At 38.2% G+C, this 57,671-nt stretch carries 56 protein-coding genes (2 of these 56 cut by a window edge); 22 read left to right on the top strand and 34 right to left on the bottom strand.

What is annotated here, in order from left to right:
• Together bioA and bioD are read right to left on the bottom strand one after the other, a co-directional pair.
• A protein-coding gene (gene bioA / locus CH364_RS03010; protein ID WP_100742154.1) for an adenosylmethionine--8-amino-7-oxononanoate transaminase crosses the window boundary here: on the bottom strand, positions 1-727 show its 5' portion. It extends 596 nt beyond the left edge of the window; the window shows 727 of its 1,323 coding nt (coding positions 1-727); it begins with the start codon at positions 725-727; the stop codon falls past the left edge of the window.
• Positions 717-1,409 (bottom strand): dethiobiotin synthase, encoded by a 693-nt coding sequence (gene bioD / locus CH364_RS03005; RefSeq protein WP_100742153.1) that lies wholly within the window; start codon positions 1,407-1,409, stop codon positions 717-719. The genes bioA and bioD overlap by 11 nt, the downstream gene beginning before the upstream one ends.
• Positions 1,410-1,468: 59 nt before the next feature.
• Here bioD and CH364_RS03000 point away from each other — a divergent pair, with 59 nt between their 5' ends.
• Both CH364_RS03000 and CH364_RS02995 read left to right on the top strand, forming a co-directional pair.
• On the top strand, positions 1,469-1,990 hold the full coding sequence (locus CH364_RS03000) for a cyclic nucleotide-binding domain-containing protein (protein ID WP_100742152.1): 522 nt from the start codon (positions 1,469-1,471) through the stop codon (positions 1,988-1,990).
• Positions 1,987-3,045 (top strand): AI-2E family transporter, encoded by a 1,059-nt coding sequence (locus CH364_RS02995; protein ID WP_100742151.1) that lies wholly within the window; start codon positions 1,987-1,989, stop codon positions 3,043-3,045. Before CH364_RS03000 ends, CH364_RS02995 begins: the two co-directional genes overlap by 4 nt.
• 41 nt (positions 3,046-3,086) lie before the next feature.
• Here the strand turns inward: CH364_RS02995 and CH364_RS02990 are convergent, their stop codons facing one another.
• Positions 3,087-4,001 (bottom strand): DMT family transporter, encoded by a 915-nt coding sequence (locus CH364_RS02990; RefSeq protein WP_100742150.1) that lies wholly within the window; start codon positions 3,999-4,001, stop codon positions 3,087-3,089.
• A 44-nt stretch (positions 4,002-4,045) separates the two neighbouring features.
• Here CH364_RS02990 and CH364_RS02985 point away from each other — a divergent pair, with 44 nt between their 5' ends.
• The 4 genes from CH364_RS02985 to CH364_RS02970 are packed head-to-tail and all read left to right on the top strand — an operon-like array spanning position 4,046 to position 7,076.
• Positions 4,046-5,260, top strand: a complete 1,215-nt coding sequence (locus CH364_RS02985; protein WP_100742149.1) for a hypothetical protein — start codon at positions 4,046-4,048, stop codon at positions 5,258-5,260.
• Complete coding sequence (ung, locus tag CH364_RS02980) at positions 5,241-5,906, top strand: uracil-DNA glycosylase (RefSeq protein ID WP_100742148.1); 666 nt, start codon at positions 5,241-5,243, stop codon at positions 5,904-5,906. Before CH364_RS02985 ends, ung begins: the two co-directional genes overlap by 20 nt.
• Entirely contained in the window at positions 5,896-6,783 is an 888-nt protein-coding gene (locus CH364_RS02975; protein WP_100742147.1) for a DMT family transporter, read from the top strand. Before ung ends, CH364_RS02975 begins: the two co-directional genes overlap by 11 nt.
• A complete protein-coding gene (locus CH364_RS02970) occupies positions 6,780-7,076 on the top strand; it encodes a 4a-hydroxytetrahydrobiopterin dehydratase (RefSeq protein ID WP_100742146.1) in 297 nt (98 codons plus the stop codon). The genes CH364_RS02975 and CH364_RS02970 overlap by 4 nt, the downstream gene beginning before the upstream one ends.
• A 54-nt stretch (positions 7,077-7,130) precedes the next feature.
• On the opposite strand, the gene CH364_RS02965 is transcribed toward CH364_RS02970, so the two are convergent.
• On the bottom strand, positions 7,131-8,033 hold the full coding sequence (locus CH364_RS02965) for a porin OmpL1 (protein ID WP_100742145.1): 903 nt from the start codon (positions 8,031-8,033) through the stop codon (positions 7,131-7,133).
• A 271-nt stretch (positions 8,034-8,304) separates the two neighbouring features.
• Here CH364_RS02965 and CH364_RS02960 point away from each other — a divergent pair, with 271 nt between their 5' ends.
• The 3 genes from CH364_RS02960 to CH364_RS02950 are packed head-to-tail and all read left to right on the top strand — an operon-like array spanning position 8,305 to position 10,122.
• Positions 8,305-8,778, top strand: a complete 474-nt coding sequence (locus CH364_RS02960; RefSeq protein ID WP_243401221.1) for a hypothetical protein — start codon at positions 8,305-8,307, stop codon at positions 8,776-8,778.
• 46 nt (positions 8,779-8,824) lie between these two features.
• Positions 8,825-9,910, top strand: a complete 1,086-nt coding sequence (gene carA, locus CH364_RS02955) for a glutamine-hydrolyzing carbamoyl-phosphate synthase small subunit (RefSeq protein ID WP_100743365.1) — start codon at positions 8,825-8,827, stop codon at positions 9,908-9,910.
• Positions 9,911-9,936: 26 nt separating this feature from the next.
• Entirely contained in the window at positions 9,937-10,122 is a 186-nt protein-coding gene (locus CH364_RS02950) for a DUF5808 domain-containing protein (protein ID WP_004787592.1), read from the top strand.
• Here CH364_RS02950 and CH364_RS02945 read toward each other — a convergent pair.
• The 16 genes from CH364_RS02945 to CH364_RS02865 all read right to left on the bottom strand — a co-directional run bounded on the left by CH364_RS02945 (position 10,084) and on the right by CH364_RS02865 (position 26,757).
• Positions 10,084-11,127: a hypothetical protein gene (locus CH364_RS02945; RefSeq protein WP_100742144.1), complete on the bottom strand. Its 1,044-nt coding sequence runs from the start codon at positions 11,125-11,127 to the stop codon at positions 10,084-10,086. The two genes, CH364_RS02950 and CH364_RS02945, sit on opposite strands and share 39 nt — an antisense overlap.
• Before the next feature lie 9 nt (positions 11,128-11,136).
• Positions 11,137-12,534 (bottom strand): MBOAT family O-acyltransferase, encoded by a 1,398-nt coding sequence (locus tag CH364_RS02940; RefSeq protein ID WP_165779471.1) that lies wholly within the window; start codon positions 12,532-12,534, stop codon positions 11,137-11,139.
• An 8-nt stretch (positions 12,535-12,542) separates the two neighbouring features.
• Positions 12,543-14,732, bottom strand: a complete 2,190-nt coding sequence (locus CH364_RS02935; RefSeq protein WP_100742143.1) for a GAF domain-containing protein — start codon at positions 14,730-14,732, stop codon at positions 12,543-12,545.
• A 1-nt stretch (position 14,733) separates the two neighbouring features.
• On the bottom strand, positions 14,734-16,944 hold the full coding sequence (locus CH364_RS02930; RefSeq protein ID WP_100742142.1) for a hypothetical protein: 2,211 nt from the start codon (positions 16,942-16,944) through the stop codon (positions 14,734-14,736).
• Positions 16,945-16,953: 9 nt separating this feature from the next.
• Positions 16,954-17,169 (bottom strand): hypothetical protein, encoded by a 216-nt coding sequence (locus tag CH364_RS02925; protein WP_243401220.1) that lies wholly within the window; start codon positions 17,167-17,169, stop codon positions 16,954-16,956.
• A 128-nt stretch (positions 17,170-17,297) separates the two neighbouring features.
• Entirely contained in the window at positions 17,298-17,678 is a 381-nt protein-coding gene (gene atpC, locus CH364_RS02920; protein WP_100742140.1) for an ATP synthase F1 subunit epsilon, read from the bottom strand.
• 5 nt (positions 17,679-17,683) lie between these two features.
• Positions 17,684-19,090: a F0F1 ATP synthase subunit beta gene (gene atpD / locus CH364_RS02915; RefSeq protein WP_100742139.1), complete on the bottom strand. Its 1,407-nt coding sequence runs from the start codon at positions 19,088-19,090 to the stop codon at positions 17,684-17,686.
• A gap of 21 nt (positions 19,091-19,111) precedes the next feature.
• Positions 19,112-19,981: an ATP synthase F1 subunit gamma gene (atpG, locus tag CH364_RS02910; protein WP_100742138.1), complete on the bottom strand. Its 870-nt coding sequence runs from the start codon at positions 19,979-19,981 to the stop codon at positions 19,112-19,114.
• Positions 19,982-19,992: 11 nt separating this feature from the next.
• Entirely contained in the window at positions 19,993-21,507 is a 1,515-nt protein-coding gene (atpA, locus tag CH364_RS02905) for a F0F1 ATP synthase subunit alpha (RefSeq protein ID WP_100742137.1), read from the bottom strand.
• Positions 21,504-22,067: an ATP synthase F1 subunit delta gene (gene atpH / locus CH364_RS02900; RefSeq protein ID WP_100742136.1), complete on the bottom strand. Its 564-nt coding sequence runs from the start codon at positions 22,065-22,067 to the stop codon at positions 21,504-21,506. Before atpH ends, atpA begins: the two co-directional genes overlap by 4 nt.
• Positions 22,064-22,588, bottom strand: a complete 525-nt coding sequence (locus tag CH364_RS02895; protein WP_100742135.1) for a F0F1 ATP synthase subunit B — start codon at positions 22,586-22,588, stop codon at positions 22,064-22,066. Before CH364_RS02895 ends, atpH begins: the two co-directional genes overlap by 4 nt.
• A 2-nt stretch (positions 22,589-22,590) precedes the next feature.
• Positions 22,591-22,875 (bottom strand): ATP synthase F0 subunit C, encoded by a 285-nt coding sequence (atpE, locus tag CH364_RS02890; RefSeq protein ID WP_002975055.1) that lies wholly within the window; start codon positions 22,873-22,875, stop codon positions 22,591-22,593.
• A 48-nt stretch (positions 22,876-22,923) separates the two neighbouring features.
• Positions 22,924-24,003 carry a F0F1 ATP synthase subunit A gene (gene atpB / locus CH364_RS02885; protein WP_423790166.1) on the bottom strand — a complete coding sequence of 360 codons (1,080 nt, stop codon included), beginning with the start codon at positions 24,001-24,003 and terminating at the stop codon, positions 22,924-22,926.
• Between the two features lie 585 nt (positions 24,004-24,588).
• On the bottom strand, positions 24,589-25,602 hold the full coding sequence (locus CH364_RS02875) for a DUF5018 domain-containing protein (RefSeq protein ID WP_100743360.1): 1,014 nt from the start codon (positions 25,600-25,602) through the stop codon (positions 24,589-24,591).
• A gap of 242 nt (positions 25,603-25,844) precedes the next feature.
• A complete protein-coding gene (locus tag CH364_RS02870) occupies positions 25,845-26,285 on the bottom strand; it encodes a MarR family winged helix-turn-helix transcriptional regulator (RefSeq protein ID WP_100742132.1) in 441 nt (146 codons plus the stop codon).
• A complete protein-coding gene (locus CH364_RS02865; protein WP_004786784.1) occupies positions 26,272-26,757 on the bottom strand; it encodes a glutathione peroxidase in 486 nt (161 codons plus the stop codon). The genes CH364_RS02870 and CH364_RS02865 overlap by 14 nt, the downstream gene beginning before the upstream one ends.
• A gap of 328 nt (positions 26,758-27,085) precedes the next feature.
• Here CH364_RS02865 and CH364_RS02860 point away from each other — a divergent pair, with 328 nt between their 5' ends.
• Positions 27,086-28,375, top strand: a complete 1,290-nt coding sequence (locus tag CH364_RS02860) for an ammonium transporter (RefSeq protein ID WP_243401218.1) — start codon at positions 27,086-27,088, stop codon at positions 28,373-28,375.
• Between the two features lie 5 nt (positions 28,376-28,380).
• Positions 28,381-28,728, top strand: a complete 348-nt coding sequence (locus CH364_RS02855) for a P-II family nitrogen regulator (protein ID WP_002975072.1) — start codon at positions 28,381-28,383, stop codon at positions 28,726-28,728.
• Positions 28,729-28,773: 45 nt separating this feature from the next.
• Here CH364_RS02855 and ilvB read toward each other — a convergent pair whose 3' ends face one another.
• The 3 genes from ilvB to lepB all read right to left on the bottom strand — a co-directional run bounded on the left by ilvB (position 28,774) and on the right by lepB (position 32,071).
• Positions 28,774-30,465: a biosynthetic-type acetolactate synthase large subunit gene (gene ilvB, locus CH364_RS02850; RefSeq protein ID WP_100742130.1), complete on the bottom strand. Its 1,692-nt coding sequence runs from the start codon at positions 30,463-30,465 to the stop codon at positions 28,774-28,776.
• 339 nt (positions 30,466-30,804) lie between these two features.
• Positions 30,805-31,053: an AtpZ/AtpI family protein gene (locus CH364_RS02845; RefSeq protein WP_243401217.1), complete on the bottom strand. Its 249-nt coding sequence runs from the start codon at positions 31,051-31,053 to the stop codon at positions 30,805-30,807.
• Entirely contained in the window at positions 31,034-32,071 is a 1,038-nt protein-coding gene (gene lepB, locus CH364_RS02840) for a signal peptidase I (RefSeq protein ID WP_423790149.1), read from the bottom strand. Before lepB ends, CH364_RS02845 begins: the two co-directional genes overlap by 20 nt.
• A 112-nt stretch (positions 32,072-32,183) precedes the next feature.
• Between lepB and CH364_RS02835 the strand changes: the two genes are divergently transcribed.
• Together CH364_RS02835 and CH364_RS02830 are read left to right on the top strand one after the other, a co-directional pair.
• Positions 32,184-32,975 (top strand): aldolase, encoded by a 792-nt coding sequence (locus CH364_RS02835; RefSeq protein WP_100742127.1) that lies wholly within the window; start codon positions 32,184-32,186, stop codon positions 32,973-32,975.
• The gene (locus CH364_RS02830) at positions 32,976-34,790 is read left to right on the top strand and encodes a DUF2079 domain-containing protein (protein ID WP_100742126.1); all 1,815 of its coding nucleotides are present in this window, start codon (positions 32,976-32,978) and stop codon (positions 34,788-34,790) included.
• A gap of 139 nt (positions 34,791-34,929) precedes the next feature.
• Here the strand turns inward: CH364_RS02830 and CH364_RS02825 are convergent, their stop codons facing one another.
• The 3 genes from CH364_RS02825 to CH364_RS02815 all read right to left on the bottom strand — a co-directional run bounded on the left by CH364_RS02825 (position 34,930) and on the right by CH364_RS02815 (position 37,394).
• Positions 34,930-35,952 carry an MBL fold metallo-hydrolase gene (locus tag CH364_RS02825; RefSeq protein ID WP_100742125.1) on the bottom strand — a complete coding sequence of 341 codons (1,023 nt, stop codon included), beginning with the start codon at positions 35,950-35,952 and terminating at the stop codon, positions 34,930-34,932.
• A 9-nt stretch (positions 35,953-35,961) separates the two neighbouring features.
• Positions 35,962-37,140, bottom strand: coding sequence for a MaoC family dehydratase (locus CH364_RS02820; protein ID WP_100742124.1), 1,179 nt, complete (start codon positions 37,138-37,140; stop codon positions 35,962-35,964).
• Positions 37,141-37,211: 71 nt separating this feature from the next.
• Positions 37,212-37,394, bottom strand: a complete 183-nt coding sequence (locus tag CH364_RS02815; RefSeq protein ID WP_100720202.1) for a hypothetical protein — start codon at positions 37,392-37,394, stop codon at positions 37,212-37,214.
• An 84-nt stretch (positions 37,395-37,478) separates the two neighbouring features.
• Here CH364_RS02815 and CH364_RS02810 point away from each other — a divergent pair, with 84 nt between their 5' ends.
• The 3 genes from CH364_RS02810 to CH364_RS02800 all read left to right on the top strand — a co-directional run bounded on the left by CH364_RS02810 (position 37,479) and on the right by CH364_RS02800 (position 42,094).
• On the top strand, positions 37,479-39,083 hold the full coding sequence (locus tag CH364_RS02810) for an NADP-dependent glyceraldehyde-3-phosphate dehydrogenase (protein ID WP_100742123.1): 1,605 nt from the start codon (positions 37,479-37,481) through the stop codon (positions 39,081-39,083).
• A 76-nt stretch (positions 39,084-39,159) separates the two neighbouring features.
• Complete coding sequence (locus tag CH364_RS02805; RefSeq protein WP_100742122.1) at positions 39,160-40,476, top strand: DUF1554 domain-containing protein; 1,317 nt, start codon at positions 39,160-39,162, stop codon at positions 40,474-40,476.
• 340 nt (positions 40,477-40,816) lie between these two features.
• Positions 40,817-42,094, top strand: coding sequence for an esterase/lipase family protein (locus CH364_RS02800; protein WP_100742121.1), 1,278 nt, complete (start codon positions 40,817-40,819; stop codon positions 42,092-42,094).
• 2 nt (positions 42,095-42,096) lie between these two features.
• Here CH364_RS02800 and CH364_RS02795 read toward each other — a convergent pair whose 3' ends face one another.
• Together CH364_RS02795 and CH364_RS02790 are read right to left on the bottom strand one after the other, a co-directional pair.
• The gene (locus CH364_RS02795; protein WP_100742120.1) at positions 42,097-43,038 is read right to left on the bottom strand and encodes a histone deacetylase family protein; all 942 of its coding nucleotides are present in this window, start codon (positions 43,036-43,038) and stop codon (positions 42,097-42,099) included.
• Between the two features lie 118 nt (positions 43,039-43,156).
• Positions 43,157-43,720 carry a hypothetical protein gene (locus tag CH364_RS02790; RefSeq protein ID WP_100742119.1) on the bottom strand — a complete coding sequence of 188 codons (564 nt, stop codon included), beginning with the start codon at positions 43,718-43,720 and terminating at the stop codon, positions 43,157-43,159.
• 86 nt (positions 43,721-43,806) lie between these two features.
• On the opposite strand from CH364_RS02790, the gene CH364_RS02785 reads away from it, so the two are divergent.
• Positions 43,807-44,769 carry a putative glycoside hydrolase gene (locus CH364_RS02785; protein WP_100742118.1) on the top strand — a complete coding sequence of 321 codons (963 nt, stop codon included), beginning with the start codon at positions 43,807-43,809 and terminating at the stop codon, positions 44,767-44,769.
• A 35-nt stretch (positions 44,770-44,804) separates the two neighbouring features.
• On the opposite strand, the gene CH364_RS02780 is transcribed toward CH364_RS02785, so the two are convergent.
• Entirely contained in the window at positions 44,805-45,827 is a 1,023-nt protein-coding gene (locus CH364_RS02780; RefSeq protein WP_100742117.1) for a lipase secretion chaperone, read from the bottom strand.
• Positions 45,828-45,921: 94 nt separating this feature from the next.
• Positions 45,922-46,833, bottom strand: coding sequence for an esterase/lipase family protein (locus CH364_RS02775; RefSeq protein WP_100742116.1), 912 nt, complete (start codon positions 46,831-46,833; stop codon positions 45,922-45,924).
• Between the two features lie 230 nt (positions 46,834-47,063).
• Here CH364_RS02775 and CH364_RS02770 point away from each other — a divergent pair, with 230 nt between their 5' ends.
• Entirely contained in the window at positions 47,064-47,924 is an 861-nt protein-coding gene (locus tag CH364_RS02770) for a heparin lyase I family protein (RefSeq protein WP_100742115.1), read from the top strand.
• A gap of 14 nt (positions 47,925-47,938) precedes the next feature.
• Here CH364_RS02770 and radA read toward each other — a convergent pair whose 3' ends face one another.
• A complete protein-coding gene (radA, locus tag CH364_RS02765; protein ID WP_100742114.1) occupies positions 47,939-49,306 on the bottom strand; it encodes a DNA repair protein RadA in 1,368 nt (455 codons plus the stop codon).
• Complete coding sequence (locus CH364_RS02760) at positions 49,306-49,944, bottom strand: ribonuclease D (RefSeq protein ID WP_100742113.1); 639 nt, start codon at positions 49,942-49,944, stop codon at positions 49,306-49,308. Before CH364_RS02760 ends, radA begins: the two co-directional genes overlap by 1 nt.
• A 54-nt stretch (positions 49,945-49,998) precedes the next feature.
• Here CH364_RS02760 and CH364_RS02755 point away from each other — a divergent pair, with 54 nt between their 5' ends.
• The 4 genes from CH364_RS02755 (at position 49,999) to CH364_RS02740 (ending at position 55,885) form a co-directional block, all read left to right on the top strand.
• Positions 49,999-51,885 carry a glycoside hydrolase family 36 protein gene (locus CH364_RS02755; RefSeq protein WP_100742112.1) on the top strand — a complete coding sequence of 629 codons (1,887 nt, stop codon included), beginning with the start codon at positions 49,999-50,001 and terminating at the stop codon, positions 51,883-51,885.
• Positions 51,886-51,960: 75 nt separating this feature from the next.
• Complete coding sequence (locus CH364_RS02750; protein ID WP_100743359.1) at positions 51,961-52,419, top strand: putative lipoprotein; 459 nt, start codon at positions 51,961-51,963, stop codon at positions 52,417-52,419.
• A gap of 179 nt (positions 52,420-52,598) precedes the next feature.
• Positions 52,599-54,266: a hypothetical protein gene (locus CH364_RS02745; RefSeq protein WP_243401215.1), complete on the top strand. Its 1,668-nt coding sequence runs from the start codon at positions 52,599-52,601 to the stop codon at positions 54,264-54,266.
• Positions 54,263-55,885 carry a glycosyltransferase family 39 protein gene (locus CH364_RS02740; protein WP_100742110.1) on the top strand — a complete coding sequence of 541 codons (1,623 nt, stop codon included), beginning with the start codon at positions 54,263-54,265 and terminating at the stop codon, positions 55,883-55,885. Before CH364_RS02745 ends, CH364_RS02740 begins: the two co-directional genes overlap by 4 nt.
• Here CH364_RS02740 and CH364_RS02735 read toward each other — a convergent pair.
• Positions 55,842-56,954: a SpoIIE family protein phosphatase gene (locus CH364_RS02735; RefSeq protein WP_100742109.1), complete on the bottom strand. Its 1,113-nt coding sequence runs from the start codon at positions 56,952-56,954 to the stop codon at positions 55,842-55,844. The two genes, CH364_RS02740 and CH364_RS02735, sit on opposite strands and share 44 nt — an antisense overlap.
• 28 nt (positions 56,955-56,982) lie before the next feature.
• A protein-coding gene (locus CH364_RS02730; RefSeq protein ID WP_100742108.1) for a hypothetical protein crosses the window boundary here: on the bottom strand, positions 56,983-57,671 show its 3' portion. It continues 127 nt past the right edge of the window; 689 of the gene's 816 nt are visible here — the last part of the coding sequence; its start codon lies beyond the right edge, outside the window; the stop codon is at positions 56,983-56,985.

Below are 57,671 nucleotides of genomic sequence, written 5' to 3'. Positions count from 1 at the left end.
GAGTATTGGTTTGGGTGGCAAGTTCCCTCAGTTTGATTAATACTTTTTTATCATAGAACAACATACCGTTGGCGCCAAACACCAATGGTTCAATGACAATTCCAACATATTCTTTTTGTTTAATGGTTAGCTCTAAATCGTTTAAACATTCTGTAGCACAACTGCTCACATTTTTTCCCCAAGGGCAATTCATACAATTGGGAGCCGGGAATTCTTTTGTGGGGAACCTAAGATCTGAAAAAATTCGATTAAAATAATTTTTTCCAGAAACATTCATGGCCCCAATGCTATCCCCATGGTAAGAATTGGAAAATACAAGAAACTCTGATCTTGGTTTGAAATCCGGATTGTTTCTATAATATTGGATTGCGAGTTTTAATGCAATTTCTATCGCATTTGATCCGTTATCCGAATAAAACACTTTATGGAAATCAAAATCGGTAAGTTCCAATAATGATTTGGATAAATTTTCTGCAGAAGGATGGATGTGACCTGCAAGCATCACATGATCCAGTCCATCTACTTGTGTTTTTAATGCTGATACTAACTTTGGATGGCGGTGTCCGAATATCATCGTCCACCAACTGGCGATGGCATCAATCCATTGATTTCCGTCAGAATCAATTACGAAGTCGCCATCGGCTTTAACTATGTCAATTAACGTTTCCCCTTCTTCCTGGATAGTCAAAGGAACCCATGTATGAGTTTGGAGCGGATTATATTTCATCGTCTGGATTGAGTAAGGTATCCATGACATTCCGATTTGTATCAAAATGTTCGTTGGCATAGGAAATGAATTCGACTGGTGATAACTTTTGTTTTGGAAAATTTGAAATTCCCAAACAAGGGGCCCCACCTAACTTTTGTATAATTTCAGTATTATCATCTTGTAATGGACTTTCTGGCCCAACTAAATAAAATCCAAGAACAGCAACGAACCTGCTTGTGAGTGCATCTAAAGTCAATAAGGTATGATTGATGGTACCAAGCTCCGTAGATCCAATCACAATCACGGGAAGGTTACTTTCCCCAATACCTCTTATGGCTAAGTAGTCTTCGGTCCAAGGAACAAATACTCCACCTGCCCCTTCAATCAGAGTGTTAGTTTTTCTTTCCTTTGCCAAAGCACCCAACAAAAGTTTTGGATCTAAAATTTTCCCATCCTGTTTGGAGGCATAATGCGGACTTGCTGGAGTTAGGAATTCGTACACAGGTTTTAGAAAATGGGAATCTGGTAAATTTGTCGTTTTTTGAACAAATTCAGTATCACCCGAACTCGCTGCTCCCGTTTGGATGGGTTTCCAATAACGAAATCCATAACTTTCAGCATATTTGGCCATAAAGAGGCAGGAAAAAAAAGTTTTTCCAATATCAGTTCCTGTCCCCGCAACGTAAAAAGCTTGGCCCATACGGATCAAGTTTTATCAATTCTTGGCCCCGTCTATCCGATTTATATAAGAGAGGCCCTATGCAACTTCCCCTTTGGAAATCCATTCTCAAACGCGATGAAAACCCGATTACGGAAATTTCACATTTTTTACGTGAAACCGCTATCTTTGAAGGAATGTCTCGTCGGACATTACGCGAAGTCGCAAGGCTGATCCACAAACGAAAGTATTATGCTGGTGAAACAATTTTTTACCAAGGACAAGCGGGAACTGGAGTGTATCTCATCTTACAAGGTAAGGTGGAAATATTTTCTGAAAGAGAAGGTGTTACCTTAAAGCTCGCCGAACTAGAAAAAGGTGCTTTTTTTGGAGAACTTGCTCTTTTCCAAGATTTTCCCAGATCCGCCACAGCTGTTGCACTTGTTGATTCAATTTTACTTGGCTTTTTCCAACCTGAACTAAAAACACTATTAGAAACAAAACCGAGAGTAGGAAATGATTTACTTCTTAGTTTTGCATCCATCATTGCAGACAGACTCCGCAAAACAAACGATACACTCGAAGCTGCTTACTTCAAAAGTAAAAAAAATAAATCAAAATGAATCTAAAAGAATTCAATATATCATCTTTTATATTGCGTAGTGCATTTTTTGGTCTCATTGCACTTACTGTATTAATTGGAGTTGTTGGCGTTAAATTCTTAGCGATCCCACTTTTAATCTCTGGAATCCATTTTTATATCTTTCATGGTATCGTTGACTATTTTGAATCGAGAGGGGTTCATCGAGCCATCACGATAATCATTATATTTTCAATTTTGATCGCCTGTGCCTATTGGCTTTTGGCATTTTATTTACCAAACCTTTTTGAAAAAGCACAACCCATTGTTTCTGAATGGTCTGTGAAAATGGATGATCCGAATTTTCAATTATTGGATTTCAATAAACTTCCCGTAGTCTCACAAAACCCAGAGTTATGGAAAAAGATCATCCATCCAGAAGAAGTTGCGAAAATGGCTACGACCAATTTAGAAGAATTTTTACGAAGTCTTGTTGTGATGATTCCCACTTTCATTAGCTGGATGATCATAATTCCTATTATTAGTTTCTTTTTATTATTGGATGCAAACCTTATCTATAAAACTGTAATTAGTTTTATTCCGAACCGTTTTTTCGAAATGTTTCTTATGGTTTTCTATCGAATGAACCAACAGATTACTAGTTACTTAAAAAGTTTGGTGATCCAATGCGGTATCATGGCAATTGTTGCTTCGATTGGTTTTTATATCGTAGGTGTGAAATTTTTTATTTTGTTTGGAGTCTTTTTGGGTGTTGCCAATTCCATTCCGTACTTAGGGCCACTGGTAGGTGCAATTCCTCCTATTTTATTTTCGATCCTTTTCCCGGAAATTTCACCTTCCATTGGATCCATTGCCTCTGTTGTAGTCGTGGCACAATTAGTTGACAATGCCATTGTCCAACCAGTGGTGATTGCCAATGCAGTTTCACTCCATCCTCTTGCAATACTCATCGGAATAGCTGTAGGTGGAAATTTTTTCGGAATTTTTGGTATGTTACTCGCAATTCCAGTATTATCGATTCTTAAAGTAACCATTGGAATACTTTATCACGCCCTCAAAGAACACCAGATCATTTAAACAGACAAATTGAAACCGGAGAAGAAACAATCTCTGGTTTGTTATTCTTTTCTCTGGTTCCACTTACCTAATTCGGAAAACACAATTCCAAAAAGCGTAAGTCCGGAACCGATGGCTCCTACTGTTCCCAACCTTTCACCTAATACCAAATAGGCGAGAAAAAAGGAAAATACAGGTTCCAAACTATAAAGCAATCCTGCTCTTGCAGGAGGAACTGCTTTCTGGTACCTTGCCTGGATTTGCGTTGTAAAGATCGTAGCAAAAACAGAAGTGTAAAATATCCCAATCCAAAATTTTAAATCGAACTGAACTGATATGTTTTGATTTAGAAAAATAGATTCTACAGGAAACAAAGTTGTGGATACAACCGCAATCAAAAGGATTTCAAATGATACAAGAATTTGTGTCGGAATTTTTTTACTAAAAATGTCAATGAGTATGATATAGATAGCAAAGAAAAAAGCCCCAATGAGGGTAAGCCCATCACCAAAACCAAATTGTATAGATTCAAAAATTTCATCATAAGATTTTCCATTTTGGGAAATCAAAAATAAACCCAACAAAACAATCAATACCGCAAACCATGTCCGAATCGATGGCAATCGTCGTTCAATGGCAACTTGTAACAAAGGTACAAAAATTACATAAGCACCTGTCATAAAGCCAGACTGCGTGGCAGTGGTGTATACAAGGCCAATGGTCTGGAAGGCATAACCCAAAAGTGCGGAACAGGCTACAAAAAACGCAGGTAGAATGTAATCCCACCTACGATTTGATTTGGAAAACAAAGTCTTTCGGTAGAGAAACAAAGTGATGATTCCAGCGAGCCAAAATCGAACTGCTAAAAATAAAAAGGGAGGCACCGAATCCAGTGCAAGTTTGATGACCACAAAGGTTCCACCCCAAAGAATGGCGGCAATCACCAAAAAGAGTTCCGGAGTGAAGATCCTGGACATATAGAAGACAATTTCTCGAAAGAAAGGTCCAGAGCAAGGAAAAGATGAATTGGAAATTTAGAATCCGAAAACCACAAACCGGAACAGCCCTCAGTTGGGAGGTATATTTCCCACCCGGAACTGCCACTTGGTCTGGCGAAAAAATCAAGGAAATCTTAAATTCTATACCCTTACCCAACCAACCAGATGCGAACATCCGTGTTTTTTCGGAAAAAATCAAATTAGAAAACACGAATGCGCACCAAATCGCCTATCTTTTGTTTCATGGTCTTTTTTTAAGAGACATTCGCCTTGTGATTGGGCGGACCAAAGACTGGGACAAATCTTCTGAAGTAAGAGAAGAAGAATGGGATCGAATTCTGACAGAAGCTGTAACAATCGCAAAACCATTGTTTTCCGACCCAAATACAAAGTTCTATGAAATTAAAGAAAATTTACATATCAGTTATTTTGAAGATGAAATCACTGTTTCGCTTTCTGTGTTGGGAGAACCTGGATACAAGCGAGGTATCAAAGCAAATTTCCCAACTAGCGCCCCAGTTCCAGAAGATTTAACTCAAATTCTTATCCAACAATGTTTTGACATCTTTTTAGTTCCCAAAAAAGATGTAGCCGGTTTATACATTCCATTTGCCGGAACATTAACATTTGCCACCGAATGGACGTTACAGGAAGAAAACATTTCTCTCCTTTCTTTACCAAGGGATTTTTTGTTTTTTAAACTCAGTTTGTTTCCAGAAAAATCATTTGAACATTTTAAAAAGAAACAAAAAGAACACTTATCTTTGGTACATCCCAACGCAACACCCACGGTTGTCCAAGATACAGACCCAGCTTTAGAAAGTTACTGGTTAGAAGAGTTCAAACGTTGGAGAAAGGTAATACAAGTATCCCATTGGGACCATAGTATTTCTGATTTTTTTAGAACCTTTCCCGTTTTACCTAATTCTGATTTAGACAATTCGCATTATTTTATACCTCTGAATCCTCCTTACGGGCTTAGGAAAAATGAAAGAACCGGACCTGAGGAAAAACTGTATTCCAAAATTGGGAAACGATTAGAAGAACTATTAAAACTCACAAAAAATCATCCCAAACTCATAGGCTTTGTTCTTTGTCCTACAGAAGAAAAATGGAGCGATTGTATGAGAGAACTTCGTAGTTTTGCTAAAAAGACAAGCCATGTCACACATGGAGGAATCGACTTACGAGTATTATACTTTCATTCGGAGGAAAGAATTGAAAGACGTACAAATTGAATCTGGATGGAAAGAAGTCCTGAGAGACGAGTTTGAAAAACCTTATTTTTCTAACTTACGTGAATGGGTAAAATTACAATACAAATCTTCTATTGTTTATCCGCCGGCAAAGTTAATCTTCAATGCATTTGATTCTTGTCCATTCGACAAAGTTAAGGTGGTAATCCTTGGCCAAGATCCTTACCACGGCCCAGGACAAGCTCATGGTCTTTGTTTTTCTGTGAATGAAGGAGTGCCCTTTCCTCCTTCGTTACAAAATATCTTTAAAGAAATTGGTGAGGATTTACAAAAACCCATCCCAAAATCAGGGAACCTTACTCATTGGGCAAACCAAGGTGTCCTTCTTCTCAATGCAACGCTCACTGTACAAAAAGACAAAGCAGGATCTCACCAAAACAAAGGTTGGGAAGAATTCACTGATGCTGCCATCAAAATCCTTGCGGAAAAAAAATCGAATCTTGTATTTTTGTTATGGGGATCTTTTGCTCAGAAAAAAGAAGTACTTATTCCACCAAACAAACATTTGATTTTAAAATCCGCACATCCATCTCCTTTATCTGCTTACAGAGGATTTTTAGGGAACAAACATTTTTCCAAAACAAACGAATACTTAATTTCACAAGGGAAAGAACCCATTGACTGGTAACGAAAAAAAGGGATATTTCTTTGTTTTCCTAACTGGAGTTTTTTTTGCTTTCGAAGTGATTGGCTTTAAAGAAGTATTTCGTAGATACAATCTTTCACCAGAAATTGCAGCTTTATTTGGAGTTGGATTTGCTTTTTTAATAGTAACTCCCTACTTTCTAATCTCAAAAAAAAGAAGAACAAAAGTTTTTACGACAATTAGTCGAGATGGACATATTTTAACTCTTGGTACTATTTCTAATGCCATTGGGATTGTATTATACTATTATGCTTTAAAACAAACTGATTTAGGACCAGCTGCCATTCTGATCAAAACAACAGTTCTTTATAATGTTTTACTTGGAGTTTTTTTCTTAGGCGAACGATTAAAAAGTAGAGAATTTTTAGGTATAGCCATTGCCATTCTTGGAATTTATATGATTTCCACCCTCGAAGGACAAATCAAAGTTCTTTCTGCGTTCTGTATTTTACTCAGTGCTTTTTTATTCGCAATTCAAAGTTATATGATCAAAAAATACATTCCTGAAATTTTAGGACTCGAATATGCATATTTACGCCTTTTCCTTTTGAGTGTATTTTTTCTATTTTACTCTTGGTACATTGGAAGTTTTCAGATCCCAGAAATTTCAATCATTGTTATTTTAGGTTTGTTTTCACTGCTTGGATATTTTTTAGGTAGAGCTTTTTATTTTGAAGCCCACAACTATTTGCCCATTAGCAAACTCAATGCGACATTATTAATCGAACCCATTTTTTTAATGTTTGTTGGAATTTTATTTATGAAAGAACCAATCGACTCGCAGAAATTCATTGGTGCAGGATTCATTCTGATTGGTTTGTATTTAATTGTTTTTCATAAAAGAAAGGAGAAGCAATGAGAGAAAAACCAAAAACTCTTTCCAATTTGGAAATAGAGAATCTTTTAATTACATATAACGAATGGGTAGTAGAAACCAAAGATGGAGTTTCTTTTTTTAAGTTAGAAAAAGAATTTCGTAATTTCACAGAGGCTTTTTCTTTTATCACCAAAGTTGCCTTAGTTTCCGAATCTATAGACCGCCATTCAGAAATTTGGAATGTATACAACAAACTTCGATTGCAATTGTTTACACATGAAACGAATTCCCTTACCACAAAAGATAAAGAATTTATCATTCGATTGATGGCATAAAAAAAGCCGGGGTTGGAATCCAACACCGGCTTCGTCTTTTCAGTAAAGAACTGATTAGATTTCGATTTTGTAACCTACGCGGTAAGTTTGTCCACCGATAACCACTGGGTATGCAACCCAAGGAGCAAGAGCAGAAGCTCCACCGACAGACGCAACCCCACCAACTCCCATTCCTGCGGAAAGGATAGTTTCCAATTCGAAGAAAAGGTGACCTTTGTCAGTGATTTTTGTTTGTGCACCAACCAACCAGTTTAAGCCGATTCCGCTAGCACCAAAACGTACATTTTCTTTGTGGATTCCTGAAGAAGGAGCATCACCAAGTAAAGATCCTCCTGGTCCAAGAACTCCTGGAGCAAAAGTTTGAAGTCCTGGGTTGTTGATAGTTCCAGAAACTCCCCACCATCCTTGGAAATAGTTCACACCAGCTCCAACATACACAGCAGTGTCGTTTGCAGCGTTGTAAAGTTTAATACCGAGGTAAGTAGGAACAGTCCAAGCTGTGTAGCTCCACTCTTGGTCTAACCATTTGTAACCCATTACTGTTGAAGATGTATCACCACCAGCAATTTTAGTAGTATAGTTTACGTTGACTCTCCAAAAAAGGCTATTGATTCCAAAAACGCCTTCTTTTTCGTAACCAATGTTTACGTTTCCACCAACCATAGCGCCGTTAGTTTTTGCACCAATTGCACCACCAGTAGTTCTCTTTAAACTGATCAAAGTGTTTTCAGCATAGATCGCTTTTTGTGGCGTTCCGTAAGCTGATCCATCTGGACGAAGTCTAGGCTGACCAGAGTCAAGACCATCTTTTGTGATGGTTCCACCGAGTTGAGCTAGGTCAAATTGTGCTCCAAGACCGATCATAAAATAAGAACGAGGACCTGATTGTGCGCTTAAGCTACCTGCTAAGCACAAAAGTAAGAACCCCATCATTCCAAAACGTAGAGATTTCAGCATTGATGATTACTCCTTAGTGAGTTGTTTCCTGAATTTTTTTCGTACCTGTGGACAAACGAATGCAAGTGAGCAGTCGTTCATACCGACAATTGCAATGAAACTAGTCGTTCTTCTAGGATTTGTCAAATAAAATTGTTAAATTTAATCGAAAATTGTGTTAAATGTGGTAATTCGAGTGAGTCTAATGCCGTCTAAACAACTTTTCCTTATTTGCAGATTGTTCTTGCTTTTTGTTCTGTTTTCGACCGAACGGTTCGGAATGGAACGAAAGATGATTCGTTTTTCAGGCGAATTGGTGCATTGGGAGGCATCTGGGGAGGATCCACAGTTCCGGTTTCTCGACCAAACCAATCTCCGGGAAAAAACCATCCACTGTGATGCTGAAACCATGCGAGTTTCATTAGGAAACCAACCTTTTGAAAAACGCTATATCGAAGGAAAAGCCACACAACTCAATCCCACTTCTGATGTCTGGCTTTGTGTAGGCCGGCTCCATATTTTCCAAAAATACCAAGTATCGGTCAGCTCTCCTTCCCCTCAGTCAAAAAGGATCCAAGGGCAGGTCATTGAAGCAGACGGAGATACGGGGCAAATCGTGTATTTGGTTCGGGGGAAACGTTCTTATTTAACCATTGAACCTGGGCTCGCCAAGGAAATGGCAGAATCCCTTTCCAAAATGCAAACAGTGGAAATCAACGGAGACTACCATTACGACCGGATAAAACGTTATTACGTAAAAGACTGATGAATTTTTGTTCGTCATTAGGGAACCTTTCTTTGGAATGGATTTGATGCAGGCTTTTTTGGTTTTAGCAAACGGAACGGTCATGAAGGGCCGATCCTTCGGTGCAAATAAGAATTCGATTGGCGAGGTGGTCTTTAACACCTCTATGGCGGGATACCAGGAAATCATTACTGATCCCTCCTACAAAGGCCAACTCGTGACCCTTACGTACCCAATGATTGGGAACTATGGAATCAATCCAGACGATATGGAATCCGATAAGATCCAAGCTTCTGGACTCATTGTCAAAGAGTATGTCAAACGACCTTCCAACTTTCAATCCAAGGAAACTCTAAGCGAGTTTCTCGTTCGATTTGGAGTGCCCGCAATAGAAGGGATCGACACTCGTAAACTAACGCGAATCATTCGGAATTCAGGTGCTATGTCCTGCGGAATCTTTGTCAGTGAAACATATGAAGATTCTTTTTTAGAAGCAGTGAAAAATGCTCCTTCTATGGAAGGCCAAGACCTTGCCCAAGTAGTCACTTGCGAAAAACCATATGTATTTGGTGCTCATTCTCCAAGTAAGTTTAAACTTGCTGTATACGACTTTGGAATCAAAAGAAATATCCTCAAACTTCTAGATGCAGCGGGATTCAATGTACATGTATTCCCAGCGAAAACCAAAGCAGAAGATTTATTAAAAGAAGGATTTGATGCTTTTTTCCTATCTAATGGACCCGGAGATCCAGCTCCTTTGGATTATGCAATCTCATCGGCAAAAGCCATAATGGATGCAAAAAAACCATTGTTTGGAATTTGTTTAGGCCACCAAATCATTGGTCTTGCGCTAGGAAAAAAGACAGCCAAACTTAAGTTTGGTCACCGCGGCGGGAACCATCCTGTTCGAAACGAAGAAACAGGAAAAATTGAAATCACATCTCAAAACCATGGATTCCATGTTCTCGGTGAATCAACAAGTGAGATGCCAATTACTAGGCTCAATTTATTTGACAACACAGTTGCTGGTCTGAAAACCAAAGGCCTTCCAGTGATGGCGGTCCAATACCATCCAGAAGCGTGCCCAGGTCCTCACGACTCTGCCTATCATTTTCAAGAATTTTATACTATGGTAGAATCCTCTAAATCGTAAGATTTGGCTAAATAGCGAGGTGATTCATGTCATACGGTGAAGATAAAAATTTTTGGGGAATCCCATACGGAACAGAGATTTCAGCGGAAGCATTTGTGAAGGATATTTGGGATCCAAGTACAGACGAAATTCTAACTCCAAAACAATTTTTTGGACTTGGTTGGGGAGTCAACCTACATGCCCTCGGTCGACGAGTGGGCGTGATAAAATAGCACTCTTTTTAAAATCACAGAAAACGCATCTTTTCCTTTTTGGTTGAGATGTGTTAAGTCAGCAAAATACTGATACTCTTCTAAAAATTCAGATTTAAAATCCAAAACTTTTAGTTTCCTTCGATTGGGGTCTGAACTTATCCTTTTAAAAAACTCATCTTCTACTAAGTTCGCTCCGGTTTTTATTATATCCTTTTCCATCTTAGGGGAAAATGGAATCCGAAGGAAAACAATCTCTAAATTCTGTTTTTCCCACAATCGAATGCATTCTAACCAAAGTTGTATGGATAACTCACGTTTCCCTGCTAAGATCTGTGTGTTTAAGTTTGGAAACTCTTCTGATTTTAATAATGTTGGATCCTCACCGATTGATTTCCAAACCCAAGAACCTTGATTATTTTTCATACTTTCTTTGATAAACAAAAACTCTTGTTTTCTTCTTGGTATATCATTTTGTGCAACAGGATCATAAACTAACCTGTTGATATTGGAACTAAGACCAAAATAAGGAAAAACTTTAATAATGATTTTCCAACTTAAATCTGTTAGGTTAGAAAAGTATGCCTTTCGTAAAAGAGGATGTTCAATTGTATATTTTGATAAATTCCCAAAAGAATAAAACAATTGTCGGTTTGCATCAGTGACAGAATTTTTACTTGTATTTAATGGTGACAAGTTTACATAAACTTTTTTTAAATTAGGCAACCTGTATACTACATCCAACGAATCAGAAAGAATTCCTTCTGGTTGTTGGCTTGGTTTTGGGAGATATAAAACTTCCTCTTTAGACACTCCCTCAATTTCCGCAATGGACTCAGGAGAAATTCCACTTACAATTTGACTGTCCCCTAAGACTAGGACCTTTGCTTCCGTTCGAACCGTACGTTCATTTGCAAAATACCAATAAACTGAAGTTGTCTCACAGAACTGGATGATCCATTCTTCTGTCATATGCATAACAAAAGAAATGGTCAAAAAGGTGATAAAAAAATAACGTAACTTCATATTGGAATACTAAAACTGAAAATAAAAAAAATCCTGTTTTCCAAACGGAGAAAATAATGAAAACCAAAGAAACAAAAAGAAAAATAGGAAAAGAAACAGATGCGGTTTAGTTGAAATATAAAAGTCAGGACGATTTGTATCTTTTTTTTCCTGCCAAAAATCAAAAATAATTAATGGCAAAGCAGACAAAAGAATCATCAAAGGAATAGAAGAAAGTTTTGGTAATGTAGATAAGTTTTTTAATATTAACTTTGTCTCAAATGGAGAATGGATACGAAACAATAATAAACCTAATGAAAAACTATAGAAGGTAAAAAAGGTTCCAATGAGCGAAATCAAAGGTAGGTTTTCTTTCACAAGACCATAATGTTTTAGACAGCGATAGAGAACCAAACATAACCCTAAATACACTCCCCAAATCACAAATCCATACCCGGCACCATGCCAAATCCCAGCCAAAAACCAAACAATCATTAGATTTGCATTTTCGCGGAAAAAACCATGCCGATTCCCACCTAATTTAATATAAACATAATCTCGTAACCACGTCGAAAGAGAGATATGCCATTTGGACCAAAACTCGGATGGATTCGAAGAAAAGAATGGTCTTTTAAAATTGTTCATTAGCTGAAAGCCCATGATCTCCGCAAGACCCATAGCACAAAGTGAGTAGCCGAAAAAATCTGCGTATACTTGGAAGGCAATGACGGGAGCCACAATCCATAAAATTCCTGGTTCCAAAGACTCAAAAGACCAAGCGTGAATTTCCACATACCTTGAAAAAGGATCCGCAATAGTCGATTTAATGAATACTCCCCATAAAAATAAGGAAACTCCATTCCAAATCTTTTCTTTTGTAATTGTTTGTTCGGATTCTATTTGTGGGATCAGGTTTCCTGGTCTTTCAATTGGACCAAGTAGTAACAAAGGGAAAAATAAATCATAAATAGCAAATGTAAAAAAGTTTTTTGTAGGATTGATTCGTTTGTCGTAAACTTCAATTAAGTAACTAATGTTATGAAATGTATAAAATGAAATGCCTATCGGCAAAATAATTTCTGGTTTCCAAACGAGTCCCGAGAAACCAAACCCAATCTTTATATCAGAAAACAATTGCCAAACAAAAACAAAATACTTAAAAACTGCAAGGTAAAGTAGATTCGCTGTCACCCCAATTACAAAAACCAGCTTACGTTTTTGACCCAACTCATTCGAAAGATATTTTGCCAAAGTATAATTGAAAATAACAGAAGTTAGCAGTAAAATAGTGGGTTTAACTCCCCATTGCGAATAAAAATATATTCCAAAGAAAAGAAGTAGGTATTTTCGAATTCGGTTAGAAACGAAATAGTAGATTAAATAAAAGAATATAAAATGAAAAAGAAAAGAAATCGAATTAAATAACACAACGTTACTTAGGCTTCTTCAACCATTTCTAAAAATTGATTTTTGTCCTTTGTGTCATCAGGATAAGATAAATTCAAAACCCTGTATGTCGCACGAAATGAACCAATGATTGCTTCTTCTTTTTTTGCAAAAGATGATTTAATTTTTTTGATGACAACTTCGGTTTCTTCTTTGTCTTTCCCATGAAGAACCATTGCAAATTTTCCTTGGCCGACTCTTGTAAAAAAGTCCAATTCGCCGATGTGATCCATCATAGTTTTGCGAAGCAAGTCCGCATAACGAGCGAAAGTTCCAGCACCTACCAAATGAACCATTCTTGATACATTTTGAATTTTGAACAAAGAAACAGTAAAATTCAAATTCATTTGAGATGATTTTTCAATTTCACTTAATATTCGAGATTCAAGAGGATTAAAAGGATTTCTAAATAGTGCTTCTTTTTCTTGTAGTATGAGTAAATTTGCAAATACAGGAGCGGAAGTTTCAAGTAATGTTACGGCGACATCTCTTGTGGTGTCTGTCCATGCAGATCCGGTAGAATGAACTATCACCATTCCCACAAGCCAATTTAAATTGATAATAGGAAGAATGGTAAATTCACCCATAATTCCCAATTCATCGTTTGTAAAAATTGATTTCAGCTCAGCATCTTCTCTGAAATTTTCCAATTTATATACGCCTGGGACGTTTGAAACCATTCCAACGATATCGGAATCTTTACTGAGTTTAAAATCTTTGGCACGTTCAGGTAAAATAAAATTAGAACCAAAAACAATATAGTCGGATCTTGTTTCAGAATCCAAAACCAAAAAGGAAAACTGTTTTACACCTAATTTATTTTTGATGTTATCAATCAAAAGATCATATGCATCATCCATCTTACGTACACGAGCAAAATCTCTAGCAGACTGTAATACAGATTCATTAATTCCAATGACTTCTTTAGCCTGAACTAAATTATCGTTCATTAGTTCAAATTCAGAAACTCTTTCAAATACAGAACCTGCGATATCTCCAACGATTTTTGCAAATTCTAAATCGTCTGTGATATACTCTTCACCATTGATTAATTTGCCTAGAGATAAAACACCAAAACATTTTTGGCCATGTCGAATGGGAACTAGGATTTCAGAAGCCATTTCATTTAATAAATTTAATTCCCGATTTGGCAAACGAGAAGATTTAAACTCACCTGCATAGATAACGGTTTCAGAATCAGAAATTCGAGAATAGATTTCATCGTTTGGAGAGAGGTACCAAGAATCTTTTGACTGGATTCCTTGAGAAGCCACAGCTTCCCATTTTGGATTTTTTGGATTTGTTGAAGTTAATACCACAACCGAATTACATCCAACTTGCCCAATCAAACTATAAACTAGGTTATCAAAGTAATCAGAAAATTCTTTAGAAGATGCGATTTCTTTAGTGATTTCAAAGATTGCTTGGTAGTTTTCGATTCGCTTTTTGGAAGCAAGATGGTATGACATTGGTGCCGTTCCAAAATCAGATTCATCATCAAAAAGGACCTCTTCTCCAATGGGAGCCGGATCATCTTTTGTCTGTCTTAACGGCTGTTTGGCTGCTTCTTTTTTTGCATCATTTTCCCATTCGTCAAAAATATTTACCTCAGGGAGAGGAGCATCGGGTTCAGAAATATCATCATGATAATCACGATCAATCAAATCGTCACCAAATGCTGGTTCGTCTGCATTTAGCGGTTCTGGAGATTCCGCTTCCTGTTCAGGTGTTGGCTCTTCATTGGATGGCAGATCAAAATCTAAATCTGGCTCTACTAATGACTCGGAATCTTCGTCAGAGATTGGTTGGTAATCATTAGGGCCATTTCCAAAATCATCCTCTAATTGAGGGAGTGGGTTTTCATCCCATTCTTCATCAGCTAAGTCACCAAAATCAGCATCTGTTAATTCTGGTATATCACTAAGGTCAAATTCTTCTTCTCCATCGGGATTCGGAAGATCACCAATTTCTGTAGCAAGTGTATCCGAGAAACTATCGTCTAACCACTCTGAGTCGGAATCGGCAATAGGAACAGAATCTTTTATAGGAGATTCATTCTCTTCGCGAAAATGTTCTGCTTTTTTTAATAAAGACGGTTTGTCTTTAGGATTTATTGGAGATTTTGGAGTCGAGGAACCCGAAGTTTTTTTAATTTCTTCGGCTCTATCGAGAAGTCCCACTTTATAACTCCAATTCTTTCATCATTTTTTTGTATAACTCGAAGTATTGTGATTTCGAGAATTCTCGTATGACTTCATCAGGAAGATTTCCAAGTAAGTTGTCCAAGTATCCTAGAACTTTTTTACGATCCCCCACAGATAAGTTTTCACCACCTGCATCGACAAACGCTTCTTCGGCGGATGATGGCTTTTCTTCTGGAGCAGAAACATCGGATTTACGAAGTTCTTCCAATGGAGAAAGTTTTCCTTCCATTGCATATTCATCTAAATCAACTTCAAATTCTTCTGACTCATCACTTGCAAGCGTTGGTGTTCTTGTTTCATTTGATAAGTCTGGAACTGACAAATCAAAACTATCATCAGCGGTTGAATCGGAAGTAAAATCTCCGAAATCCATATCTGGTTCAAGTTCAACTAAATTATCGTCATCTCCAACTTGTTCTGATAATGAAAATTCTTCTTCAACTGGAAGGTCTGCAATGTCTTCTAATCCTTCCCCTGGAAGTTCTTCACCTAAAATTTCATCTAGACTTTCTGGTGAAAGAGTGACATCTTCCTCTTCTACATCCTCTTCTTCTGAAGCAGTGATGTTTTCCAGTTCCTCCATCGATAAAGCAATGGATTCATCTTCTTCATCCTCAGCCATCAAGTCCGACTTTGGAGTCAGTTCCTCTTCATAAGGGAGTGGTGCACGGTCAAAACTATCAACAAGTTCTTCTTCAGAGCTTTCTTCAGCATCAGAAGCGATGGATTCCAATTCTTCCATGGAAAGTGCAATTGGGCCTTCGTCTTCTTCTTCAGAAGATTCAAATCCTTCCATTTGACCTTCGAGTCCTTCTTTCGAACTTTCTGATTCTTCTAGTTCAGATTCTGTATCTCCCAAATCAAAACCGAAGTCATCTCCAAGATCAGTTTCTAATTCGTCTATATCTTCAATTTCTGATATGTCAGAATCTTCCGACTCTTCGATTGGATCACTTGCAATGATATTACCAAGTTCGTCTGGACTTAATGTGATCGATTCATCTTCTAATTCTTCATTTAAGATATCAGAAGTTGGTTCTTCAAAATCCTCTTCAATGGCTTCACCAGAAATGTTTTCTAATTCTTCTAATGATAATGTGAGAGGACCTTCATCTTCATCCTCTTCTAAGGTAGGTTCTTCTTCAGGTGTTTCAAATTCACCACCTAATAAATCAAAACCTCCCTCTTCATCTGAGAAACTAGGAAGGTCAGCCTCCTCATCAGATGCTAAAAATTCGTCCTCTGAACCTAAGGTTTCTTCTAAACTAGCTTCACCACCAGCACCAAGGATACTTCCCAGTTCTTCATCGGATAAAGTAAGATTTTCATCCTCTTTGTTTTTACCGAATAATTCTTCTTCTTCTGGATCAACAAGAGGTTTAAACTCACTGTCCTCTTCGTCAGTTCCTGGACCTAAATCATCTTTAGGGATAAAAGAATCTTCTTCATCATGATCAGTTAAATCAAATTGAGGTTTGCCTTCTTCATCAAATGCAAGATTTGTATCAATTTCTGAATCATCTAAGTCTAAATCCAAATCTGAATGTTCATTGATAAGATCGTTCTCATGATCTTCTTCATCAAAGTGTGGGTGTTCCGATTCCCCTAAATGATCTTCTTCTTCTAAATTTCCTGTGATGTTTTCTAGTTCTTCCAATGAAAGGGAAATTGGTCCCTCTTCTTCATCTTCTAGATTTTGTTTGGATTTTTTGGAAGATAAAATTCCATCTTCACCGTTGAGTATTGATTCGATTTCTTTATCAAGATCTATCAAATCATCATCGAACTCTAATTCTAGATCTTCATCAAGGGTATCGTTATATGATTGTTTTGCGGGGCTTTTAAAATTTTCTTTTTCGGACTCTTCTTCATAGTCAGAAAAGTCAGCATGAATGTCTTCATCATGCAAAATGGGGTCTTCTTCCCCAAGTAAGTTTAAATCAGAATCTAAATCTATATCTAATAAATCATCATAGGAATCGGAAGAAGCTACCATATCTGAAATGGAATCATCTTCATCATCAAAAGCAGAGATATCATCTAGGTTTGGAGCTTCAATCCCTGGCGATACATCTAAGTCATCATCGCCCATATCAAAATCATCCAAATCCAAAGAAAACGAGTCTTCATCAAGTATAGGTTCGATGTTTTCTAGATCTTCGTTTTTATTCTGTTCTTGATCCGCCATTCGCCTCGATTACCGTTTTCCCAAATTTAGTACCTGGCCATCCTCTAACGGTTGTTCCAAGATACTGTCCTCCATTTTGATTTGCGCACCAGGTACATATCCACCCGCCATATCAATCAAATCCTTTCCGTTTGCACCTGCTTCCAATGAATAGAATCCGGGATTCAATACGGGCCCCTCAATTCTAACACGAATCGGATCTTCAGAATAGATTCTTTTTCGCAAATCAGGGTTTTCCTTTAAGTAATAGAATCCGGCAAATAGTATCGTCACCAATACAGAACGTCGAATCCAATCTATAGCCAAAGGAAATCCCCCTCTGGTTTATTTTCGGCAAGAAGGGGGGAAAAAAATTAACGTTCGTGCAGTAAAATGCGAACTTTTGCTTTCTTTAGAAGAATTTCTTTGTCTTTGGAAACGGGAAGGGCTTCTGCTTCCTCTAGGAGTTCTACCGCATGGTCATGAGACAAATCGTCCTCAGAATCCCCACCTTCGGTAAGCACTCGGATTTGATCATTTCTCACTTCACAGAACCCCCCATCGATGGCGATTCGGAACTCTTTTCCTGCTGTATGCAATTTGATGAGTCCGAAATCGAGTTGGGAAACAAGAGTCGCGTGACCTGGCAAAATTCCAAAATAACCCACAGAACCTGGCAGAATCACTGATTCTGCCTTGCCCTGATACAGGATTTTGTCGGGAGAGATGACTGTTAAAGTCAGTTCTTTACTCATCCGAATTAACCTTTGAGTTGTTTCGCCGCTTCGATTGCTTCGTCAATCGATCCGACCATGTAGAAGGCTTGTTCTGGAAGCGTGTCATACTTACCTTCAATGATTCCTTTGAAGGAACGGATGGTATCTTCCAATTTTACATACTTTCCAGGTCGACCAGTGAACTGTTCCGCTACGTGGAACGGTTGAGAAAGGAATTTCTCCAAACGACGAGCACGAGATACTAGAATTTTGTCATCCTCAGAAAGTTCGTCCATACCAAGGATCGCGATGATATCTTGTAAGTCTTTGTATCTTTGAAGAATTCTTTGAACTTCACGGGCAGTGTTGTAGTGTTCTTCCCCAACGATTTGTGGGTTCATGATACGTGATGTGGAATCGAGCGGATCCACAGCAGGATAAATCCCTTTTTCAGAAATCGCACGAGACAATGTCGTTGTTGCATCTAAGTGAGCAAACGCCGTTGCTGGAGCCGGGTCAGTTAAGTCGTCGGCAGGAACGTAGATCGCTTGCACAGAAGTGATGGAACCACGAACCGTAGAAGTAATCCGCTCCTGTAATCCACCCATCTCAGTAGAAAGAGTTGGTTGGTATCCTACCGCAGATGGCATACGACCAAGAAGGGCCGATACTTCTGAACCTGCTTGAGAGAAACGGAAGATGTTATCTACGAAAAGTAAAATGTCTGATCCGGATTCATCACGGAAGTTTTCTGCCATAGTTAATGCAGAAAGTGCGATACGTAGACGAGCACCTGGTGGTTCGTTCATCTGACCAAAACAAAGAACTGTTTTGTCGATAACTCCCGATTCCTTCATCTCGTTCCAAAGGTCGTTTCCTTCACGAGTTCTTTCACCCACACCAGCGAACACAGAGTAACCACCATGTTGTTTTGCAATGTTGTTGATAAGCTCTTGGATAAGAACCGTTTTCCCTACCCCTGCACCACCGAATAGTCCTGTTTTTCCCCCTTTGATATAAGGAGCGAGTAGATCGATTACCTTGATTCCTGTTTCAAAAATCTCAGTTTTAGGTTTAATTTCTTCGTAAGAAGGAGCGCTTCTATGGATAGGCATCTTTTTTACGTCTTTAGGAAGATCACCGAGTTCGTCGATAGCCTCACCAAGTACGTTAAAGATACGACCAAGAGTTTTTGTTCCTACGGGAACAGAAATTGGAACTCCTGTATCAATGACTTCTAATCCTCTTTTTAATCCGTCAGTGGATTGAAGGGAGATCGCACGAACCGTGTTGTCTCCAATGTGCTGTTGCACTTCTGCAGTAATTGTTACGTCTTTGCCGTTCACTTTAGATTGGATTTCTACGGCATTGTAGATCTCAGGCATATTCCCGGATTCAAAACTGATGTCCATTACCGAACCGATGATTTGTTTAATTTTACCTTTATTCATATATACTCCGAAAGACCTTTGTTAGGAGATGGCTTCCGCTCCCCCTACGATTTCTGAAATTTCCTGCGTAATTTTTGCCTGACGAACTCGGTTGTAACCGCGAGTCAGAAGTTTGATCATCTCACCAGCAGCATCCGTAGCTGCTTTCATTGCCACTCTTCGTGCAATGTGTTCGGAAGCTACCGACTCTAAAATGATTTTAACAAAAGTAGTTTTGATCACCATAGGAAGTAGGTTTTCCAAAATAGTTTTTGGATCCGGTTCATACAAAACCTCCGGACCAGAAGATCCTTTTGCACTTGAATCTTCCATTGATAAAGGAAGAACCGTTGTGATCTCTGGTTTTTGAGTTGCTGCCGAATAGTAATGAGTGGAAATAATTTCAACTGAATCCACTGATTCATTTGCAAAACGTTCCATAAAGTAAGATGCAAGATCGTTTGCTTCTTTACTTCCTGCTTTGTCATCGATATTGGTATGTGTTGTTACCAACTCAACTTTTGCAAATTTAAAGAAAGAAATTGCCTTTTTCCCTGCAGCATGGACTTCAACTTCCACACCTTTTGACTTCAACTCTTCTATACGGTTTTTGACCATACGAAGAAGGTTGGAGTTAAAACCACCGCATAACCCACGGTTTGCGGCAATCGCAAGGATAGCAACTTTTCGGATTTTGTCCGGCTTCCTTAAGTAAGGGCTGTGGATGATCCCGGCAAGGCTAGACAAAGAAGAAACTAACTCACGAGTTAAATCAGCGTATGGTTTCGCCGCATTTACTTTGTTAGTGGCTTTTTTTGCCTTTGCCGTGGAGACCATCTCCATGGTTCGAGTGATTTTTCTCGTGTTTTTAACCGAGTTAATCCTCTTTTTTATCTCACGCGGTGTCGCCAAGATCTTTCCCCTTAATTATTCTTTGCTAGAAAATGTTCAGCAATCGACTTGATTGTTTTTTGCAGAGCCGCTTCTTGTTTTACTTCTTTGGCAGTTCTGATTTCTTCCAAAATTTCAGAGTGTTGTTCTCTCATCGTTTTCAAAAGGTAAGTTTCAAATTCACGAACCTTAGCTGTAGGAATTGTATCCATAAAACCTTTTGTTACAGCAAAGATGGAGATTACTTGTTCTTCTACCGGAGTTGGAGAATTGTTTGGTTGTTTGAGAATTTCAAGAACTCGGTATCCACGATCAAGCTGAGCTTGTGTCACTGGGTCCAGTTCAGTTCCCAACTGTGCAAACGCTTCTAAGTCACGGAACTGCGCCAAATCTGACTTAAGTGTTCCCGCTACTTTTTTCATCGCTTTGATTTGCGCTGCAGATCCAACCCGTGATACAGAAATCCCCACATCCACCGCAGGGCGAAGGCCCGATGCAAATAGGTTGGACTGAAGGTAAATCTGACCATCAGTGATGGAGATTACGTTGGTAGGAATGTATGCTGATACTTCCCCTTCTTGCGTTTCAATGATTGGAAGTGCTGTCATAGACCCACCACCGAATTTATCATCAAGTTTTGCTGCTCTTTCAAGGAGGCGAGAGTGAAGGTAGAATACGTCCCCAGGATATGCTTCACGACCTGGTGGGCGGCGAAGTAAAAGTGACATTTGTCGGTATGCTACGGCTTGTTTGGAAAGGTCATCGTAAACAACAAGTGTTGCTTTCCCTTCTTCATACATAAAGTATTCAGCCATCGTCGCACCAGAGTAAGGTGCAATGTATAACATAGGAGCAGGTTCAGATGCGTTTGCAGATACGATGATCGTATACTCTAATGCACCTTTTTCGCGTAACATTTCGATGGTGGAAGCAACAGTAGATGCTTTTTGTCCAATCGCTACGTAAACGCAGATCACACCTTTTCCTTTTTGGTTGATGATGGTGTCGATCGCGATGGAAGTTTTTCCTGTTCCGCGGTCACCAATGATGAGCTCTCTTTGTCCACGTCCAATTGGGATCATCGCATCAATTGCTTTGATTCCTGTTTGCATTGGTTCGTGAACTGATTTTCTCATCGCAATCCCTGGAGCTGGAGACTCAACAGGTCTTGTTTTTTTTGCGTTCAGAGGTCCTTTTCCGTCGATCACTTCCCCGAGTGGGTTAAGCACTCGACCGAGAAGTTCAGGTCCTACTGGAACTTCGAAGATCTTTCCTACACGTTTAACGGAAAAACCTTCTTCAATTTTAATATAATCACCGAAGATTACAACCCCTACGGAGTTTTCTTCTAAGTTGAATGCTTGTCCTCGAACTCCGTTTTGGAATTCAACAAGCTCTCCTGACATTACGTTCGTGAGTCCGTAAACTCTCGCAATCCCGTCCCCTACTTCGAGAACCGTTCCGACTTCTTCAACTTGAAGGTCTTTTTTGAAGTTTTTAATTTCTTGTTTTAGTACCGACGTTACTTCGTCTGTTTTAATTTTCATTCAAATGCTCCGACTGGGATTTTCTTTTGGAGGAGAGCCTCGCGAGTTCCTGCAAGTTTTGCACGGATCGAGGCATCGATTAAAAAGTCGTCTATAAAGAGTTTGAATCCACCAATAAGGGCTGGATCCGTTTGTTCCGTAACACGTAATTCGCGTTCGAACTTGGAAGAGATAGACTTGGTGATTCGATCTACAGCTTCTTTGCCAAGAGAATCTTTGGAAACAATGCGAAGAGAACTACGATTTTTAAGTCGGTCCACTCCTGTTCTATAATCTTCCAAAATATCCTTGAGGAATAGAAATCGATTCTTACGAACCACAAGTGTGATGAAGTTGGCAACGATTTCCGATGCCTTCCCTTGAACTGACTTTTCAGCAGTTCTTTCTTTCTCAGAAGGATCAACTAATGGAGAAAGGAAATAATGGCGAATTGACTCATCAGAAAAGAAAACATCAACGAGTGTTGAAAGTTCCTCTTCTGTTGACTCAAGTGAGTTAGCTTCCTGAGCTAACTCCAAAAGTGCCGTTGCGTAAACCTTTGAAATTTGGTTCAGACTCATTTGATTTTAAGTTTATCGAGTTTTGCGATCTCTTTTTCGACAAAGGAAGCATAGTCTTCCTTCTTCAATTGTTTCTCCAAGATCTCACTCGCGATGAGAACGGACATTTCCACAATTTGGTTTTGCATTTCAGACAAAGCTCTGCTCTTCGCTAAATCGATTTCGCGAATTGCGTTATCTTTAATGCCTTTCACTTCGTTGTGTGCTTCTTCCGTCAATCGAGAGCGGAGAGCAACTGCATCTTTTTTAGCTTCATCTACAATTTTATGAGCTTCTTCCGTCGCTTTGAATAGTTGGTCTTTGTATTCTTTTAAAGACTTTTCTGCTTCTACACGAAGGGTTTCTGCTTTGTTGATATCGCCTTGGATGCCGGAAGCACGTTCTTCGAGAGCATGAAGGATCTTGTCCCATGCAAATTTTTTAAGAACGAAGACAACAACTGAGAAAGTGACCAGGGTCCAGATGACCAGACCCGGATTGACTTTCAGCAAATTGAAGCCGGAAGCCGCGAGGATAACCAAGACTATTGTCCTTGTTCTACTTTAGTGGCACCAGCACCAATTGTTTTGTCAATTGAGCCATTGAGTTTGAGCGCGATAAGAAGAGCGATAACCACTGCGAAAAGTGCTGCTCCTTCAATCATACCTGCTGCTACGTAAAGAACGAGTTGGATCTTTCCAGCTGCTTCTGGTTGGCGGCTGATGCTTTCTGCCACTGATCCACCAATTCTACCAATACCGATTCCTGCACCAAGTAATGCAAGTCCTGCTGCGAGTCCTACTGCGATGTATCCTAAACCGAATTCCATTGTTTTCGTTTCACTCCTGTGTGTTTTATAATATAAATAAAACCAATCTTAATGTCTATGCATCACAGTTCCGATGAACACGGTTGTGAGCAGTGAGAAAATGAACGCTTGTAAAAAAGCTACAAGTAGTTCTAAAAAGTAAATGAGCACTGAACTGAGAACAGATACAGGTGCGATGAGCCAATTTTCGCTCATAAAAATAAACCCAAGTAACGCAAGGATCATAACGTGTCCTGCTGTCATGTTGGCAAGTAACCTCATGGTTAACGCAAAAGAACGTGCAATATGAGTGACGATAAATTCAAGAACCCACATAAGAGGCCAGAGTGGAAGTGGAACTCCCTTTGGAACCGCGTGTGCTACGAAGGAAATTCCTTGGTAAGTGAATGCCGTTCCGTAAATAGTAAGTAATGTAATGGATGCCAAAGACAGAGTGACACTGATGTCCCCCGTTGGTGTGATTCCTGACCAAATCTCTCCAAAGGTATGAAGAGAATGTGGTGTATGTTCGAAAACTCCGAGAGCCACAAGTCCATCAGAAGCGGCAACAGTTAACTCACCGATCGAAGGAATGAGGCCAAACAAGTTACAGAAAAGGATAAAGAAAAACAACGAGAAGATATAGTGGTAATAAGAATGTCCGTGGTGATCAAGGGATGCATCCACAACGTTTTCTTTTAGATAAGATATGAAAGCCTCTACACCAGATGTGAATTTGTTATGAACTTTTTTAGGGTTCCTTGAAATCAAATTAGCCGCTGGGATAAAGATAATGAACATAAAAAAACAAGCGATCCACATCATGGTCACTCGTTTGGTGATGTGAAGGTCGAGGCCACCAACATAGTGGTATTTCACACCGTCATGGTTTACAAAAACATCGTGGTTTTCTGCGTCAAATCCAGGTTGTCCTTCTGTGACGATGGAACCACCAAAATTGAGAGGGAAAATGGGAGCATCCCCTAAGTGGTGCGCCATCACTTCACTGAAATCGAAGCCCTCATCAGAGCCGTGCCCTTCCGAATCGTTTGCAAAAACATTCGTAAAACTAAGGGAAAAAACTAATAAAAATGATAAAAAAAACCGATATTTAGACTTATTTTCCACTGAAATAGCTCGCAAATACAAGGAAAAGAAGGTGGACGAAATAGGCAATTAAAAATCCAGAAGTTGCCTCAAAAGGGTACTTTAAGACCTGCAAAGCGGTCAAAATGCCCAAATTTAGAAAAAAGGAGAGGAATACTGTGAAAAAAGGGAAGCCTGACTCTGCTAGGGCTGGTATTTTTCTCGGAAGAAATCTCAGTTGCAAAATTGCCATTTGGATGGCAAAGGACATAGCTCCACCGAAATAAAAAATCATTCGATATCCATCCGCCACCAAACCTATTGTTAGTGGGAGACTTAGAATGAATATAAGAAGTAAGTAACTAAAATAGTGTAGATGGAACCTTTTGAGATTGATTGTGTTTAGATCCATTGGTTGTAGTTTGTGAGATAGGGATATGGGGGCAAGTAGGATTGGGAGTGCGTGGGGGATAGAATGGTAGAGATCCCCGCCCTAATCGAACTGGGTGGGGTAATCCACCCGCCACCCAATGGCTACCATATATCACATGTTTGTTGGTTTGTATAAAAGAAATCAACATTTCCCTTTTTTTATGACCGGAAGTTCATGTTTTTGTTAAATAACCAAAACCTATTCCTGATTTGTTTCTACATTGGCGAAAGCCCATACTTGGTATTCAGATAAAAAAAGACTTTTTCAACATCTGTATCCGAAAGATCTGTATTGAAGTATAATACTTCTGCAATGTCCGCATCAAGATTTCCGTTACCTAAATAAATAGTATTTGGACTAGCACCACCAGAATAATCATACGAGATTGGCACTTGGCTTTTCAAACTACCATTCCAATACTCTCGACCAGAAGTCACCAATATTTGCACAGAACCTATCGCCAGAAATTCATTTTTTGGAATTGGTAAAGCTGATATGGTAGAGCAACTTGCACCATTTCGACAGACAAGATATGCCGAAATTGGATGATCTACAGAAATCTCTCTTCCTTGACCACCATGTATATTGATTAAAGTGATTCCACCAGTAATCGTATTGACTAACTTCATCACAAAAAAAACGCTTCCGCTATTAGTAACATACAATCCAACTCCGCCAGATAAATTCATCTTTGATACATTTACACTTCTAAATTCTGCAACTGGGTATCCATTGGCTTGACCTTTTCTATAAAGTGTATGTATGGTCGGTGCTGAAGCTTGCGTAATATGATTTCCATAACCACTAACATCCGACCAAGTTAGAATCGGATCTCCATCATTCAGCGTTAGTTGGTCTGCTTTAAACCAAAGCCGAAGGGAACCAGAACCCAAAACGCGAGGAGCAACCATTTGTATTGTGTATTCATTTGTGCTTCCATCCGCACCGGTCACAATGTACTTCAATGGAGATAGATAGGAATTGGAAGTCACACCACTCGTTTGTGGAACCCCATCGACAGTAACAGAGACACCATTAGTTTTAAAATTAGCAACATAAGAAGAGATTGCCACGATTGATTCGGAAGTGATTACAATCTGGTTCCCTTTGATGATCCCAGTTACTCCCAAACTAGGAATTGAATACTCTAAGATTTCCTTGGGGATTACCGGGAGGTATACTTTACCACAAGTAGCACTCTTATCCGAAGTTGCCCATTTTAACAGCAATGAGTCTATAAACTTTTGCCCATTGGGATCACATGGATTTTCGGAAAATGGATTTTTGCAGGAAACTATAAATAATAAGATAAAAAAGCAAAGTGAGGAAATAAGTCTCGGCATATGAGCAATGAACCTTCGCTTTTTTAGGCAACAATGAAAATGAACCTAAACGATGTTAGATCCTTTCCGGAATTGAATTTCAAGTCAAGAAAAAAGTCGATAACTATTTCTAGATATTTAGATTTCTTTTATGCTTGGGCAAGTTCGTCTAAAATTTCTTTCAACTGGATTGCTTGGTTCTCTTCAATCCCTGATAGACAAAAAATCTGTTCAGGTATGGCCTTTGCCTTTTCCCGTAAATGTTTTCCATTTTTCGTAAGAGAAACAAACACTACACGTTCATCTTCAGAACTTCTCTTACGCTCAACAAACCCATTTTGTTCTAATCTCTTTAATAAAGGAGTTAATGTTCCAGAGTCCAACTGTAGGCGTTCTCCAAGCCCACTCACTGTAATTTTCTCATCTTCCCAAAGTACCAACATCACAAGGTATTGCGGATACGTAAGTCCCACTTCTGCAAGAAGCGGGCGGTAGATCTTCATCAAACGATGCATTGAAGAATATAAAGAAAAACAAATTTGGTTCTTCAAAAGAAGAACCTCATCTGTTGGACTCTTATGCTTTGACAAGTTTTTCGATATCCTTTTCAATATCTTCGGGTTTTGTAATTGGCGCGTATCTTTTCACCACATTCCCTTGTTTGTCGATCAAGAACTTTGTAAAATTCCATTTAATGTCAACGGAACCAAAAATCCCTGGAGCCTGTTTTTTAAGATGTTGGTAGAGTGGATCAGTATTTGGTCCGTTCACTTCCAATTTGGAAAAGATTGGAAAAGTAGTTGAGAATGTTCTTTCACAAAACAACTTAATTTCAGCATCTGTTCCTGGTTCTTGTTGACCGAACTGGTTGCACGGGAACGCCAAAACTTCTAATCCTTTTGCTTTATAACGATCATAAGTTTCTTGAAGGCCTTTGTATTGAGGGGTAAAGCCACACTCGCTCGCAGTATTCACTATCAAAAGCACTTTGTCTTTGAACTGCTCCAAAGGGACTTCCTCGGATCCACGTTTCACTTTAATTTTGTAAAATTCTTCTGACATCTATTTTCTCCGTAAGTATTATTTAGATTGTGCACAATCTAATTTTGTTCAATCTTTTTGCTGAAAATAGGGAAATTCTTTCACGTTTTCGGGTGGATATGGCTGGAATTAGGATATCCCCGCCCTGACTCGGGTGGGGAACTAGACCCGCCACCCAATACCGTCGCCTTAACACGCCATTAGCAATCTTGCGATCACCTTCCCGATTCCCGAATATTTTTTTCAAAAAAGTTCCTAGTTTTGCAGAATTGACTCGCCTTCAAAAGAGACACCAATCGTAATGATACGAATTTTATTTCGCATCTCGAAAAGATATTTGGAGCAAACAATGAAAATACAATTGGTCTTACGGCCTTTGTTGGTATGTGCACTTTTCCTTCTGCCCGGTTTCCTCGCCGCAGAAGGAGAACTACCATCCTCCCCTACCATCGATAAATCTGATACAGCATGGATGTTAGTTTCTTCCGCATTTGTGTTTTTTATGATCCCAGGACTTGCCTTGTTCTATGGTGGTATTGTCCGTTCCAAAAATGTTCTATCAACGATGATGCATAGTTTTGTTGCGATCATAGTGATGACATTACAGTGGACTATCTTTGGATATAGTTTTGCTTTTTCTGGCGAAAATCCTTATTTCGGGAATTTCGATTTAGTATTTTTAAATGGAATCGACATTGATTCAGTAAAAGGAACTATCCCAACTTACGTTCATTTTCTATTCCAAGGAATGTTTGCGATCATCACTCCTGCTCTTATCTCCGGTGCAATCGCAGAAAGAATTAAACTATCAGCCTACGTTGTGTTTATTCTCGTATGGTCAACGTTAGTTTATGACCCAGTAGCACATTGGGTATGGGCCGATTCAGGTTGGTTATTAAAAATGAATGCCCTTGATTTTGCAGGAGGAACCGTAGTTCATTTGATCTCAGGAATTGCCGGTCTTGCCGCTGCCATCGTCATCGGAAAACGGAAAGGTGATGCTGGATTACTAACTCACCCAAATAACATGACTTATACGTTACTTGGATCTGGTTTATTGTGGTTTGGTTGGTTTGGATTCAATGCTGGCTCTGGACTTTCTGTAAACGGACTTGCCGCAAGAGCATTTTTAGTGACACTCATCGCACCTGCTGCTGCAGGAGCAAGTTGGCTACTCATTGAATGGTTGCATACAAAAAAGGCAACTGCACTCGGAGCAGCTTCTGGCATTGTGGCAGGCCTTGTTGTCATCACACCTGCTTCTGGTTATGTGGGAGTGCAAGGAGCCATCATTATGGGATTTTTAGTTTCACCAATATGTTATATGGCAATTTTACTGAAGGGTAAACTTCGTTATGATGATACACTCGATGCTTTTGGTATTCATGGTGTAGGTGGGGCGTTTGGAGCAATTCTCACAGGGATTTTTGCCTTAGAGTTAGCTGAGGGAATGACTTTAGGAAACCAAATCACTGCTCAAGTGCTCAGTGTCGTAGTCACGGGAATCTATTCATTTGTTGTTTCTTACATACTTGCACTTGTAATCGAAAAAACAATTGGTTTTAGAATCGAAGAAGACAAAGAAGTCACCGGGCTCGACCAAGAGATCCATGGTGAAAAAGGATATGATATTAGGTAATCAAAATGAAATTAGTCATTGCAATCATCCAACCACATAAGTTAGAAGAAGTAAAAAACGAACTTACGAAAAATGAAATCTATCGTTTAACAGTAAGTGATGTTCAAGGTTATGGCCAACAAAAAGGAAAAACAGAAGTATTCCGCGGACATGAATACCAAGTGAACCTTCTCCGAAAGGTAAGATTAGAAATCGCAGTCAATGATGAGTTTGTCAAACCTACTGTTGATGCCATTTTAAAAGCTGCAAAAACAGGACCTGAAGGTAAAATTGGCGATGGAAAAATCTTTGTCATGCCACTAGAGGAAGTAATCCGTATTCGAAGCGGCGAACGAGGAAACAAAGCCATCTAATAAATATTTGGTGCTCCGAGGGATTTTTTCCCTCGGAGTTCATCATTAAGACACAATCTTTTCGAGGATATACTCTTGGTTGGATTTTCCACCGGGGACAAATGGATACACTCCCCAACTCGAGGGTACTCTCACCTCAATGATACCCGGCCCTTCTGTTTCCAAAACTTTTTCTAATTCATTAACCCCTAACTTCCAATCCCACTCATAATATCCAATTTCGAAAGACTGGCATAACATAGAAAAGTCAGGATGAAAATGAAATTTAGAACCAGAGTACAAACTTCCGTAAAAAAGATCTTGTTGCTGTTTCACTAGCCCTAAATGTTCATTATTGATTAAGATTATTTTTACATTTAAGTTATGTTCCTTTAGTGTAGATAATTCTTGTAAGTTCATCATGATGGATCCATCGCCTGTAAAACAAAAAACATGAGCTTCTTTATGACTTAAAGCAACGCCAATCGCTGTCGGAAGACCAAAACCCATAGTACCCTGCCCACCGGAAGTAATCCAAGACATCGGATGAATCAAAGGAAAATACTGAGCAACCCACATCTGGTGTTGGCCTACGTCCGTGAGTACAAAATGTTCTCCACTTGGCAAAACCGAAGCAAAGTCTGAGAGGATAGATTTCATTGGATGTTCTTCTGGAATATGTTTCCAAGTTTCGATCTGTAACAAAGAGTCTTTATTTTCAATCGAAAATTCTTCTTCTAATAGAAAGGGAAGAACCTCAGAGATATCTTTTTGTAAACTCAAATTAACAGATTTATTTTTGCCAATTTCCCGAGTGTCAATATCAATATGAATGACTTTCGCTTGGTTACAAAATTTTTGAATAGCACCCGTAGCACGATCATCAAAACGAACTCCAATCGCAATAAGCAAATCACAAACACCGAGTGCTTCATTCGCAGCTACTGTACCATGCATGCCCATCATTCCTAAATTCATAGGATCTTCTTTTTCAAAAATTCCAAGACCCATAAGAGTCGTTACTGATGGTATTTGAAAACGAGAAACAAACTCTCTTAACCTTAAGTATTCCTTTTTTGCGCCCCCACCTACATACAATAAGGGAAACTTAGAATTCTCTAGTAGAGTTTTGAATTCTTGTAAAAACAAATCCATACTTTCAAAGGATAAATCGTCTAAATTGTCCAATAAGACTCTTTGATTTGAATTCTGGGATGAGGAAAAATCCATATATTCATTAACTAATGTAATCGTTTGTGTTTGAATGTCTTTAGGTAAATCAATCCAAACTGGTCCCATCTTTCCTTCGCCGCATATACGATATGCTTCCTCTAATGTTTCAATGATTTGGTTTGGCTCTTGGATCAAATAAACTTTTTTAACAATTGGCGATACGATCTTTGTCGTTGGCAATTCTTGAAAAGCATCGGTTCCCATTAAGGACAATGGAACTTGCCCGGAAAATACTAGTAAAGGAACTGAATCCCTTTGTGCATCTGCAACAGCAGTGATCAGATTGGCAACACCTGGACCCGAAGATACAAACACGACACTCACTTCACCCGTGCTCCTTGCTCTACCTTGCGTTATGAATCCTGCGCCTTGTTCATGCCTTGCTAACACATGTTCGATGGTTGATTCTGCTAAACTTTCATATAAAGGGAGGATGGTTCCGCCAGGTACACCTGGTATCCAAGAAATTCCTTTTGATTCTAAAAAACGTATGATATATTGGCTTACGGTGATTTGTTCCGACATAAAGACACTCTCCTTAGTTGGTTTCCCCGTCGACTTCTGCTTTCTGTCGACCGAGGAAACTAAGGAAAATTTTATGACAGAAAGCTACGTATGTATGAGGAGACTACGACGACAAGGACGAGAGTAGTGAGGACATAGTTAGACAATCCAATAACAGGCGTGGAATCCATGATTTCGCTGTTTGAAGTTGTCTGATTAGTCATGACTCTTAAAAGTTTTTTGCAAAGAATGATAACGTCAAGAATTTATTTGGTACCAGTTACGACTTTTTATTCTTCGGAAAACGCAAGCTTTATCGCAGATAAAATAGTTTACAATACCTGTGAACAGAAACGATCTTTATTCGTTTTCCTTGGCTCGTTTGATGAGAGAATAAAAAGCAAAAATAAAACCTAAGAAAAAACCGACGAGAAGCCAGAGTGGCTCCGTTTTCATATAGTCGTCGAGATAATATCCTCCCACTACAAAAACTGCAATGGAAGAAACAAATTCAAAACCGGCACCAGCCATTGCCATTGATGACTTCTCCGGTTTTTTATCTGATGGTTTTTCAGATTCACCTGCCATCTTATTGGAGGATACGCCCAATTCGATCCCACCTAACACTAAGTCTCCAAAGTCGGTATCGAATGGTTCTTTCAATCCACCCTAACCTTGATTCATCATCTCTATAACGAGAATTATGTGAGGAAAATACTTCAGTGTAATGACAACGATTATCTAAACTTTCACCTTCAAAACGTTCCGCAATTTCAGGTCCTTTTTCTGCAAGCTCCTGACCATCTTTATATTCACAAGTGGAGTCTTTCCAATCGATAGAGAAATAAATGATAAGGGCCTTACCTAAGATGTCCTCTCGTTTCACAAATCCCCAGGCACGTGAATCATGTGAATCATCTCTATTATCTCCCATCACCATGTATTGGCCTTCAGGGATTTGACAGCCGTGTAAAAAATCGCAGTATTCAAAGATATGTGCACGACGATCATCTTCAAATCCTTCTAAAATCAAATGTTCAAAACCTGGTTTGACTTCTTTAAAGAGGGCTCTTTGAGTTGCTTCTAAATTGTCCAAATCGGAAAGTTCTTTTCCAATCGGAACTTCCTGTGGTTGGTAGGACCGAAACTCATCAGAACCTTTTTCCTTATACTCAATGAGTGCAAAGTGTACCCTACCTCTATCTTTGGTATCAATGTATTTACGAGTGATTCGGATTGTATCTCCGGGAAGACCCACGACACGTTTCACAAATCGTTTGGCAAAAATCCCAGTCCTTGATTCTTCTTGGGCAAGTGCTGTTGCCGGAGGGATAAATGTAACAATATCTCCACGTTTTGGATCATCGATTCGAAAGAGTTCCTTTTCGGTAAAGGGCATACGAAAAGAATAACGCATTTTATTCACAAACAAAAAATCCCCGATTTTGAGTGTGGGGATCATCGAACCAGAAGGAATATTATTAGCATCTAATATAGATGATTTGAAAGCAAATACAAGAACGACAATGATTCCGAAAGAAATTCCAGAAGCGGCCGCTCCCTCTTTTGGTGGTTCCTTAGAATCTTGTTTTGGTTTGGATTGGAAGATAGTGGAGAATATTCCCATAGGTTCGAAGCTAGGGAATTGGAATTTTCTGTCAAGAAAGGGGGAAAAAAAGCGCAAAAGACTTGTACTATTTTCGGGAATCGACGATACCATACATGGAGATCTTCTGCATATGGAAACATCAATCCACGTTTTACGAAAAACCTTACTGGAGATGAAGGAAAACTACTCTTTTGTCTGCATCAAAACAGGTACGGAAACCGAGGACATGGGAGAAGAAGAAATCTCCCTCTTAAAAACGATCACCGCAGGAATTATGCCTCTCTATGTCAAAATTGGAGGCCCGGAAGCTAGAAACGATATCCGGATTTGCCAAAGAATCGGAGTATCTGGAATTTCTGCACCTATGGTGGAGTCGGAATATGCATTAAAAAACTTCATCCAAACTATGAAGAATCTCTTAACACCATCTGAATACGAATCCTATAACAAAGCAATCAATATGGAAACCATCACTGGGTATAGAAATTTGATGGATATTTTTGATTCAGTACCATTCCAGAGTTTAGAGCAAGTAACAGCCGCTAGATCAGACTTAAGTGCTTCTATGGACAAAAAACCTGATGACAAAGAGGTCACAAGGATTTCCAAAAAAATCATTTCAGAGGCAAAAAGCAGAGGGAAAAAAACTTCTGTTGGTGGGACCATCACCAAAACTAATTTTGAACTCATTGCCAATGAAATTGAACCCGACTTTATCAACTCTCGCCACGTGATGGTAGATACAAAAAATGCAATGTCCATCGGCCCAACTGACGTGGCGGAATGTATGTTGTTGTTTGAAATGGATTTATTTGAATTTTTCTCAAAAACCTTTCCAGAAAAAGGTTATTATTACCGCAACCGAGTGGAAATCAACAGAGAACGTATTGGCGAAAGAAAGGTATTGTACTTTATACGCTAAGTGGTTTATTTATTTTTTTTATTCAGTTTAGTTTCTTCTGTTCTCTTTATTTCTCCTAAAAACTTTCATACCCCCTTTCAAAAGGGGGTATTTCTTTTTTTATTATTCTTATCAGCATTCAGCTTCTGGAAAGAAAAAAAATCCAAATCAAAACCAAATTCCATTTCGACTAACTTTGATTTGTTATCCAACAAACAAATCACCTTTCTCCCCTATTTACTTTGTATCAGCTGTTTTTTCTTTTTAATTGCGAGTAGCATTCATACCTTTCACTTAACAAAGTCTCTGGCCGATGTTTATTTATTTCAAGATGCGGATTATATTGGCATTTCGGATATCCTCCTTTCTATTTCTCACGGAGAGGGATTTACTAGTAGTTACTATTCAGAATCAGGAGAGGGAAGTTACCTTCACCATCACTTTGCACCAGGAATGGCAGTTTTATCTCCATTTGTTAGTTTGATTCCAAATAGATGGGGACTCGCTGCAGGAGTATTTTTTGTTTACCAATTGGGAACCGTTCTTTGGCTAATATGGGCTTACCGAATTACAAAAAAGAACTCGAAAGAATTCGGAATTAAATTTTTAGTTTTCTGGGTACTTGTAACAAACCAATTGTATCTCTATCGCATTGGATCCAGTTTTCATTTTGAAGTTCTGGTATTGGTTTTTGGACTTTTCTTTTTTTATGTTTGGGAAAAACGTGAGATTGAACAAAATGTCCGCCCGCGAAGCATTTGGATTTATTATAGCATTTTATCTTTTGCCACAATTCTTTACCTTTCCATCAAGGAAGATATTGGAATTTATTTACTTCTGTTTTTTCTGCCAACAGGTTTAAAACTTTTATACAATCAATGGAATCAATACAAAAAAGACCGACATTCGAGTGAACTAGCCAGTGTTCCTTCTCAAGAAAAACCTGTCATCCCATCACTAACAATTGTTTTCAGTATTGCATTAATTTGGCTGTGTTTTGTGTTTTTCATAAATCCAATATTTGGTGATAGACCGGAATCCATAACTTGGGCAAAGGTTCTGACGCAAGAATACCATTCCGCATTCAAACAAGTAAGCGGTTTCCAAAAATCATTCCAAATCTTTCTAGAGTTAATCGTTAGCGGAGGACTCGGGATCTTTCCAATGTTGGCTGAAGTTATGGGAATCGGACTAATATACGCGACTCATATATTTTCCACTAGGCCATGGCACCATGAAGTTTATACGTATTACAGTTATTCGCTAATGCCCTTTATCCTCTATACAGGAATTTTATGGATCCAATCCGAGAAAAAAACATCCCTATCTTTTGCCTTTTTGATTCTCACTTGTCTTTTTTGGAAAAATTCTTTGGATCAAAATTTTCCATTGGATACGAACATAAAAAGTCCATGGAATCAACCCAACTTAGAAGAAATTCGAAAAGATTTAAAAAAAACAAATAAATTAATTCTCTCGAATCCATTAAAGGCTATATCGCAAAATACAAATCTGAATTCGAATATAATGTCAAATTCAGATAAAGATAAAAACCTAAAAATCGAAAAAGGTGTTTTTGTATTCTCTCAATACAACCTTTCGTTTCAGATCACCGACCAGGTGAAAACTTATCCTCTAGAACAAATCAAAAATGCATCTTCGATTTGTAAAAAGGCAAATTTTTGTTATGTGGTGTTTTCTCCAGAGTTCACTGATGAAATTCTCTGGCCGAAATCTCGAATTTTGGAATATAAAAAAGAATTAGAAAATCAAAAGGGTGTTTTCGTTTGGAAAGGAAAACAAATTGAAGTTTGGCAGTTGCCACTTTCAAACTAGTATGATTGAAATTATCTGGTTCGGATTCTCAAGGAAAGTGCAATTAGCGATTAACAGATAACCTGCTTATGCAAACGAGCAACAGAAAGATTATTTGTCATAGTATCCAAAAAAACTGAATTACCGCAACAAACGATACTCAACCTACAAAATGAAAAACTTCGTATCCATTTTCCCTTTTTTCGATACGAATTAATCCTTCTAAAACTAATTTCTGGATGATGCTATACACAAGTCCAAGAGCTGTTGGTAAATGGCCACCGTTATGGACTTTTTTTCCAATGGCTGCTTCCATTAGCACTTTTAAATCAGATTCCCCTTCTCTGAGGCGGCGAAGGACTCCTTTTTCAAGGATACTTAATGTTTTTTTTACAAGAGTAATCGTTTTTTTCGGATCTTCTATTTCACTACCATGGGCAGGTAACATTCGTTTAATGGGCTCTTCTAAAAGTTTGGAAAGTGTAAAATAATAATCACCCAAACTTCCATCCATTTCCGAATAAATGGCTGTGAGATTGGCAATAATCAAATCTCCTGAAAAATAAATCCCCGTCGAAGGATCTACAGGCGTGATATGATACAAATTATGACCGGGTGTATGCAAAAAACGAAATAACCTACCACCTAACTCTAAACTGTCGTTATGATCAATTTTGACATCGATTCTTAAGACAGGATCCCCTTTTTTGGTTTCACTAAATTTACTATAAAACTGTCGCCAACCTTGGCGAGATTCTTCCAAAATCCGATCTAGTTCTTCCTTATCCCCAAAAGCTTTATGAAACAAGTCTTCCGTGGCCTCTTCAAATAGCACCATCGATTCTAAATAATTTCCGACACCATCAGCCATAGCACGATACCCGTAATAGGTTACGTTTTTTGCATAAGACTTAAGAACTAAAGAAGAGGAAATATGATCCAAATGATTGTGAGTATAAATGATATGACGAATGTCTTTAAATGAAAAACCTTTAGTTTTTAAAGATGCCTGTAACATCGGGATAGATTCTATATAACCAGAATCAATTAAAGTCAAACCATCGTCACCTTGATACAAATAGATATTGTTAGGAGCGTAAAACGGTTGGGGCAGGATAATTTTAAAGACACCATCCCCGATGTCTTCCATCTCAGGAATTCGTTTGGGGATGGTAACTTTCATTTTTTCACCTTATGGTTGTTTTTTGATGATCAATCTTCTTTCAATTTCGAAGATTTTTTCTGGGATTTTTTCTTTTCCTAATTTCTTTTTATCGTTTTCTTTGAGGAAAAGATCCGCACCAAATTTATCCAAAGCATCGTTTGCTTTGATGTTTTTGAGTCCGATGAATTGGATTTGAACTTCACCCGCAGGGATTCCGTATTCAGTTCCTTTGTCTTCTGTAGTTAATATACGAGAAATACAGGTCACTGTATCACCAGAAAAAGCAGGTTGTGTGTGGTATCCTTCAGTGAATCCAAGTTCCCAAATTGCGTTTTCAGATATATCACGAGATGCCATACCAGCTAACCAACCAAATACGAGTCCACCATAAACCACTGGTTCTCCACCCATAGGGCCAGAGATTCCTGCGGAATACAATTTATCATAATGAAGTGGGTGGGTGTTTCCTACGCGGAAAGTCCATTGGTAATGTTCGTCAGTGATGGTTCTTCCATTTTGGTGAACATAAATTTGGCCTGGTTTGAAGTTTTCAAAGTAAGTATGTCCCCAAGTAACATCTTTCATTTCCGTTGGGAATTTGAGGTTAGGAAGTTTGAGGGCGGGAGTTTTTGACTCAGGAAAGAATGCAGAAGCATCACCCGGTTTTGGATTGCCTTTTGGTTTTCCATTGGATTGGTAAATCATGATTTTACGTTCGTATTGTAAAACCACTTCATTTTTTTGATTCAGACAAAGTGTTCTTACATGAACGATTCCTGGTTTCTCAGGGCCCTTGTCATCCACTCCTAAAATTTTTGTGCGAGAAGAAAGAGTGTCTCCTGGATAAACAGGTAATAAAAATTGTGCGTTGTAATAACCGAGGTTGGCAAGCGCCTTCTCACTGTTATTTTGTACACCAATCGAAAGTGCTAAATTAAACACCATCAGTGGATGAACTAAAAGATCGGCAAATCCATGAGCTTTTGCATATTCTGCAGATAGGTAAAGTGGATTTGCATCCATAAACACAGTGGCAAATTCTTGGGCAAAACTTCTGTCCACAGTGAATTGACGAGGGTGAACATAGATATCACCTACATTGAATTCTTCGAGGTATCGTCCATAAATGTTCTTTTTGACATCAGAGAGAGAGGCAGGTGTGCTGGGAGCTAACTCACCAAAGGGGGACATAGGTTTTTCGGCCATGGGAATTCCTTTTTCGAATGGGATAGGACTAATTTTCCAAGAGAGGTCCTACCGAAAACGATTTTTCAGACTCATCCGGTTGCTCGTTTGGCGTATTCCTCCTTCCAAGCACTATGCCAATGGTACCATTCTTCACGTACGGCACGGTAACGAACCAAATCACTGCGAACTTCTAACATGAGTGATTCCAATTCTTCCACACGACGGAAAAGTCGTAAGGTCAAAGCCTCCCACTCTTCTTTGTTCTGGTCCATCCATGGTTCCATATTTTTTATATCGGTAGATCTTTTCCGTAAAATGTTGCTTTTTTAGTCACCTCCCCGTTCGATTCATGGATCATGAGCTTTGTTTTTCCTTCCGAAGATTCCATTCCAGAAAAATACAGGATCCAACCCATCCACCAAAAAGAATACCTCTTAGATGGAGAAATACGAATTTGGGAAGGGGAATCTCAAATTGTCAAATCACCAATCTTTTTAAACAAAAATGGGAACTTGGAACAAGTAATTTTAGGTTCCTATCCTAATTTTGATGCAACACAAAGTTTGTTAGCACTCGAAGCTGCCGTCAAAGCTTACAACCACGGAACAGGTGTTTGGCCCATAGCCTCTTCAAAAGAACGTATTGATGCCGTTCGGAAGTTCATCACACTCATGAAGGGAAAAAGAGACCAAATTATTTTACTTCTTATGTGGGAAATTGGCAAAACAGAAAAAGATGCCACAAAAGAATTCGAAAGAACTATCGAATATCTTGAAGATACAATTGAATCTTTACAAGAACTGGAAACAACTTCCTCCAATTATATCAAAGAAGGAGGTCTCATTGCACAAATCAAACGTTCTCCTTACGGTGTGGTTCTTTGTATGGGGCCATTCAATTACCCTTTAAATGAAACATTTTGTACCCTCATCCCAGCCATCCTTATGGGAAATACAGTGGTTTTCAAACCAGCAAAGTATGGAGTGTTGTTACTCCAACCTCTACTTGAATGTTTTCAGGAAGCTTTTCCTCCAGGTGTCATCAACACAGTGTATGGGGATGGTGCCAAAGTCATTTCGCCGATTATGGAGTCTGGAAAAATTGATGTTTTTGCCTTTATCGGTTCGAGTCATACTGCCAATCTCATCACAAAAAAACATCCAAAACTCAACCGCCTAAGATCCGTTTTGGGACTCAACGCAAAGAACCCTGCGATTGTTTTACCCGATACCGATTTAAAAACAATGGTTCCTGAAATTCTTTCCGGATCACTTGCTTATAATGGACAAAGATGTACGGCACTTAAAATCCTATTTGTTCACAAAGATATCTTAGATGAATTTACAAAACTTTATTTAGAAGAACTAACAAAATGGAAAGCAGGTATGCCTTGGGATAAGGATGTGAACTTCACACCACTCCCAGAAGAGGGAAAAACCAAATGGTTAAAGGAACTTTTGGATGACGCAATCACTCAAGGCGCCAAAATTTTGAATGCAGGTGGAGGAGAAATCCATGAGTCGTTTATGTTTCCTGCAATCCTTTCGCCAGTCCCACCAAATGCACGTTTATATCATGAAGAACAATTTGGGCCACTGGTTCCCATTGTTCCCTTTTCGACGATCGACGAACCTTTAAATTACATTTATGAGTCCAATATGGGCCAACAAGCAAGTGTCTTTGGGAAGGATCCAAAAACGATTGGCAAACTCATTGATATACTCGTTAACCAAGTGGCCCGTGTGAATTGGAATGCACAGTGCCAAAGGGGTCCAGATTCCTTTCCTTTTTCTGGCCGTAAAGATTCTGCCGATGGAACTCTTTCGGTGGCCGATGCCCTTCGTGTATTTTCCATTCGAACCGTTGTGAGCTTCAAAGACAATGAGATGGGACGTAATCTTCTAGGAGAAGTACTGAAGGAAAGATCTTCCAACTACCTAAGCCAAGAATTTCACTTGTAACTCACTTTCTTTCTCCGATACTTGAGAAAGGTAAATCCCTAAATTGTTTTAGAGGATAAGGGAGGTTGTACTAAACATGCGTTGGAAATTGTTCGTATCCTTCCTTTTTTTGGGTTGGTTTCTTTCCTGTAACCAAGTGAATCCACGAGATGAGTTGCTTTTTACGCTCATCAGTGGCCTGAATCCCATCGTTACTTCATCTTCCTCTGTTTCTGTGTCATCCTCTGCAAAAATCAATGTATCCAGTACAAGTATTTTATTGAAATATGGAACACCGCAAAACTTCGGAATTTCTTTGGTCAAATTACCGACAGCAAACGTAACCATCTCATTTACATTTTCCACTACTAAAATGACAATCAATGGTTCGGCAACTTCACCGAGTCCAACGACTCTCACTTTTACACCTGCAAATTACAATGTGGTACAAACCATAAGTTTGGCATCTACAACACAAATTTTAGATTCTTCTTCTCTCTCAATCTCTGCCACGAGTGTCGATCCGTTTTATAACACGAGCGGTGCAGTCTCCGTCAGCCATCAGAATATCTATTTGGCCTATACAGGGAATTCGTTTATATTTCAGAATGCTGTGGCGGCACCAACTCTCACTCCTTCTATCACCTTTGTAATTACCAATTGTTCTGTGACTCCAACTCTTCCCACTGGATTGAGTTTGAATGCGAGCAATTGTGTGATTTCTGGAACACCTACTAGTGGCACACTACCGTCCTCCTCCTACGCAGTCACTGCTACAAACGGTACCGATTCCGATACTCATAACATTTCGATCCAAATTGAACCAACAGTTTATAAAGTTTTTATCACAGCAGCGACTTTTGATGGGAATCTACAAGGGGCGGCTGCCAATGGCCCAGCTGGTGCCGACTTAAAATGCAATGCCGATGCAAACAAACCATCGACTGGAACTTATAAAGCAATGTTAACAACAGATGGTGGAGCAAGAGTTGCTTGCGACACTACGGGAAATTGCACAAATTCTGGAGAGAATACCGATTGGGTTTTTCAGTTTGGTAAATATTACGTTCGTGCCAGTGACTCAGCATTTTTATTTACTCCTAATACGGCAGGAATCCTACCGGCATCTTCGAGTATTTTTTCAACAGCACCTTACACAATGAGCGAGTCTTTCGATTCTGGATTACTCAAAACCTATTGGACAGGCCTTGCCACACCTAATTTTTATTGGCAAGTTGCGTCTGCACAAGTTACAAATACTTGTTCGAATTGGACTAGTGGATCTGCGACCTCTCCTGCATCGGAAGGTGGCAGAGTGGGAAACTCCAATTCGAATGATTACACCGCATTCCGAAATGGAGCGAGTGGTGTATCTTGCGCTAGCCTCAACTACCTAGTTTGTGTAGAACAATAAATTTCCCAAATTCAATTTGAATGACTCATATGATAAAAATGTTATTTCGAGGAGACCCATTTACTTTCACTGCCCCATAATTTTTTGATGAATGGTGTCGACTTTCACTTTTGTATTTCTAATGATTCTCGTTGTCTCTTTCCTTTTCTACTAGCTTACCTAGTTCAGCGATTTTCTAATTCCAGCCACTTTCAATTTCTAGATAATTTCGATTTCCCACCCCTCCCTTTTTTACGCTGTTTTCTTTTTACACCCAATTGATTTCGAACCTGACTGGAAAACGTAACTCACTTACTTTTTTCACTCGCTTTCCAAAGAAACTGGGTTACAATCTTTCCCCGTGATCCAAATACTCATTAATTCCCTAGCTGGGAAAACAGTATCCCTAACCCAAAAGACAACTGACTCCCTACTAAAAGGTGTCCAATTTCTTGTCAAAGGAAGCCTAACAAGCACAGGTGGAGGACTGGATTTACTATCGAATGCTTTCTTTTATAAACCCGAATGGCGAGAGGCTTTACAAAAAGCTGGAGTCCAAGTTAAGGAAACTGGCCACAAATCAAACGAAAGTTTACAAAAGACAATTGAACAAACAAACCAAGCCTTTGACAAAGCACTCTTCAAAGTAGAACTAACTGCCAAACAAAGCGATGATATGATATTTGATAACCGTATGGTTTCAAGTATTCTTGGAAGTTCTCATAATCAAAAATTCAAACTGACAAAGATTGACATGAGTTTTAGAACTTTTGGAAAAGATATTACTGCAAAGGAAACCATAGAAGAATTTAAGGATTCTAAAAAAACAAAATCCGTTTTATTTTTACCTGGATTATTTACGGATGAAACGGTCTGGCAAGAACAAGTCGTTGAATACAAAGACAGAAAAATCACCTCACCTGGACTTGCTACTGATTTACAAGAAATTGGTTACTACCCATTTTATTTGAGATACAACCATGGACTTCCGATCCACGAAAATGGAAAAAAATTAATGCACCTCTTGGACGTTTTTTTTAATGAAGATCCAAACATAAAACCGGATATCATTTGTTATAGTTTGGGCTGTTTAATCTTCCGCTCTTGTTTATACCATGCAAAATTAGAAAACAAAGAATGGCTCAATCGATTTGGGAAAGTAGTTTTGATTGCAGCACCAAACAAAGGTTCGTATTTGGAAAAAATTGGTTTTTGGCTTGGATTTTTATTTGAAAAAAGTCCAAATGTCGCTTTGAAAATCATTGGGATGATTGGTAATCTTCGTAGTGATGCTATCAAAGATTTATCTTTTGGCCTCATCCGAAAAGAGGAAAAAGGTTGGATGGAAACCATTTCGGGTTACTTCGGAGAAACCTACTTTGGCGAATTGGATGATGTGGACGTATACCAAGCTTATGCTCTAATGGAAGGTGTCGAAAATCCGTTACAAAACTTTCTAGGTGATGGGATCGTAGAGAAAAAAAGTCTTACCTATTTGACAGATAAGGTTTTTAATAAAAAAACAAACCCCACTTTACGAACATTAGAGTTAAATAAACAGAACCATTTTTCAATCATAAGCGCAAGGCCACTGATTCATTGGGTAAAGGAAGTTTTTGGTGAGGCACCTAAGATTTAAGTTTAAGTTGCCAAGGTTTCCAAATGTAATCTTACTGATTCCGCAAGAGCTTGAAAATCATATCCTCCTTCTAAAAAGGAAATGAGTTTACCATTAGAATAAGTATTTGCAATTCTCTGTACTTCTTTTGTAAAAATTTCAAACGAAGAGGTAGATAAATTCATTCCACCTAGTGGATCTTTTTTATGTGCATCAAACCCTGCTGATACCAAAACAAACTCTGGTTGGAAATTTTCCATTTCTCTATGAATGGATTCAAAATTAGATAGATATTCAAATTCCCCTGCACCTCTTGCTAGTGGAATATTTAAAGTGGTACCAAAACCCTTCCCTTTTCCTCGCTCTGTTAATGCTCCTGTACCGGGATAAAAAGGGAACTGATGAAGTGAAACAAAATAAACAGAATCATCTTCGTAGAACTGATGTTGGGTGCCGTTTCCATGATGTACGTCCCAATCTAAAATCAACAAACGATTAACACCTTTTGCCTGTAAATATTTAGCAGTAATTGCGATATTATTAAAAATACAAAATCCCATTGCATGATCGGTTTCCGCATGATGACCAGGCGGGCGAACCAGTGCCATTCCATTTCTCAAATTACCAGACAAAACTTCATCTGCAAGATGAAGCCCTGCACCCACCGCTAGACTAGCGGCAAGATAAGAATGAGAAGAAAAAACAGTATCGCCATCTAAATAACCAGCACCTTTTTCCTCACAGGCTCTCCCCACCAAACGAACGTAATCTGTATTATGGATTGATGAAATAACAGATAGAGGGGCTTCTTTAAAATCTTTTGACCATAAAAAATTCTTCGAAGGCAAATCAGAAATGTGGTCTAAAATTGACTCTAGTCGTCCATGAGTTTCTGGATGTCCTGGACCAGTATTGTGTTTTAAAAATTCTTTATGAAACGAAATTCCCGTTTTTAAAGACTCCATTGCGGACCTCCTGTTTATCAATAATTTCCAGAATTGTTTTTCATAAAAAATCGCTAGATTGTGAATTAAATCCCATATTACTAAGATCTCAACATCTATCGCTATTTTTGGATTTTAATTATTGAAACAACATAAACCGTTCAATAAATACAATCATTTCTACGATCTCTGAAATGATTCGATCAATTTGTTTTGTGATCTGAATTTTTTCTTCAGTTGTAATTTGTTGATCGAGTCCAGCATTTCCATAAATTGCATAAAATGTTTTGATATCGGCTGAAAATGATGTATTAAACCATTCTTTAAATGTTCTTTGTTTCATTTTGTATTCTGGTTTGATGGATCCGGAAAGTTCCCAAACAGATCCTTCCGTAAATCTCAACCTAATTTCAAATAATCCGCGGTCCTTTCGAATGTATGTTTCTTCATCAACAGGGGAAAAATCAATTTTACGCAACATCACAAGAACAAGTAAAATGTTTTCTAAATACTCAATGAGATACTTCTTTTCTGACCCACTGATTTTGGAATCGTCACCTAAATGTTGTAAATACGATTCCCCCATAGCTTGAAATAGCCGGGAAACTTCTACCATACGGTCTTTAAAACTTTTGGGATCCGATATTTCTTCTGGAAATCTTCCGTAAGATTTTAAATTGAAGTCATTGGAAATTTCTAACATGCCCAAATTTTCTTAGAGCCAGTGATTTTCGTCAATCGATTCGATTTGAATTTTCAGAACCAATCCAAATTCTTGTCATTACTACCATGAAACCGGCAACACTTTTTCTCCTACTTTTATTCTTCCTATCCTGCCAGTCGACTACCAGAACCGAAAGACGGCAAAATGCAGATTCCTCAGGAATTACACCTGACTTTATTGAAGGACTCTACATCAATACCAAAACCATACGAGATAAAAAACGATGGAGTTTGTTGTTCCAAGTGATGAAAGATGCAGGAATGAACACTGCAGTTGTCGATATGCAACCTTATCCACCAACTCCTGAACAAGTTGCAGAAGCAAAAGCATTAGGATTTTATATGGTGGCCAGAGTGGTGAACTTTGAAGGTGGACTCATAGAAAAAACACCTAACGTAAACCTTATGGCAACAATTCAAAAATCCATTCGCAAAGCTTGTGAGTTAGGATTTCCAGAAATTCAACTGGATTATATAAGATATGCTGATGGTGGAACTAATTTCAGTATGAGTTATGAAAAACGTTATGAATCCATTCTGGGAATCATAAAAGATCACAAAGAAAAAACCAAAGACAGTTGTTCGAAAGAAACTCGTTGGACAGCGGATATATTTGGAAGAGTTCCTTTTATTGAAAATGATGTGATTGGTCAAAAAGTAGAACCGTTTAGTGAAGAGCTCAATGGACTTTATCCCATGTTATATCCATCTCATTTTTACGGATTAACGAAACGAGTTGCGGACCCTTATGGAACCATTAAGGATGGACTAGACCTTACGGTCAAACGTGCCAAACAAGGAACAAAAGCCATAGCTTGGGTACAAGGGTTCAATATGATGGTAGGTCCAAGTAAATTAACTTATACTGATTATATCAAAGTACAAATGCAAGGAGCAAAAGACTCGTTAGGTCATGGATTCATTGTTTGGAATGCCGGTAACGAATACATCGACACTATGAATGCATACGAAAAGTACAAATCAGAACCCACTCCCAACAACCAAAATGTAACAAAAAACGAAAACTAAATCAAATCTGTTTTGTTTAATTTAAAAGCGGGAGTTCACTTTCCCGCTTCTTCTATATTTTTACGCCTGATATAGGCATCTGCTTCTTCTTCCGAACCCAAAACTTGAATCCTTAGTTCTTTCAGTTTCTTCTCTTTTTCTTGAGAAGAAAGACCAGAATTTTCTTTTAAAAATTCCTTTTCTTTAGATTCATACTTGGCAATTGATTCATGAAATTTTGTCTCCTTTGCCCTTTCTTCAGATAAACTAGCAGCTCTTTCTTTTCCAAAATATTTGGTTTCTATCTTATTTAGGTATTTTTCTTTTTCTTTTGGATCAGTGATCGCATTGAACTCTTTATCACGAAGAGTCATTTCCAACTGGTAATGATCGAATTTATCTTCTCTTGAGACCAATGCATCATAATAAGATCCATATGTTTTTTTCTTTAGGTCTTCAAATTGTTTCACTCGTTGGTCTGCAGGTAAATTGTTTGATTGTTTGATAAAATTCTGTGTTCCTTCTAAAAAAGAAACCTGCGATTCTTCCATTCCAAAAACTAAATCTGCCTTTTCCCCAAGGACATCCCTTCGTTTGGCTTTAATTTTTTCATACAATTCAACAAATGGTAAGTCGGTTGGTTGTTCCCACTTTCGATATTCTTCTTCATAACGAAAGTATGATAGGAATAAATCTTTAATTTTTTCTTTATCAGGAGATTCGTATTCCGAATCAAGATAAGCAAGAATTGTCGCATTACACTGATCAGGTGTATATTCCGATTTGCATTTGCGCCGCAAGGCCCATACTTCCCAAACAAAATTGACTCTACCTGTTCTCAAATCTTCTAATAACTCTAGATAAGGTTTGGTTCGATCTTCCCTAAATGGAGAGATAGCTTCATCCCAAAAACCTTCTCCGGTTCCAAGCGGGGAAATACGATCCATAGCCATTTGTTCTTCTGGACTGAGCGTTTGTTTAGATTGGTTTGTAACGGAGTTTTGTTTTAAAAAGTAAAGTAAACCCAAGAAGAAAAAAAGAAATACTACAACGATAATAATAATTTTTTTAAAATCCATTCTGAATGTATAAAAACCTAATTTGGAGCTAATTGTATTGAAATTGTTTAGAAATAAAAAAGCCGGATGATCATCCGGCTTTTACAGCGGGTTTTTATAAACCAGCTTTTGCGTTTTTTGCGATGTTTAAGTACCAACCTTGCACATCATAATAGTTTTGTCCGCTCCAAGCTAAGTTTGTAGCTTGTAAGTGGTCAATGCCAGTAGCAAACCAATAAGAAGAAGGTGTTCCTTTCCAAGCTCCCCATTTTTGAGAATTCAATGGAACCACACCATCATTGCCTCCACCTAAACCATAATACAATCCACCAGCCCAAGTAATTGGGTGTGTGAGTGCCATGATTGGGTGTTGGATGAGGTCTGCCCAAGCCATTTCACTTCCATAAGAGTAGTATTTGATTCCTGATGCATTTGGTGAATTTGAATTAAAAGTCTTCACATAACTTACAGTTAGTGATTTTCCCATTGCAATTACATCTTGCGGACGACCATCGCGATAAACTAATTTTGCAAGTAGGCTGAGTGCTGAATTTGCAAAAGGTTGCAACCAACCAGGAATCGCAGCTAGAACGATGTCAGCCATAGGAGCTCCTTGGTGAAGGGAATTGATGGAAGTAACCGTTTGTGTTTTTCCAGCAAAACCTAAGTTGGAAACCATATAACGAACAACAAGTCCACCTTGGCTATGGCCCATCAAATGCACCTTAGAACAACCATTTGCTGTCATCCAAGTAGATACAGAAGATTGGATTTGGCTTGCGCGAGTGGGAATGGAGTTGGTAGCCGAACTTCCAGGAGTTGTGACTTTTGCACCTTGGCTACGAAGGTAACCATCTAGGCCTCCCCAATACTTTACAAGTCCACCAGCTAAACCTTGGGTGTCGTCAAAACCAAGGATTCCATGGACAAGTGCAATGCACTGACCGTCAAGAGGACCGGCAAACAGACCGGAGGTGGGCACGGAGAGAAGGGTCGCTAAAAACCCAATCAAGATTTTCTTTTTCATATTTCACCTGAACTTTCTATGTTTTTTACAATATAAATCCATAAGAATGACACCAGTCAATAACTTATGGCAAATTAAGGTCAAATGTTTCGGAACGATGTTCTTAGTTAACACTGTATGTTCTCTCGTCTTAGGTGCGATTTCTAGTATTTGCCGCAATGGAATTGGAGAAACCAAATGGGAGACTGTTTTTTAAGAACTTAGTTCGTCTATAGGCTTTGAAGGGAACAATGAGAAACCAATGGCAAAACCTCCTCTTTTTAGGAATTTGTTTGGGGCTAACCACCCTACTTATTCAGTGCCAAAAAAATGCAGAAGACCAAACAACAGGGATTTTAGCGGGAACCTTACTTGCGTACCAAGCAGCCACCACCATCACTTGCACAAGTGAACAATTGACAAAAACCCAACAAGGAAGGATCTTCCAAACTAGCTTTGAGTCGGCTTCCGAATTTTCTGCTTTTTATATTGTTCCCTCACCTTACCAATCGGTTGCCACCCATGGACAAAGTACGGAACAAAAACGTACAGGCACATATTCCCATAAAGCATCTATTTTATCCGTAGGCCCCAGTTGTTTTTATCCACAAAATTGTAACCATAGAGGGTATCCAACCATCCAGCTCAACAAACTTCCGTCAGGTGGATTTAAAACACCAGTTTTGGTTGAGTTTTATGCCTACTTGGATATGAATCTACCGAACAGTGTTGACTGGTTTAGTTTTGCAACTTTTTCTGCAGATCCAAGTGACCAATGGAGGCGAGTGGTTCTTGTGAACACAGATTCAAAAAATTATGTTTATTTAATGCATGTTCCTAATCACAACCAAAACCAACATACTTTCCAAAATACAAATACCAGTTTTCCACAAAGGCAGTGGACAAAACTCACAACCTGTCTTGACCTTTCACCTTCGGGGGGATTGGCCAAAGTGTGGATGGATGGAACTTTAATCTCTACAGCGAGTGTTTCCGGAGGATGTGGCGTATTAGAACAAGCTCATTTTGGACTCTACGCTTCACCGACTGTGAGTTCAGGAACAATTTTTAATGATGATTTGAGAATAGAAGAAGTATCTGTTTGTCCCTAAAGAAACGGGCAAACTCAGAAACCTAACTCTTGTAGATGTTTGACCGGTGTGAGTTCTATAGAAGAAAATAACCCTTCTACTTCTTTAAAATTTCCTTGTGGGATGAACACTTTGGAAATTCCAATTCCTGCCAATTCTTTCAGTCGCAAACTGATTTGGCCCACACTCCTCACTTCTCCAGAAAGACCCACTTCTCCAAGAAATCCTATTTCTCTAGAAACTGGTTTGTCTTTAAAAGAAGAAGCAATGGATGCAGCAATGGCTAAGTCGAGACTTGGTTCATCAATGCTAAGCCCTCCAGCAAGATTACTGAAGATATCTGATTCAGATAAAGGAAATCCTAAATACTTTTCAAGAACAGCCGAAAGTAAAATTACACGACGATTGTCTAAACCTTCTGCCATACGACGCGCTTGCCCATAAGATGACTTAGTGACAAGAGCCTGCACTTCTACACTAATAGCGCGAGATCCTTCCATCACGGAAGACAAAACACTACCAGATCTTTCTTCTGATTCAGGAGAGATAAACAAACGATGACGGTCGAGTACTTGTTTTAAACCACCTGATACCATTTCAAAAATAGCAGTGTCACCTACGGCACCAAATCTATTTTTAACAGCACGAAGGATGCGGTAATAATTAAACCTGTCTCCTTCAAAATACAAAACCGTATCTACCAAATGTTCCAAAACTTTTGGACCCGCGATTTGCCCTTCTTTTGTGATATGACCAATAAGAAAAATGGGTACTGACGTACGTTTGGCGGTCTCTAAAAAAATTTGCGAAGATTCTCTTAGTTGCGTAATGGTTCCTGCTTGGTTGACCAAACTTTCTTTCAGAATGGTTTGGATAGAGTCAACAAAAACCACTTTGGGTTTTAAGTCGGTGACCATTTGTGAAATATTTTCCGCATACACTTCAGAAGATAATAAAATGTTCTCTGATGTGACTCCCATACGTTTTGCTCGAAGTCCTATTTGTGAAGCAGACTCTTCACCAGAAATGTATAAAACAGTACCTTCGTTTGCAATGTTTTTGGCGATTTCTAAAACCAAAGTGGACTTACCCACTCCAGGCTCTCCACCAACTAACACCAAACTACCGGGAACAATTCCACCACCAAGAACCAAATCCAATTCGCTAAAACCAGTAGAGGTGCGAAAGTGAGCATCACTCACCACAGAACCTATGGATTTAGGATCTGTATATTTTCTATCTTTTGGTTTTAGTGAAATAGGAGAATCAAATCTTCCCGAAGAAGTATTTCCTACTTCTTCAATTTGGTTCCATTCCCCGCAAGAAGGGCATTTCCCTGCCCACCTGCTGAAACTATCCCCACAGGATTTACATTGGTATTGGGGGAGTTGTTTTTTTGCCATCAGTGTTCGAAAAGATTTGGTACTTCTAAAAGATCAAGTTCCACTTGGGTTTCTAAAAATCCAAAACAACGTTCTGCAAGAGCAAATCGGTTTTCGCGGATCATCATCTCTGTTAGGATGGATTCAAGAGCAATTAAAAACCGAACATCCGTTGAAGCATAATCTACTTGGTCTTTCGTGAGGATCTTCTTTCCCCAATCAGAACTTTGATTTTTTTTATCTATGTTTTCTTCAAAAAATTCACGAATGAGTTCTTTTAACCCATGTTTGTCGGTATAGGTACGTGCAAGTTTACTTCCAATTTTCGTACAAAATACATTTTGTACTTTGATGCCAAGCCTTGCACGTAAGAAGGTCATGTCCATTCTGGCGAAATGAAAAATTTTTGTGATATCTTTGGATTCAAACAATTTTTGAATGTTTGAGGCCTCTTTTTGGCCAGGAAGGATTTGAACGAGTGCGACTTTATTTTTAGAATCGGAAATTTGTACGACGCAGAGCCTGTCCCTTCTGGGATTGAGTCCCATCATTTCACAGTCCACGGCCAACCGGTCATCCTTTTTAAAAGCTTCAAAGAAATCTTCGTTCAGGTCACCCTGGAGGACGACTGGTTTTATAGTTGAACGTTTTTGGGTCATAATGGCTTACTATGGAAACCACCCTAACAAAATCATCAAATAGATTTTTCCAAGATGAAAATTCAATACAGAGTTCATAATTCCGTCACCATTTCTAACTTCCTACCAGTTAAGGCAGGAGTTTACCAATCCGAATGTAAAAAATTCGAACTATTACTTCCTTCGACTTCGGACACCAAAACTGGTACTGTCCTCAGTCCCAAACTCATTTGGCGTGAATCCACAAGGCCCGAAGTGGGATTTTCAGTAGACCATTTGGAATTGGAATTATCCATTCTTCCGGATGGGGGCGGTTATTCTTTATTCCAACATGGATACCAATCCTGGTCCATTTCAAGAAAGGTAGAACCTACTTCTGTAGACAAACCTCCTTTTTTATCTTTTTTGCAATACTCCCAAGAGAATATTTATTCAAAACATGAATCAAAAGTAGGAAAGTTTATTTCTGAATACCTAACTCTTGTTTTTAATAAGGAAACTGGAAATGGTGTTTTGTATGCTCCCATCGAACAGGGAGAATTCGGAACAAAATTCGAAGTGGTCTTTGGAGAATCAGGAAACATAACATCCGTTAAAGTCATTTACGATATTCATTGTTTGCCTGACCTTCGCCCTAATGCCAAACTCAGTATTGCAAAAATCAAAGTCCTTCCTTTTAAAGGAAATCCAGAAGGAAAACTAGCAAAATACTTCGAAGAGTTAGGAAACAAAGAAGGTCCAGGTAATTTCCCGAAAAAAGTTCCCACTGGTTGGTGTTCTTGGTATTATTATTATACAAAAATTGACCAAAAAACCATATTAGACAATTTAACAAAAGTTAGAGAATTAAACTTACCTTTTGAATTCTTTCAGATAGACGACGGATACCAAAAAGAAATCGGAGATTGGCTTGTACCCAATGATAAGTTTCCAGGAGGAATGAGAATTCTGGCTGACGAAATCAAACGTGTCGGTTTAAAACCTGGGATCTGGCTTGCCCCTTTCCTTGTACGTAAAAAATCAGAATTCTTTCGTAAATATCCAGAGGCCATCCTCAAAGACCAAAATGGAAAACCTGTTCCTGCTATTTACCAACCACTTTGGGGAAGAGGTTATACTTATGCCCTGGATATCACACACCCAACAGCTCTCGCTTATCTAGAAAAAGTTTTTTCTACACTTGTTAAAGAATGGGGTTACCCATATTTAAAATTAGATTTTCTTTACGCAGGTCTATTGCCAGGCGATGTATATAACAAAAGTTTATCGCCACAAGCAAGATATAGAAATGCATTAGAACTCATTCGTAAAGTAGTAGGAAAAAATACTTTTTTACTTGGCTGTGGCGCTCCCATGTTACCGTCCGTTGGAATTTTTGATGGGATGCGAATCTCTTGTGATGTTGCTCCTTTTTGGTATCCAGAGAAATTACGTGTTTTCTTAAAAGACAGAGATGCACTCTGCACGAGGACGGCTCTCATCAACGATATCACTCGTTCTTCGATGCACCGACATCTATGGCTGAATGATCCTGATTGTTTACTCGTTCGTAAAAAAAGAAACAAAATGAATGAAGCACAAACCAAATTAATGGCATCCGTCATGGCAGTGTCAGGCGGGATGTTGCTTGTTTCGGATGATTTGACAAAACTGGAAACAGATCGTTTGGATCTGTTAAAAAAAGCGTTTCAACTCAATAGAGAATGCCAGGGTTATACGCCAATCCCAATTGGGATCTTTGAAGAAGAATTCCCAAGTGCCATGTACAATCCAGCCGGTTACCTTGGAATTTGGAATCCGTCTGAAGAAGAACGTACGATTCGAGTGTTGATTCCTCAAGGGTTAAAAACTAAAGAGCCATTTTTGGACTTCTGGACAGGGACAATGGTAAATCTAAGGATGATTGGTGGTCACTTTGAAATCACTTTACCTGCATTTGGATCTGTGGTAGTTGCCGTTTGACTCAGAAAATTAATTGACGGGTTGTATATTTGATTTAGAATCTTTGCAATTCGTCGTAAGAGGTTTTTTATGCGTATGATCAAACATTTGAGTATAGTTTCCGTGATTGCGGTCTTACTTTCATTTAACAACTGCTCCATTCTTGATTCGGCTTCAGGAAGTATCAGTCGATTAGGAGTTTCTGTTTCTGATTCTGCTTCTGCACTAGTAAAATCAGTTTCGAATAGTATTTCTTCTATCTCTGATAGCGGAAAAGAAAAAGCAATGAACGAGTACAAAGAAGATATCATTGCAAGCGTTGCTTTACAAATTCGTTACGAAAACCAAAAACAAGAATTAGAAAACCAACTTTCTTTGATTGCGAAATCTCATGGTGTTGTTGCTTGGAGATCAAACAGTGCAACTTATATTGCCATTGGACAGGGATTAAAACAAGCAAACCTTTCTCCTTCTGAAATGAAAACGGTTGCCGATGATGTAGCAAAACAAAATGGGACAGTCGCAAAACTGATCTTAAACGGGTACAATCTATAATTCAGATCACCTGGGGGCGGAGAAATACCGCCCATTCCTTATTATTTTTACTTACCTATTTTTTTATTTTTTTTCCCGTACATTCTAAAACAAATCAAAATCCTTTTGGTTTTTTATATATCAATGCAAATTCAGGACAGTCCAGTGGTGGCCATTCCGCACTACGTTTAGGTGACAGAGTGTATCATCTTCAATATTCCTTTGAAGATAAAATCTTTCACATTGTCAGAGAACCATGGGATGAGTTTCGCTTCCAATACGGTGTAGTCCAAAACCGAGATATAGAACTCTATGAGTGGGAGTTATCGGACCAATCCAAACGTCTGCTACGACAAAAATGGAACGAACTTTATTTAGTCCAAGAAACCCATATACAAAACCAAAAGAAACTAGAAGATCAATGGGAAAATTTGGTTACTAAGACAAAGGATAACCTATCATCCATACCCATCGCTGGGTTTGGATATTTTACCAATATCCCTGACTCAAACTCGCCCATCTCTACAATTTTTTCCCTTTCAGAAGAAGAACAAAATGCATTGAAAAATTCGATAACAGAATGGGAAAAAAGTGCGACAGAACTTCAACTAACAAACAATAGACTACAATTACCGAAAACCGACTCACCTTACCCCTTGGTTCCTTCACTGCAAACAAAAACCGAATTATTTAAAATTTCACAAAAAAGAATTTTTGTTCGTAAGTTTCTTTTAGATCCCGTTTTACTATATGAACCTGCTTTCATTCAATTAGATGGACCAAACTATCAACTCAGTGAAACCGAAAAAAAAATATGGGAAGGTTATCTGGATCATTTGGCAAAGGATCTACGTTCCTGTTTCTTTGAAACAGAATGCAACGATTGGGAAGAAATGACCTTACTCATTAGAATACTTTATATAAAAAAGTCAATCGTTGCAGGAAGCATAGTTTTTCCAAAAAAAAATTTAGAAGGTTTTTTATACCTACCTGAAGTAGAATTACCCGATTCCATAATAGCCGCCAAACAAGAAGAATATGCAATTTTATTTAATTCTAATAAAAAAAACTTTTCGTCTGGTTATGACCCCATTCATTTTTTTAATTGGGAATCTTTTCTTATAAAATACCAAGGATTTATCGATTCCAATATTTCCACCGAAGGAATAGAATTTAATTGGGTGGGTTACAATCCTTACCAACACGAAGCGAAGGAAAACTTAAAATGGCATGAGAATCAAAAAGATTTTTCAAACATAGAGGATAATTTAGCAACGTATACAAAAGGAATTCGAAATTTATATTCCTATCACTTGGTGGATCAAAATTGTACAACAGAACTTATCCGTTATCTAAATGAAATGTTTCCTGAAGGCAGAATTGGAAACGAGGTTTTCTGGAAACCTCTTTCAAACAATGTGATTAGTTTTAATTTTATCCCTTCAATTGCAGCTTTCAAATTAGAAAACAATTCATTCACAAAACAAATTAAGGTTTTTCCATCATACCGCAATCTCAAACGAAAACAACTCAATGGATTTACTGAAAAGTATTTTAAAGATCGTTTTGTTCCTACTTCAAAAATATATAAAACCAATCCTATTGATCACTCGTTTTTATTTTTCACTGAAGAAACTATTTGGGATCGTCCAATTTTCGGTTTGTTCAATACTGTTTGGGGGATTGGTTATACAGGAGTGGGTGTATTCACTGCTCCATTCGACCAAGGAAAAAGATTTTCAAAAGGAACTGAAACTGTATTTTATAGCCTTCCCGAACTTGTCTTTTTTAATATCCGTAAAGGACATTTCCCTTACATTACTGCAAAAGAAATTCCAGAAGAGTACTACGAAAAAGAATCCTTATGAAAACAGCATTTTTATTTTTCCCTTATCTATTCCTTTTGGCCTGCCAATTCCTACCTACAAAACCTTGGTTTTTGCCTGCGAACTCAAATGTTTATAAGATCATTGCGATTTTTTTTATTTTTCTACAATCATTGGTTCTTTATGGGAAAACAAAAGATTTACGTTTGTTTAAAATGTTTGAATCAATTCGGTTTTCAAATTGGGTTTTTGCGTCCATGTTCTTTTTTTGTTTGGTTTTATTTCCAATTCGTAATATGGATTGGGGTGATGGACTTCTCCTCCTAGAAACAAATCTTTTGGAAACCAAACTTTTTGGATTTCAATTCACTTTGGATGAAATTTTGGAAACTGTGATTCATAGTAAAGTTTCCAACTTCTTATCTTATTTGGGTTTTTCTGATGATCCAAGAATTTCTTATACTTTTTTATCACAACTCGCAGGGATTGTAATGATTTTTGGTTTTTTATGGACAGCCAAAGAAAACAAAAAAACAAATTCTTATTCCATTTTCGTTTTACTTTCGTCAGGTGGTATTTTACTTAACTTTGGATATACTGAAAACTATACGCTTACAACTGCCTCCCACTTAATTCTCTATATTTTTGTAACAAAATTTTCTAAAAATCCAAAAGACAACGATGTTTTGTTATACGGAGCAACCGCTTTAGTTGCAGTCTCTATGTTATTCCATTTGGTTTCAGGATATTTGGTTCTTCTTTTGATTTATTTATGGTATTTTCATTCCCCTAAAGAAAAAAAGATCAACCATTTGTTAGTTTGTAGTTTAATCGGATTTAGTATTCTACTACCTTGGTTTTCCTATTTTTTATTTTTACATGATCCATCCATCGACAGAAATAGTACTCATTTAATCCATCCACCATTCTATCCAAAAAATCGATTGGTTTCATTAAATCATATAAAAGAAATTCTTTCTGTTTTATATTGGAACGTTTCTATTGCTTCCTTATTTTTGCTCTATCAAATTATTTTTTACAAACTTGAGTGGAAAAATTTCATAAAAAAACCTGAATCCAAAGCCACTGTTGTTGTGATTTTTGCTTTTTTCCTTCATGGATTTTTCCATAACCCTCAACTTGGTTTTCCTGCAGACTGGGACTTGATGGGTTTTTATTGGTTGCCGATCACATTTCTCGCACATCAATTTTGGATCCAATCAAAAGAAATTCATTTGGAATGGGTTCCAATTTTTTTATTTGGAACAGCGATCGTAATTATTTCCGCAATCACTCTAAACCAAACGGATCCCAAAAAAGAACTTCTTTGGGATGTAACAAAAACAACAATTCAAAGTTATGTGGTCGAGAATAAAACCTACATAAACAACCTTTCTAAAGATGATAAAAAGTTTTTTGCCAAAGGTGATTTTTTATTTTATAAAGGACAAATCATCACAAGCCAACTTTGCGAATTTCCAGAGAAATCAGAAATCATTCTAGAGATGAGTGTACATAGAATCAACTGGAAAAAAGGATTTGAAAATGGAAGTTTTCAATCCAAAGAGGTGCTTAGTCAATTTTTGGTAGATGCAACCAAAACCAATATAAAATATATTAAATCTCTAGAAGCAAATAAGATATGTCATCCGCAGCTTTAGATGAAGTTTCTAGATATTGTATATAGTTGGTGATTTCAGTTTTCATACCATCAATTCGATTGGTTCCACCTGGAAGTTGGATTAAAGTTTGAACTAAAGGATGTGTACTAGATGCAAGTAAACCGTCAGAATAAAGAAAAAGTACATCACCAGTTTCTACTTGGATTTCATTTTCAGCAAATTCCATTTCTTTCAGAATTCCTAATATTTGTCCTGATTGGTCTTGCAAAATCAATGGGGCCCGTGATTCTTTTTGGAATACTATTGGGAAAGGGTGTCCACCTCTTGCGTAGGTTATTTTTTTCTTTGGATGATCCACAACAATACTAATCGCTGTCATACTATGTGTTCCAATTTCATTACAAAGTTCACCGTTCAAACGAGATAATAATTCGGAAGGAGCAACCGTTGTTGTTCTCGCCAATTCTTTATGTATCGTTGTCATCAGAATGGCAATGAGACCAGATGTCACACCATGACCTTCAATATCACCCATCAAAATCAAAGTACGATCCTCGTCCAATGGCAAAACTTGGAAAAAATCGCCTGAAACAAAACTCACAGGTTTGATATCAGCGTATATTTTATGTCCGAGTTGGGGTAAATTCATGGTTTTTGATTGGATTTTGGCTGCCAATCGAAGATCCCTTTTGATGGACTCATCCATCGACTCTTTATCTTTTAGAAAATTATAATATTCAAACGCTCTTGAAATGGCAGCTTCGATCGATTTAGTATGAAAGGGTTTTAAAATAAAATCGGAAGCTCTATGGTAAAGTGAGGAAACTACTGTTTGGATATCATGTTCCCCAGTCATCATAAGAACTTGGGTTTTTGAATCAATGGTTTTGATTTTTGGCAACAGGTCTAAACCTGAAATATGTGGCATATTGACATCTAGAAAAACGATAGAGTTTCGTTCCCCTTCGAAGTATTCCAAACCTTGTAGTGGATTTGTAAAATACCTAACGAAATAACCCAATCCATTGATAATGAGTTCTAAGGTTTCACAAATTTCTGTGTCATCGTCAATGATTAGGATCTCAGGTTTAAAAGAATACTCGGACATCTACTATATGTATCGGCTTTCGAAAAGGTTATTTTGAGACCAATGTGAATTTTAGTTTTTCTTTGACCTCCTCTACTTTTTTAAAATATGCCTCATGAAACACTTTTTTTTCTAAATATACGTCGGTGCAGGAAATCATCTCACCATATTTCCACTCATAAGGTTCCCCATTTTCATAACGAACTCTGTTCTGATGAATTTGGGAAGATAAACTTCGTAAATTGGTGCCGCGGAAATTTTTCACCAATGCACGAAACGTTCCCTCTTTTTCTGGATCAATAAAACGAAACTTACGCGAAAACAAAACTGCATCGTGAAAATATTCAGGTACATTAAATGCTCCTGAAGTTCCGAGCCTTTTTGAGAGAACACGAATGAAATCAGTAAATTCGTTTAGAACATTGAGTCCTGGGTATTCCTGTCCAAAGTATAATTCTTTTTTGATATCGCCAGGTTCAAAATTTATATTTTGTGTGAGAAGCCAATCGATATAAATCATCGGAAATTGTTCGTCATCCCCTTTCATTTGAAACTGAGAAACTTTCAAACGAGTATGAACTAAAATTTTTTTATTTTCAGTCTTTATATAAATTCGATTATCAAAATTGTTAAGTATTTCTAGTTCAATAATTGGGTTTGGGAATCCACGTTTTTCAACGGCAGCGATTAATCCAGCACTCACTAACAGTTGTTCTACTTCATAATGTGTAAAACGGT

The sequence above is a fragment of the Leptospira harrisiae genome (assembly GCF_002811945.1).
GTDB classification, from domain to species: Bacteria; Spirochaetota; Leptospiria; order Leptospirales; family Leptospiraceae; genus Leptospira_A; species Leptospira_A harrisiae.
The sequence above is the reverse complement of the archived record's forward strand: the minus strand, read 5'-3'. Positions and strand labels throughout refer to the sequence as shown.

Coding starts and splice junctions, on each gene's coding strand:
- CH364_RS02990 (WP_100742150.1), bottom strand. CDS start 4,001: ATGTCCAGGATCTTCACTCCGGAACTCTTTTTGGTGATTGCCGCCATT.
- CH364_RS02795 (WP_100742120.1), bottom strand. CDS start 43,038: ATGGAGTCTTTAAAAACGGGAATTTCGTTTCATAAAGAATTTTTAAAA.
- CH364_RS02735 (WP_100742109.1), bottom strand. CDS start 56,954: ATGTCCGAGTATTCTTTTAAACCTGAGATCCTAATCATTGACGATGAC.
- CH364_RS02780 (WP_100742117.1), bottom strand. CDS start 45,827: ATGGATTTTAAAAAAATTATTATTATCGTTGTAGTATTTCTTTTTTTC.
- atpD (WP_100742139.1), bottom strand. CDS start 19,090: ATGAATAAAGGTAAAATTAAACAAATCATCGGTTCGGTAATGGACATC.
- CH364_RS02775 (WP_100742116.1), bottom strand. CDS start 46,833: ATGAAAAAGAAAATCTTGATTGGGTTTTTAGCGACCCTTCTCTCCGTG.
- CH364_RS02930 (WP_100742142.1), bottom strand. CDS start 16,944: ATGGCGGATCAAGAACAGAATAAAAACGAAGATCTAGAAAACATCGAA.
- atpE (WP_002975055.1), bottom strand. CDS start 22,875: ATGGAATTCGGTTTAGGATACATCGCAGTAGGACTCGCAGCAGGACTT.
- bioD (WP_100742153.1), bottom strand. CDS start 1,409: ATGGGCCAAGCTTTTTACGTTGCGGGGACAGGAACTGATATTGGAAAA.
- CH364_RS02770 (WP_100742115.1), top strand. CDS start 47,064: ATGAGAAACCAATGGCAAAACCTCCTCTTTTTAGGAATTTGTTTGGGG.
- CH364_RS02820 (WP_100742124.1), bottom strand. CDS start 37,140: ATGGCCGAAAAACCTATGTCCCCCTTTGGTGAGTTAGCTCCCAGCACA.
- CH364_RS02950 (WP_004787592.1), top strand. CDS start 9,937: ATGTCATACGGTGAAGATAAAAATTTTTGGGGAATCCCATACGGAACA.
- CH364_RS02855 (WP_002975072.1), top strand. CDS start 28,381: ATGAAATTAGTCATTGCAATCATCCAACCACATAAGTTAGAAGAAGTA.
- CH364_RS02755 (WP_100742112.1), top strand. CDS start 49,999: ATGAAAATTCAATACAGAGTTCATAATTCCGTCACCATTTCTAACTTC.
- CH364_RS02835 (WP_100742127.1), top strand. CDS start 32,184: ATGGAAACATCAATCCACGTTTTACGAAAAACCTTACTGGAGATGAAG.
- CH364_RS02805 (WP_100742122.1), top strand. CDS start 39,160: ATGCGTTGGAAATTGTTCGTATCCTTCCTTTTTTTGGGTTGGTTTCTT.
- carA (WP_100743365.1), top strand. CDS start 8,825: ATGCAGGCTTTTTTGGTTTTAGCAAACGGAACGGTCATGAAGGGCCGA.
- CH364_RS02785 (WP_100742118.1), top strand. CDS start 43,807: ATGAAACCGGCAACACTTTTTCTCCTACTTTTATTCTTCCTATCCTGC.
- CH364_RS02815 (WP_100720202.1), bottom strand. CDS start 37,394: ATGGACCAGAACAAAGAAGAGTGGGAGGCTTTGACCTTACGACTTTTC.
- CH364_RS02965 (WP_100742145.1), bottom strand. CDS start 8,033: ATGCTGAAATCTCTACGTTTTGGAATGATGGGGTTCTTACTTTTGTGC.
- CH364_RS02760 (WP_100742113.1), bottom strand. CDS start 49,944: ATGACCCAAAAACGTTCAACTATAAAACCAGTCGTCCTCCAGGGTGAC.
- atpH (WP_100742136.1), bottom strand. CDS start 22,067: ATGAGTCTGAACCAAATTTCAAAGGTTTACGCAACGGCACTTTTGGAG.
- atpC (WP_100742140.1), bottom strand. CDS start 17,678: ATGAGTAAAGAACTGACTTTAACAGTCATCTCTCCCGACAAAATCCTG.
- CH364_RS03000 (WP_100742152.1), top strand. CDS start 1,469: ATGCAACTTCCCCTTTGGAAATCCATTCTCAAACGCGATGAAAACCCG.
- atpA (WP_100742137.1), bottom strand. CDS start 21,507: ATGAAAATTAAAACAGACGAAGTAACGTCGGTACTAAAACAAGAAATT.
- CH364_RS02860 (WP_243401218.1), top strand. CDS start 27,086: ATGAAAATACAATTGGTCTTACGGCCTTTGTTGGTATGTGCACTTTTC.
- CH364_RS02790 (WP_100742119.1), bottom strand. CDS start 43,720: ATGTTAGAAATTTCCAATGACTTCAATTTAAAATCTTACGGAAGATTT.
- radA (WP_100742114.1), bottom strand. CDS start 49,306: ATGGCAAAAAAACAACTCCCCCAATACCAATGTAAATCCTGTGGGGAT.
- CH364_RS02985 (WP_100742149.1), top strand. CDS start 4,046: ATGAATTGGAAATTTAGAATCCGAAAACCACAAACCGGAACAGCCCTC.
- CH364_RS02865 (WP_004786784.1), bottom strand. CDS start 26,757: ATGTCAGAAGAATTTTACAAAATTAAAGTGAAACGTGGATCCGAGGAA.
- CH364_RS02945 (WP_100742144.1), bottom strand. CDS start 11,127: ATGAAGTTACGTTATTTTTTTATCACCTTTTTGACCATTTCTTTTGTT.
- CH364_RS02750 (WP_100743359.1), top strand. CDS start 51,961: ATGATCAAACATTTGAGTATAGTTTCCGTGATTGCGGTCTTACTTTCA.
- CH364_RS02960 (WP_243401221.1), top strand. CDS start 8,305: ATGATTCGTTTTTCAGGCGAATTGGTGCATTGGGAGGCATCTGGGGAG.
- CH364_RS02825 (WP_100742125.1), bottom strand. CDS start 35,952: ATGAAAGTTACCATCCCCAAACGAATTCCTGAGATGGAAGACATCGGG.
- ilvB (WP_100742130.1), bottom strand. CDS start 30,465: ATGTCGGAACAAATCACCGTAAGCCAATATATCATACGTTTTTTAGAA.
- CH364_RS02740 (WP_100742110.1), top strand. CDS start 54,263: ATGAAAACAGCATTTTTATTTTTCCCTTATCTATTCCTTTTGGCCTGC.
- CH364_RS02970 (WP_100742146.1), top strand. CDS start 6,780: ATGAGAGAAAAACCAAAAACTCTTTCCAATTTGGAAATAGAGAATCTT.
- lepB (WP_423790149.1), bottom strand. CDS start 32,071: ATGGGAATATTCTCCACTATCTTCCAATCCAAACCAAAACAAGATTCT.
- CH364_RS02810 (WP_100742123.1), top strand. CDS start 37,479: ATGAGCTTTGTTTTTCCTTCCGAAGATTCCATTCCAGAAAAATACAGG.
- CH364_RS02995 (WP_100742151.1), top strand. CDS start 1,987: ATGAATCTAAAAGAATTCAATATATCATCTTTTATATTGCGTAGTGCA.